Source organism: Sporocytophaga myxococcoides DSM 11118 (genome assembly GCF_000426725.1).
Lineage (GTDB): Bacteria > Bacteroidota > Bacteroidia > Cytophagales > Cytophagaceae > Sporocytophaga > Sporocytophaga myxococcoides.
On record NZ_AUFX01000006.1, the window covers coordinates 288,357 to 346,027 of the forward strand.

Consider the following 57,671-nt stretch of genomic DNA (forward strand, 5'->3'; position numbering starts at 1 on the left):
GGAACTATAAAAGAAGTTCGTTTCTGGAAAGATGTTACAAGGACTCAGGCCACTATACAGGATCAGATGAATAAGGGACTGATAGGTACAGAAGCTGGTCTGAGAGGGTACTGGAAATTAAATGAAGGTGCTGGTCAATATGTATATGACCGGTCGATCACTGATTATGGTCTTATTTTCCCTACACCTGGATTTTTAGGATTGACGCCAGACAATAATTATTCTGACCCAGGTATTGTTACAAACTCATGTACTAGTATTGGTAGTCCACGCCTGGGAAGTGTTAATGAAGCAGATGTCATTAATTCATCGCAAAACATTGTTCAGGTATATCCCAATCCATTTAATGAGGAATTAAAGTTCACATTAAATGAAAATGTAACAGAACAACTATACAATGCTGAACTAAAAAACACATTAGGAATAACTGTTTTTGAGCAAAAAGAAGTTGTTCCTGGAGTGGAATATTCAATTAAGGAAAACATTGTTCCTGGAACCTATTTCCTGGAACTCCACAATGGAAATGAGAAGAGAGTAATTAAGGTAATTAAACTTTAATACCTTCACAAAAAGGCTGTCCTCATAAGGCAGCCTTTCTTTACAATATTTTTTACCTATCTCATCATTGTTGTGAACTTCTCTCTATCCGAAGTCTATTTGACTTCAGTCCTCAATGAGAGCAACTTTTAACATGCGGTTAAATGACAGATAACTATGCATTATCTAAACACTTACCCCCCGCCTAGTCTCCCTCTATGAATAATACCCGTTTAATGAACAACATATTTAGTAGAGACAGATATAAAATATGAACTCTAACATATATATTTATCTTAGTGAAAATTTAAAATATTGATATTATGAATGAAAAATGGTCTATTAATGAAATACAAGATGCCTGGCAATTGGCATCACAACTCCATGATGGACAGAAGTACGGAGGGGCCAATCAAGAAGAGCAAGTAGAATATATCAATCATATCGGAAGTGTAGTTTTTGAAATTATGACAGCCATTACTATTGAAGATGGGATGGATTCTAATCTCGCTATAAAATGCGCAGTCCTTCATGACACCATTGAAGACACGAGCTTATCCTATGATGACATTTTAACCAGGTTTGGAAGCCAGGTAGCAAATGGAGTTTTAGCATTGACTAAAAATGCAACCATAGAAGGAAAAAAAGAAAAGATGCTTGATAGCCTAAAGCGTATAAAAGAACAGCCAAAGGAAATCTGGGCCATCAAAATGGCTGACAGGATAGCTAATTTATATGCCCCTCCTTTTTATTGGACCAATGAGAAGAAAAAGGAATATATTGAAGAAGCATGTTTAATTCATGATGAATTGAAAGAAGGGAACAAATATCTGGCAACAAGACTAGCCAATAAAATTATAGAGTATCAAAAGTTTATTGATTAAACAAAAATATAATGTTGCATAAACCAACTGCAGGAAATAAACAGACTACTTAACAATTTAAAACAACAAGGCAAGCTATCAATATAAATTCGCTTACTACCTCTACCACTCAATAGTATTAATTTTTATATTCATATTTTTAAAAACCATTTTTTATGAAAAATTTATTTTGTACCCTAACACTTTTACTTGCCCTGGCAACAATATTCTCATCTTGCAAAAAAGACTACAGTCCGGACTGCGACCTTCCCACACCAAATCAAATAATTGTAACCCACAAGGCCAACGAAACTTATCAGTTTGACATGGGAAATTTTGGTGATGAAGAAGGGGCATCAATCTCCAAACAAGCAACCAATTTTTCTGTAAGTACATTGGAACGAGAAATCAATACTGGAAAAGTTATTTATAAATACACTCCTGCCATCAATTTTACAGGTACTGACGAAGTTCAAATTAAATCAGAAAGAGGTTCGGATGGAGCAAGTCCGAATAACTATATAATTTATATGACAATAAAATTCATAATCAAAAATTAGATTAGGAGACTCAGGCTGAAGCTATCATCAGCCTGAGAAGATTATTCATTTTATTTTTCCTCTCTCAATTGTCACACATATAAGTTTATATCCATTATCAGTCCTCAAAAAATCAAAGTGGTCTTGCAGATAGTCACCTTTCTTTTTATGTGTGATTACAATACTTTTCACAGGGTAAATCCATGACTTTGGTTCTCTGCAATTGTTATAGAAATTATCAAAGTCATTGGAGGTATACATATACGGATTAAGATCGCCAGTAAAAATATTATACTCCCCTTTGGAGGTATTAAAACCAAGCAACTTTGATTTAATCAGCTCATAATTTCTTTCAATAAAACTTTTCTTTCCCTCTTTTATCCAGCCTTTAGGTTCTTTCCAAAATATCACTTCATCATATGTTGCATTCAGCAAATTATCTTTAGTAAACTGTTCTATCAGATTAACTTTTAACAAATATTTAAATTCCTGATCGAAATCAATGAATGAGTAATACCTGCCATCTACAGCTCTGAAGCTTTGGAGCAATGTGTCTCTGCTTGGTTCATTGGAAATATTTAATGAGTAAAAATTTAAATTATCTACCCATTTAAAATTATCAATGAGAACATTGTTATTCGTATCAATAAGTACTTCTTTACCTCCTATCCAACTATAGTGCTCACCACCTTCCCAATATTTTTTCTCAGCACCTTTTAAAGCTATAATCATTCCATTAGTTACTCCGGTCATCTCATTGTATTCAGCAGGAATAATTACATCTCCCTTTCCATTAAACACTCCTACTTTGTCTGTTTTATGATCTCTGAAACGAATAAAGCCTTCACTTTCGCAGTCACAAACATTGTCGAACATATACAAGCTGTCTCTGCCGATAACTCTTCCGGACTTTGATAAGTAATAAGTTGTCCATTCTCCATTTACTTCTTCAGTGGCAGCAATAATATCGTCAAACTTATGAGCAGGAGTCATATTAAGAACGAACTTCGGCTCTATCTTTACGATTCCATTTTTGTCTTTAAAACCCACCAATGTTGTATCCTTATTCCAGAAAGCATTCCAGGGCTCGTTGCTTTGTGCGAATGAAATGCAGCAAAAAATTATCAATAAAAATGTGAGAATATTATATTTCATTCTATGCTAAATAAAGCTTTATTATAATACTTAATCTATTAATTCTTCAGTTCACCAAAAATGTTTATTATAAAAAAGTGAATGGAGAAAATATGAAATAAATTGTAAGAAAGCTTTCTTAAGATATTCAACTGACTCTTTTCATCCCAAATTTTGCTCTTTCACCCTCAAGATTCACTCCAAAAGAATCAATTTTCATATTAATAACCTCCATTTTCCCATGAAAAATTCAATTTTTCAATAAAAAAGACTCAACTTTCAATCTATAAGCCAAAATTTTCAGCAAATAAGTGCCAAAATTTGATTTAAAAGAGTCAATATTCGGGTAAAAAGAATCAATTTTTAACTCAAAAAACACAATTTTCAATCAAAAAGACTCGAATCACACTCTTTCAGAGTCAAATTTCAAAATATTCCTTCTTTCTCCTCACAATCTGATGATTACCCTCCAGCATAAAAGGCTGGCAGTTAAAAAATGTCCTTCACATTAAGTGATAAGGATTATATCCAGCCATTTTGAATTCTAATTTTGTTTAACTATTTTTAAAAAAAGTTAAACAAAATGTCGGTTTATTCAATTTCAGATCTTGAAAAGCTCAGTGGGATAAAAGCTCACACCATAAGGATATGGGAACAACGATATGAAATTCTTAAACCACTGCGCTCTGAGGGAAATGTAAGGTATTACGATGATGATCAGGTCAGGCAATTCATTCAGATAGCTCTATTGGTTCGCAACGGATATAAAATATCCAAAATTTGCAAACTGGATAATGCGGCCATTTACAAAATGGTTGAAGATTTAACGGATGAGTCAACCGACGATATCAAAACAAAATTACTGGTAGACAGGTTGATCTCAGTCGCGATTGACTTTGATGAACACTCTTTTCAAAGAATATTTCAGGAATCAATAAATCATTATGGAATGATTGCCACTTATGAAAAAGTGATTTATCCTATGTTGGTAAAAATAGGTTTACTCTGGGGCAAAACAGAACTGATTCCAGCACAGGAACACTTTATTTCAAATCTTGTCAAGCAAAAGTTATATCACTCCATTGATGCGTTACCTCCTGCTCCTCATGGATCTAAAACATGGCTATTGTTTCTTCCCGAAGAAGAAGACCATGAACTAGGACTTCTTTTATCCAGCTACATTCTCAGAGCTAATAATTATCGTGTTATTTACCTGGGACAACGGGTTCCTTACTACAATCTGAAAACTGTTATTGAAAAAATCAAACCTGACTACATGCAGTATTTCATAGTAAGGTATTATAGCTCGGAAACCGTTCAGGATCTGATATCTGGTATGAACCATGACTTTCCTGAGATAACAAAATGTGTTTCAATGTCTGAAACATTATTCCAATCCATTCAACTTCCAAAGGACCACAGATATATAAAAGACATAGACCATCTTCTTCAACTCATACAATCTGACAAACCATGAAAACCATAGCCATTATAGGATCAGGCATTAGTGGTCTGAGTGCCGCAGCATACCTGGCATCGAAAGGTCAGAATGTTTTGGTATTTGAAAAAAATAATGAGATCGGAGGCCGCATGCGTCAGCACAAAGCCGAGGGATTTACTTTTGATATGGGACCCAGCTGGTATTGGATGCCTGATGTGTTTGATACATTCTTTGAAAATCTTGGACATAAAACATCTGATTTTTACGAATTAAAAAAACTGGATCCTGGCTTTCAGATTATCACCAGTAATAATGAAATCATGAAAATTCCGGCTTGTTGGGATAACTTGCTTGAGATGATTGAAAATATTGAAGCAGGCGCCGCAGAAAGGTTAAAAGAGTTTATGAAGGAGGCTGCATACAAATATGAAGTCGGTATCAAAAAGCTGGTATATAAGCCAGGCCTGTCTGTCTGGGAGCTGCTGACAAAGGATACTATTAAAGGAGTATTTCGCCTGCAGTTATTTTCTTCATACAGTGCTCATGTGCGGAAATATTTTTCAAACAAAAAAATAATAGCATTAATGGAGTTCCCGGTATTGTTTCTCGGCGCAATGCCTAAAGATACTCCGGCGCTATACAGTTTGATGAATTATGCAGGATTGTATCAGGGCACATTTTATCCTATGGGTGGATTAAAAAAAGTGACGGATGCTATGCAGCAAGCGGGTGCACAGAGAGGTGTAAAATTTTATGTAAATGAAGCTGTTGAATCTGTAACCCAAGGTTTGGGATATGGCATTGATATTAAAACTTCAAAACGATTGCTGCAGGTTGATGGTATTATTGCCAGCGCCGACTATCATCATGTTGAACAAAAACTTCTGAATCAGGAAGACAGGAATTACGCTGAACAATACTGGCAAAAGAAAACCTTTGCTCCATCATCTCTGCTGTTTTATATAGGAGTTAACAGAAAACTTCCAAGGCTTGAGCATCATAACTTGTTCTTTGATGCAGACTTTGATGATCATGCCCGGGCTATTTATGAAAAACCAGAATGGCCTGATCAACCATTATTTTATGTTTGTTGCCCTTCGAAAACAGATCCTGATGTTGCACCTTCAGGAATGGAGAATCTTTTCATACTCATGCCGATAGCACCAGACATAGAAGATAGTGAAGAAAAGAGAGAATCTTACTTTGTAAAATTATTAACCCGACTTGAAAAATTTACCGGTGTGCCTGTCCGCGAACATATAGTTTATAAGAGAAGCTATTGTGTTGAGGATTTTAAATCTGACTATAACTCCTACAAAGGAAATGCCTATGGATTAGCCAATACATTAATGCAAACAGCTAATCTTAAACCAAAAATTAAAAACAAACACATACAAAACTTTTATTATACAGGTCAACTCACTGTTCCGGGCCCCGGAGTTCCACCTTCAATCATATCAGGTCAGGTTGCAGCAACAGAATTATTAAAATCATTACGGATAAATATATGAAACAGCTTTTCGATGATGTATCTGCCAAGTGCAGTAAATTGACAACACAGAGCTATAGTACAAGCTTCTCGTTAGGCATTCGTTTTTTAGGTAAAGATTTACATCGGCCCATTTATTCTTTATATGGCTTTGTTAGGTTTGCTGATGAAATTGTTGACTCCTTTCATGAGTATCCAAAGAAAGACTTAATGGAGTGTTTTCGCAAAGATACTGTCAAGGCCTTAGAGGACAGGATCAGTTTAAATCCCATATTAAACTCCTTTCAACAGGTAGTGCATGAATACAATATTGAATGGGAATTAATAGATACGTTCCTAAAAAGTATGGAAATGGATCTGGAACAAAGAGAATATACAGAGGACGCTTACAAGCAGTATATCTTGGGATCTGCAGAAGTTGTAGGATTGATGTGCCTGCGCGTTTTTGTACAAAATGACACAAGCCTTTATAACCAGTTAAAACCCTATGCTATGAGTCTTGGCTCTGCCTTCCAGAAAATTAATTTCCTCCGAGATATACACACCGATTATATACAACTCGGCCGTACGTACTTTCCTGATATTGATATGCAATCTTTTGACAAAACAATAAAGATGAATATCGAAAAGGATATTGAAAAAGACTTCAACCATGCATTGATAGGCATTAAACTATTACCTTCCTATTCTAAAACAGGGGTATATCTTGCCTTTATATACTACAAGGCTTTATTTAGAAAAATCAAATCTTTACCTGCGGAAACAATTTTACAGCAACGTATTCGCATTCCCAACATTAATAAGCTGGGGTTAATGTTTCAGTGTTACATAAGAAGTCAGTTCAATATTTTATAATCATGAATCAAATTATTCTGGTAAATAGTCATGATCAGGAAGTAGGACTGATGGACAAGCTCGAAGCTCATCAAAAAGGTTTGCTTCACAGGGCTGTATCTGTCTTCCTGTTCAATTCGGAAGGGAAACTGCTTTTACAACAAAGATCAAAAACCAAGTACCACTCCGGAGGATTATGGACCAACACAGCCTGCAGCCATCCTTATCCGGGAGAGACAACATTAAATGCTGCCATACGGAGGCTAAATGAAGAAATGGGTATAGAAGCAAATCTTCAGGAAGCATTTCACTTTACCTATCGGGCGGAATTTGAAAACGGACTTGTCGAACATGAATATGATCATGTATATGTGGGTAGTTCAGACCTCTCTCCCGATCCCGCCCCTGATGAGGTGATGGATTTCACATACCATTCGTTGGAAGAAATCGAAAACAAACTGATTACTACACCTGAGTTGTTCACGGAGTGGTTTAAACTTTGTTATAAATATGCCTTTCAATACTACAATCAAAAATAGAAAATCAAATCGCTGACAGGGAGTAGATATGCTTTCATCGACTTCGTTTATAATACTGTTATCTAAAGACTTTAATGTAACATCTACATATAAATTAGTTAAAAATGTATTTTAACATCCTTATTTTAATCATCTCTTTTGTATCTATGGAGGCCATAGCCTGGCTGGCCCATAAATACATTATGCATGGCTTTCTCTGGATATTTCATAAAGACCATCATCGTCCCGGAGGAAGCGCTATAGAGCACAATGATTTTTTCTTTTTGTTGTTCGCGACTCCGGCTATAATCTGCTTCCTGATAGGCTTTAAAGAACTATCAATATACTTCTGGATTGCATCAGGCATCACACTATATGGATTTACATACTTCATTATACATGACATATTTATCCATCAAAGAATAAAATGGTTAAAAAAGACAAACTTCGCATATCTGAAAGCCATACGTAAAGCGCACAAAGTGCACCACAAACACATGGCCAAAGAAGATGGAGAATGTTTTGGTATGCTTTGGGTACCAATAAAATATTTTAAAGAAGCAAAACAACATGCCAACTAAATATACTTATTTATTAATAAACCTGGGATCAGTGCTAATCCCCTTTCTTTTCAGTTTTCATCCCAGGCTTCAGTTCTACAAAAAGTGGCGTTATTTCTTGGGAGGCAATATGGTGGTAAGTAGCCTTTTCATTCTATGGGATATGTATTATACTCACCTCGGAGTATGGGGATTTAATCCAACTTACCTCACTGGATATTATGTAATGAATTTACCTATTGAGGAAATAATGTTTTTTATCTGTATCCCTTTTGCCAGTATATATAGTTATCATTGCTTCAGGATATTTTTTCCTTCACCTAACCTTCCGTATAGGCAGATCACAGGCATATTAATATGGATTTTAATAATCATAGGTGGTATACACTATGATAAACTTTATACAAGTGTATCATTTATTGGTCTGGCGTTTTTCCTGTTACTTGTTGTATTTATATACAAAGGAGACTGGATAGCTTCCTTTTATCTGGCTTTCGCATTTTTACTTATTCCGTTTTTTATAGTAAATGGTATACTCACTGGAACCGGCCTTGAGCATCCGATAGTATGGTATGACAACAATGAGAATTTAGGGATTCGTATGCTTACAATTCCTGTTGAAGATACTTTCTATGGTATGCTTTTACTGATGGGAAATGTTGCTATATATGAAAGATTGCAGATATCACGAAAAATTGAAGAAGTTACTCTCAATTAGTCTCAGGACGCTACAATTCAGGTATCTCATGCAATCACAATTTCACTGATCCAGAAAAAGATATTGAGAATCAAAAGGTGTATGAGTTTTACTGAATTCTTTCGGATCAGCACAAAAATATTTTTTATAATCATTGGAACCTGCTCCCCAGGTACTATCTATTAACCTCCATTTTCCATTGAGGAAAACAGCATTGTAAGCATGCCCTTCCCATTTATTATACTTTCCTCCCAAAGCCATTCCACTTATCATTACAGCCTTTAATCCAGAATAATTACAAAGTTCCAGAAAAAGATTGGCATATCCGGAACACATTGTTAATCGCTTATATATTGTGGTCAGAGCTGTTGGATCAATAGTCTGATTAACCTCATATGCCAGGTGATTATAATGTATATGCGTGCAGATCCACAAATAGATAACCCAGGCTTTCTCTTCATCGGTTGTTAAACCTTTTGTCAGATACTCAGCCAGTTCACGAACAGTGAGAATCTGAAAGGTAGGCTCCTGTCTTGCAAAGCTATCCAGTTCTGAAGCAGAAAACATTTTATGAACATCATACAAGGGTATATAAATCTTGCGATAAGCAGGAATGGTATCTTCAAAGGCCACTGCCAGAAAGTGGCTATATTGTTCTGCAATCATCAACTTATGTAATGTAAGAGCATGTTCAGCTTTTGAAGCAATCAAGTCATGTAATTCTCTGTACAAAGAACTATCTTTCTTCAATACATAATCTTTCGAAACTCTATGTGCATGTGCAAAGTCTTTCATTGCCTCCTTTAATGCAGCTTCGCTACTATCTCTTTTAAATATTTCAAACCGTGCTTTTAATCTATAATAATACAAATCAGGATTTGTCCTATAATACCCTCGCCTGTCATAAGTATATGGAGAATTCCCGTGCTTGTATTGAATCTTCGTTAAAAGCGTAAGTACCTTTTCGAATTCCTTCTTCTCTATTAGTTTGGACATCCTTTTTATATAAGGAAGGCGGGATTGACCGAATACGGCGAAAGAAAAAAGAACACAAAAAGTAAGCGAAAAAATTCGGATCATTTATGTCGTTTAAAAATTAAGATACCTGTTAGCAATGTCTGATTACATCATTTGCAAATTATTACTCCTCTTCCGATTTCTTTAACAATTCCTCCAATTGCTGCTTATTCTCAACTCGTTCTACTTTGTATTCATCTAAAAGCTTTGAATACATCAAAAAGGTTTTTGTATCTGTTATTTTACTTCTGAAGCCATGCGTCTTTGTATTTTTACTTTCTACTTTAACAGAAATACTGTCCGTAGGATTTTGATCCAGGTCAAAGTCCCATGATTTGCTAATGAACAATTGATCAGCAGGCACTTTGATTAAATCCCTGTTAAGAAAATCTTTAGCATTTTCATTCTGCAGTAATTGTATCAGTTCTGCCTGAGAGTTGGCCACATCTTTATTATACACTACTAATGAATCAGCCAGGAGTATGGGGTAATTTGCAGCGACAATTGCATGATTAACATCCTCACTTGTGGTGTTAGTATAGGTGATAGGAAAGATCACAAACTCCTGTCTACCTAAATTAAGGATACCGCCTTCCTCTGTTACCTCAAAATTTTTCTTTTCACCACCGTTAATGGTATAAGAATGCATGCCTACAGATAATAATATGGTGGAGTATTTTAGAGATTCGGGAAGAATTCTTAATAACAAGGTGTCATCAAGTACTACTTTGGAGCTGCCTATAATTTCGTTGCTTATGCTTACCTCAGCTGTCTTCGGCTTGCAGGAAGCTACTAGTGTTAATAGAAACAGGAAAGCTACTGCGTTGAGTATTATCGATACTGAAGAATCAGAGTAAATATTTTTTCGCATATGTTTTCATTATTGATTTTGAGAGAAGGTAAAAAGCTTTAGATTTTCACTATTTTCTGCTTAGTCAATATCTGTCCTTCTTCATTCATTAAGATCACTAAGTATTCTCCTGACTTTAATTCACTAATTGAAATAACTGTCTGATTAGTCTTTAATGATTTTACTATCCCACCATTCATGTCTGTCAAAACAATTGTTTTTGGCCCTTTAAACTGAAGCTGCAAAAGATCGCTTGTCGGGTTGGGGAATACCAATAGTTCATTTTTACTGTCTGTATTTAATAAACCTGTTGTTATGCTGCCAATTTTAACAAACTTTGCTCCAATCGACTTTGAGCCAATTTCTAATATAACTATATAAACACCTTCAATCAATGATTCTCCCAATATTACATTATCATATGAGCCACTTTGCAATACTTCAGATTCATAGATTGTCTTAACTTTAACTCCCAGCATGTTATAAACATTCAAAGAGATAGTATCTGTTTTATCAATATAGAAATGTATTGTTGCTTTTTCAGTAAAAGGGTTGGGAGCTATTGTTAAACTATCATCAGTTTGTTGCGAAAAAACCATTCCAATTTTAAAACTCAAAAAAATTAAAAAAAGTACCTTATTAAATTTGCTCATCTTGATTTTTTTATAATATTAAAAATATAGGTTGTTTATAAAAAGTTGATCATGTATCCTTACATAAACCTATAATATTATAGCATCCGCTTTACTCATTTCACTAACTATCTCCCATTACTAAAATAAGAAAGCGGATGCATGTGCCATTATCATTTTGACTAGAAAAGATTTGTAATAGCAAAATAGTCTATAATATTCCAGGTGCCTTTATACTTTCATACAGATTACCTCATATATTACAAGAAATATTAACAAGGCCCATATCCTTTTTTATCAAACTCAGGTTTACGTTTTTCAAGAAAGGCATTACGTCCTTCTTTAGCTTCATCTGTCATGTAGGCTAAACGAGTAGCTTCTCCAGCAAATATCTGCTGCCCTACCATACCGTCATCAGTCAGGTTCATGGCAAACTTTAGCATCTTGATAGAAGTCGGAGATTTTTCAAGAATCTCTTGTGCCCATTGATAAGCAGTGCTCTCCAATTCAGCATGAGGAATTACAGCATTGACCATGCCCATATCAAAAGCTTCCTGAGCACTATAGTTGCGTCCAAGGAAAAATATTTCTCTTGCTTTTTTCTGTCCAACCATCTTCGCAAGATATGCAGATCCATATCCACCGTCGAAGCTTGTTACATCGGCATCAGTTTGTTTAAAGATTGCATGTTCTTTACTTGCTAAAGTAAGATCACAAACGACATGAAGACTATGCCCCCCACCTACTGCCCAGCCTGGAACTACGGCAATCACAACTTTCGGCATGAAACGAATAAGTCTTTGAACTTCGAGTATATTAAGTCTGTGACGACCATCCTCACCTACATATCCTTTATCGCCTCTTACTTTCTGATCTCCACCGCTACAAAATGAATACACACCATCTTTTGTTGAAGGACCTTCAGCAGAAAGAAGTACAACACCTATAGACGCATCTTCATAAGCATCATAGAAAGCATCGTACAGTTCTGAAGTGGTTTTTGGTCTGAAGGCATTTCTTACATTAGGTCTGTTAAAAGCAATACGTGCCACTCCACCTGATTTCTTATAAGTAATATCTTCGTATTCTTTTGCGGTTTTCCAATCTATGTTCATTGATCTGTGATTTAGTAAATGAAAGGTAAAAATAACGTTACTTTGGGAAATTCAGAAATCTGAAAGCAGAGTGTTGGTCATACTTTCGAGGTAAAAAGCTCGAAGGTCAAAGCTTTTAAGTCATAATTCCGAGGTAAAAAGCTCAAACATCGGAGCTTTGAGGTCATATTTTCGAGCTAAAGAACTCCAACGCCGGAGTTTTAAGGTCATAATTTCGAGGTAAAAGGTCAAACGCCGGAGCTTTGAACTCACATTTTCGAGGTAAAAGCTCAAACGTCGGAGCTTTAAGGTTACATTTTCGAGGTAAAAGGTCAAACGCCGAAGCTTTGAGGTCATAATTTCGAGCTAAAAGGTCAAATGCCGGAGCTTTGAACTCATAATTTCGAGGTAAAAGGTCAAATGCCGGAGCTTTGGGGTCATAATTTTGAGGTAAAAGGTCAAACATCGGAGCTTTGAGGTCATAATTTTGAGGTAAAAGCTTAAAGTAAATCCCTTTTCAAATAATCAATCAAAAAAACTGACGAAGCCGTCAGTTTTTTTGATCGTTAAGTATTACTGCACTATGGAAACCTTTACAGGTTCTTGCCAACTCTTGAATTCATTGGTATAATACAGATAAGCACTGGATGCAGGAGATTCATATGTTCCCGGAATCTCAGCCTTCAGATCAAGATGAATGGTCTTCACTTCTTTAGGAGCCATCTGTCTGAAATAAAGGTATACAAAGTTTCCTCTGATTTCATAGAAGTCTACCTGCTTCTTTTCAAGCAGTTCTTTGAGTTGCCAAGGCTGTGCAGACATTCCGGAAGGAAGTCCGACAATACCCATTGTCATAGGAAGTCCCTCATTTGTTTTGTTGGAGATGACAGCTGTAAGTCTGTTTGTTTCTCCTACACGAACATTTCCTTCCATTAGCTTTGTATCTATGCTTACTTTGCACTCTTTGCTGGAAGGAGGCAGTGTAGTGCTATAATTAATACCTAGAGTATATGGAAGTGGTTCTTTAACACCAGCGTACTTCACTTTCACTTCATGATTACCTTCCTTCAGATAAGACTCTAATCCTGCAATACTAATCTCACCTGAGTCTCCTGCTTTGTATTCTTTCGTCCCTACATTTTTTCCATCTATGTAAACGATGATGGTTCCATCTTCGGAAGTTTTCTTGGCATGAATACTATATGAAGTAAGCGCTTTCAAAGCAAGTACTGTTCCTTGCGTAGAGGCAAAACCTCCATGTGCAGATCTTGCACTTACCAGATATTTAACTCCATCCAGAATTAACTTCTCTTTCTTCTGCCCTTCCTTCAATAAAGCCATTACAGCAAGTGAAGTCGTTTCCACAAATAATGACTGACCAGTTGAACAGGTAATAGAATGAATTGATCCTGGCCAGCTGCCATCCTTCAGCTGCATTGCTTGCAGCATAGCCACAGCTCTTTCAGCTTTTTTACCTTCATTCAGGTTAAACATAGTATTAGCTGCTAAAGCAAGTTGATATGCATCTTTAGATTTCAGAGCAATGTCATATGCGTGGTCTGCTTCTTTCATGATGTCTTTATAGCCAGCTTCAGATAAAGCATAAACAATGTATGCGTTGGTAATATCGTCTGTAGCTCTACCAAATTGGTCCAGTGCCTGAGCACTTTTCTTAAATCCACCTTTACCATCTCTTCTACCCAACAACCAGTTGGCGGTTCTGTCAATCATTGCCTGATCCACTTTGCTGTAAACCTGTTTCATATCATTGAATTGCATCAGTCCATAAGCAGTCAGTGCTTCATGTGCAGGAGTACCTCCAAACCACTCATATCCTTTTTCCGGAGTTTCATAAGAGATCAATTTGGCATATCCTTTATCAAGGTTAGCTTCCAGATTTGCAGGAGCTTTAAACTTCTTGCCACTAGCTTCTGAAACTTCGTTCATTTCCATCAGATATCTTTTTATTAAAAGATTCGGATAGTTACTTGTAGATGTTTGCTCAAAACATCCATAAGGTTCTCTGATAATAGACTCTATACCTTTTAGTAAGTCTGTCATTAAAGATGGATAAGCCACAAGCTGAGCTTTCATGGAACCAGGAACCATATGTTTCACTGCGACATTGAATTCCTTTTCAACATCTTTACCTGATAAAGAGATAGTCATCGGAAAGCCCTTAGCCTGAACATTGATTTCCTGCTCGAAGGCATCTTTAAATCCCTTCCCTGCAAATGCAATCATTAATTTATCTTTTCCGGTAACAGATAGTACTTCGAACTCTAACTCTATAGTCTTTGCAGCATTGGCAGCAATAGTAATGTCTGAGTTTAATACAGTATGTAATTTTAAATTTGAAGGAACATTTACCACAAGCGCACCTTTGAGCATTGCCATAGTATTATTCTTCAACGTAACAGGAATACTTACCTTATCCCCGCTTATTAGATCTGCAGGGCATTTGGCAGCCATACTGAATGGTAATTGAGTGTAGTAAAGTTGCTCCCCTCTTCCAGCTGTACCATCATCAGAAATTCCTTCCAGTGTAATTCTATAAGAACTTACCTCATCGCTATTGAAGAACTCTAATGTTGCTTTACCATTTCTGTCTGTTTCCACCATTCCATTCCAATAGATGGTACTTCTGAAATCAGTCCTAATTTCCGGTGCCGGTTGATTTTCATAAGAGACTGCAGGAAACTGTCTTGCTCTGTAATATCTTGCAACCAAAGGAAGTGGCTGAGGCATAGCCATCTTTTTCTTTAAATCAAATCTCCCATCAAAAATGGTGTCGGCATCAAACATTACTTCTGCATTAATTTCCTTCAACTGTCCTTCCATAACTTCCGCAACATTGGGTTTCCCCACTATTGCTTTATCTGCCATTACTACCTTCTCTTCCATTACCATTTCTTCGCCCATTACATTTTCTTCATTCGCCACAGCATCCTCCAAAATAGCTCTTGCTTTTCTTGGGCGCTCTGCTCTTACCGCTTCCATGTTGTTTGCCGCTGGTGCCGGAACACGCTCATAATAATGAACGCGATTACTATAAAGGTAACATTGGATGTTATCGCTGTATTGATATAATTGCGTGATGAAAGGAGAATAACCATTTGCCGTCACCTTCAGCGTAGCTATCTCACTAAGATCAACAAAGGGAAGTGTAAACCTTCCGTTGCTGTCAGAATTTGTACGAACCGTTTTACCTTGTACCTCAATGATAGCATTAGCCAAAGGTTTACCTTCATAGGCATCAATGACACTTCCTGCAAGTATTGCCTTTTCTGCCTGGTAAGCTATTTCAGGAAGTTCATTGTTTACAATTTGTTTCCAGGTAAATCTTCTATAACCGGAAGTAAGCATCAGATAATCCATCGCCTGTTCCGACTTTGCTTCTTTGTTGTTAAAATAAAAAGCAGGTTCTTCCACTTTTCCTTTGATATCTGCTTCAAGAAATAACTTAGATAGCAGGTTCCCAGAACGATCATCAGCAAATGAAAGTAATTTTTCATCTACCACAGCAATAGAAAAGTTGCCAGGCATGGCGATCCCTCTTTCATCTGTCACTTTCAGGTTTAGCTTTACTTTTTCTCTTGGCTGATATTTCTCCTTATCAGTAGTCAGAGAAATTTTCAACTGCTTGTCTCTGTTCACAAATGCCAGTCTCTCTGCTCTTTCAAACCCTTTACTATCAAATAAAGTGAAGCGAACTACTCCCATTGGAAAATCATTCGTAGCAACAATAAGTTTGCTAACAGAAGTGCCATTGGATTTCCCATTATACACTACCTTATCACGAATGGTACCAATAACTGTCAGCTCTTCCTTTTCAGTAGATGATAACTCTAAAGTGATCTTATCCTTTATATTTTCAGATACACTTAAAGCATATCCTCTATGTGCAGCTTCGGGCAATTGATAGGTTGTATTTATTCCTGTCGGCTTGGTGATGTGGGCAGTATATATTTCACCATCTTCAGGCTTCATACTAAACGCTCCCATGCCCTGATGATAACTGCTGAAGGTCGCAACTTTCTTTCCTTTTGAATCCGCCACGTATCCTTCTACGTCGGCAGGCTTATGGAAACTGTTGAGTCCTTTGAAAGCGATTCTTGATTGAAAACCAGCGAGCATATCACCTCCCTCCGGATAGAAACTAAGGTCGATAGTGTTTAACTCGATAGGAATAGATCTTGAAATAGATTCTGTTTTCCCCTCATGTTCTATAAGTATGTTCAGCAAACCATCATTGCTCGTCAGTTCTTTGGGTAACCTGAATGAAAGAGCAAGGACTCCATCGGCATCAGTTCTTCCTTTAGTCTCTAAGAAGTTTTTACCATCCAGTTGCACAATGTATTTCAGATCCTTAAGGGCTAGTGGTGTATTGTTTACAGCTTTTATCTCTGCAGTAGCACTCACAAGATCTCCAGGACCAAATGCTTTTTTATCATAGTCCAATTTTAAAAGTATAGAAGGAAGAATAACATTCTGAACAGTCAGTTCTTTTTCAAACAACAAAGCTTCGGTTTCATTCTTTTGCCAATTGGTGTAGGCCTTTACTTTATATATACCTCCGGCTGCATTTTCACCCAACTGAAAATCCCCTTGCGCTATCCCCTTTTTACAAACAAGTTCTAAATGCTTCTCAATACTTCCTTTAGGGTTAATCAGTTCAACATGTAAAATATCGCTGATACTGCTCGCAGTCATATCGGACCCCTTACGGACATACGCCTTAAACCAGATGCTTTCTCCTGGTTTATAAAAAGGTTTATCAATATGCAAATACACTCTTTCTTCCGGATGATTGGAATTAAAAGTTGCCATCTGGTGCATTAAACGCTCTATCCATCCGTTAAAATTAAGAGGCTTGTTTAAAGCAGAGCCAATTGAAAAACCAGTAACACCTAATCCGGCAATCAGGCTGAATAGCGGAATTAATTTTTGATACTTTGGGTTCATAGATTTTATCCTTAAAAGTTAAATTTCTCTATAGATGCAGAGGCAGGAAAAATTCCATAACCCGGAATAAAAAATTTTAAAAATATTTTTAAACGTATTGAATTTAAGTAAAATGACCTCATCCCTAACCCATGTCCTGAAGGAGAAGGGAACAGTCGACGAAAAAAAATATATGATTTTAAAGCTAATGTGGCCAATAACAAACACATTAAAGTCCCTCTCTTTCAGTAGAGGGATTTAAGGTGAGGTCTTTAACCGGATGGGAATTTGAAATCAAAAGCTTGGTATTTGAAAGTTTAAGAAGTTATTTTGTTACATGCGAATCGGCGATAAGGAAATGCGTTCAGAGCTCAACGACCAGGAGTTGCTCCTTTTATATAAGGAGTCAGCAGATATCTCCCTGGCAGCCGCATTATTCAGTCGATATACCCACCTGGTGTTCGGTCTTTGTATGAAGTACCTCAAGGAGGAAGAAGATAGCAGAGATGCTGTAATGACTATTTTTGAGAAACTTATAGAAGACCTTAAAAAGCACGAAATAAGCAATTTCAAGTCCTGGTTATTTTCCGTTTCAAAAAATCACTGCTTGATGATTTTACGAAAAAAAACCTCGGAAAATGAAAAAATCCCGGACCTGATTATGAAAAACGATTACGTTTTGCATCTATCATCTGAAGACGATAAAGAAACAGATCTGCTGAAACTGGATGACTGTATGGAAAAATTGATAGAGCAACAGCGAAAATGCATTGAATTGTTTTTCCTTCAGGAGAAATGCTATAGGGAAATTGAGGCAAATACAGGATATACCTCAAACGAAGTAAAAAGCTTTATTCAGAATGGAAAACGCAATCTGAAGAATTGCATGGAAAGGAGGATAGATGGCTGACCCAACCAAAATATTTTCGAAGGAAGATAAATGCCTCTCTTTGGACGTTATGATGGACTACATACATGATCGGCTTTCCAATAAAGAAAGAAACCATGTAGAAAGACATACGCTTCAGTGTGAGTTCTGCAACGAAGCAATGGATGGCTTGTCTCTAAGCATTGAAGATAATGCGAGAAATATCATAGCTTCAATCGATGAGGTAAACCACTTGGAATCTCAGATATTATTAAGTGCCAGCTTACAGGAACCTGAATTTAGCCTTGACGAATCTTCTGACTTCAGCAAAAAAGAAGCGGTACTGGAAGAAGAAAGTGTAAGCTTTGAAATGGCAATGCCTGCAGCCGCCGCACCTATGCGTCGTAAAGAAAAAGCCAGTATAGATGAAGCTAAGACTTATGCATTGAAAGATCTTCCTGCTAAAAAGAATTTTAACTGGTCAATGATAGCAGCGGCAATTACAGGATTACTGCTGCTTGGTGGTGGCATATTCTTTATCATACAGCAGAAATGGACAAAAGATCATCCGGTGGCATCTGTTAAAAAATCCGAAGTAAATTCAAATGATAAAAATATTGATATTGTAAATGCCGACAGCATTATAGCTATAGCTCCATTACAAAAAGAGCAGTCGCCCCAGGCTCCAGTATACTCGGATGGTATTCTGAATTCTGAAGTACCGATAAATGAAGAAGCTTTGGTGCCAAGTAAGGCTGAAGAGATTCACCAAGAAGGAAATGCGGTTATTAGTGAAATTCAGGAGGAAGAGGTTATTACAGAGAAGCCTAATGCATCTTCTGTCCCGGCTAAACAAGAGGCTGATAAGCTATCCGAAGCTTTGATGGATAACAAAGCACAAGACGAATCAATTAACAGCGAATTCAAAAAAGAGATTGCCATAGAATCGGAATCAATCAAATCTAAACCCCTGAAATCTAAAAAGAAAACAGATGTATTAACAGCAGATGTTGCAATGCAGGATTCTGTTTTTATAGCAGACGGAAATAGCATGCAAACCAGCTTTGATAATGGACTGAGCTTATATAACAAAGGAGAGTATAAGAACGCAAGTGTACAATTCCTGAATGTAAAACAATCAGATCCTAATTACGAAGAAGCTCGTTGGTATCTTGCAAAGAGCTATACAGCTATTGGACAAAAGGAAAAAGCAAAGAAGGTGTATCTCGAGTTAGTGGAAATGAAAGGTAAGTTTAAAGAGAAAGCAGAGGAAGAGTTGAGGAAGTAGGAAGCTTGTGACAAAATGAAAGAACACAATATATGAATATCAAAACTGCAATTAACATCTTATTAGGATTGCTTGTAGCAGTAATGCTCTTTCATTTAACTATAATCTTCAAGGCTATTCCTTATGATATTGCCTGGGGAGGACGCTTACAGAGTGACTCTGAAATGTATGTATTTGAAACCATTTCAATCCTGATTAATTTATTTCTGGGACTTGTAATACTTATAAAAGCAGACTACATAAGGACCACATTTAATAAAAAAATAATTGACATAATACTATGGATTTTCGTTGTCATTTTTATTCTGAATACAATTGGTAATCTATTCGCCAAAACAATTCTTGAGAAATCATTTTCCGGATTGACCCTTATTTTTGCAATACTTATCTGGACAATTTTGAAAAAGAAAAACTTAAACCAATAAGCCTTTTTTAGTAAAGGCTACTTCCTTTCTTTATCTTCTTCTTAGCTTAAAAAATTATAATACTATATTTTTCAAATACTAAGTTTGAATAAAATCCCCGACCATTGAAAAAAAATCTTAATTTTTAGGAACAGTAAAATGAAATTTAGTTTCTTCCCCTAATTTACTGTCAGCCCATATTTTACCACCGTTTTCTTCTACAAGCTGTTTTACAATAGTTAATCCGATTCCGTAACTTTCAATATCACATTTATCAGAATGAGCAACCTCAAATAAATTGAATATATCATTCATCTTTTCCGGAGGTATTCCCATTCCATTGTCAGTAACACAAATCATATAGTAACTCTCACTTTCAGAATAGGAAATGGTAATTAACGGATTAGGTTTATCCATATATTTTATGGAGTTACTCAACAAATTCTGCAATATCTGAACAATAGATGCTTTGGGATATTTAATATGAGGAAGGCTCTGCTGTATGAAGAAGTGAAAATGAGACGGAGGATTTAAAGTTTCGATTATCTCGTGCACTGTTTTCTCTAAGTTAATGACTTCTCTGCTCCTGATAGCATCTTTAGCCGATTGTAATACATTTTCAATAATGCCTCGCATGTCATTGATCTTGGCTGCCATCATTTCAAGCATTTCACTTCCTTCTTCATCTAAAGGTATACCGGCATAATCCTGCTTTAAGCATGATGCAATTCCTTCAATATTTGCAAGAGGAGCCTTCAGATCGTGGGAGATCATGTATGCATATCTATCAAGCTTCTCGTTAATATTTTTAAGTTTTTCATTAGATCTTAATAGCTCTTGTGTTCTGTCTTCCGCTTTTTGTTCAAGTTCCAGGTTAGTCACTTTTAATTTATCTTCAGCCAGTTTGGCAATGGATATATCATCAAATGTGAGTAGTATTCCTTCATCCAGCCTTACAAAGTTTACTTTGTACCATACCGGCTTCTCTTTTCTTTTTGATTGAAATTCATTAGTTTCCGTATCCCCCTTTTCAGATACCCTGAGCATAGTTTTGAAGATATCGGAATCCTTTATCCAGGGATTGAGTTGAATGATAGTCTTATCAATCATTTCTTCTTCAGTTCTCTCTGTGAGTTCCAAAGCTCTTTTATTCGCAACTACATATTTAAAATCAATGATTTCGCCTTTTTCATTTCTTATAAATTCATATTTCACTATCCCATTAAGAGATGACTCAAAGATTCGGCGAAAAGTTTCCTGAGTCATTTTCAGTTCTTCCTTTACCCGGATAGCTTCTGTAATATCACGAATGGCAGAGATAATTACGATTCCGTATGGATCAGATTCTAATGAACTTAAACTAATTGCCACATTAAACTTCTCCCCCCCTTTTCTTATACCAATGAGCCTTACACTGGGATGTATGATAGGTTGTACATAAGGATGCTCCAAAAAATCCTTTCGATACTCATCAAGTATGCTGTGATAGTCTTCTGGTATAAGTATTTCAGCAGGTTTTCCCAAAAGCTCTTCCCGTTTGTAATTAAAAAGTGCTCCAATTTGAGCATTGGCAAAGATGATTTCTCCCTCCTTATTGGTTACCAATATTCCGTCAGGCAGACACTCCAATATTTTGCGGGTATTTTCTTCTCTGTTCATCTGAATAAGTCATCTTAGGGGGCCTTACTAATAACCCTTGGCATAACCGAATAGTTTAAACTTAATATATCTGATATACAATGTAATTCCTTCCAATCAAATAGACGTTGAAACAATAATAGGAGAGGAAAGCTGGTCGAATTTTTATTTATCTGTTCCAATCTCAATTCAAAATTCGGATTGCCAACACATGGGAATATCTGCTTCATACATCCCATCAGCAGTGCTGATGCGCATTTCTAGGCCGACCTTCAATTCGGAAACCGAGAGATTGATACAAGGCAATCGCCCGAGTATTTCCTTCCCGTGTAACCAATACAACCAATGCTATGAAAACGTCAAGGCAAGTGTCATCACAATACAGATTGGAATGCAAGAACATTCAATGGGGTAGTTTTTGATGGGGATCGAAATAAGGTTAAAAAATCTTCAAGCACCAACCAGGCTCAAACCTACCATTGCCAAATGAGCAAAAGCATGTGCAACAAAAGCACACTCCAGGCCTCTTTTCCAGTAAGCATAACCGAAAAACAAACCACCTAAACTGTTAGCTAAAATGATATAAGCATAAACAGGAAAAGACACATCTGTAGTTAACTGAAACACCAGAGGCAAATGTCCTAAAGCAAATACAATAGCAGATAAAACAATTGCTATCCAATAAACTGCAGTATTAAGTCTTCTGGAAATTTTAAATAATAACCATACGAATAAAGTCATCAAACCAAAGCGGCACAGCAGCTCTTCAGTAATACCACCATATAAGAGCTTTGTGATAAGACTTAACTTTACATTAGCATTGGATTCCAACAATACCTTAGGCAGAAAGGGTTTAAAGAAATATGCAACTCCTACTATTGCCACCCCTGCTAAGACTCCCAAGACGAAGCCTTGCAAAAGAATCCCTTTTGAGTCAAAAAAAGTTTTATCCCTTTTATCAAGTAGTTTTTGAAAAAGAGGGACGGATAGGTTTACCTTATCATAAAGATTTGTTCCAATAGCTGTAGCAACTAACAATAATATCGTGGGGTTTATCAGTATAAGAAACCTCAAGGTCTCCAATGGGATTTTTTCCTTTACCTCAGCAGGTAAATTAGCCAATGGCAAATCTGATAAAAGTAGCGATGCTACTCCGGTCAATCCTATAATTGCCAGGGTAAGCCAAAGTTTAAGCTTAAAATTGGTCATTAGCTAAAAAATTAAAAAAGATCTGCGCTAATGTAATTCTTTTCCAACAAAAAAGCCGAAGGTTAAAAATCACCTCCGGCTTTGTACTTAAATTTAATAATGCCAACTGATTAGCTTCCGCAAGCCTCACATCCTTCCGGGTTGTCAAGGGAACAAGCCATGTCGCTTGCTTTCTGTGCGTATGCTGCATCTTGTGCTTCTTTGTTTACAACTGGCTCAAGAGCAACATCTGCCTGTTTCTCCACTGTAAACTTAATAGCATCTGCAGCAGCTTTTGTTCTAAGGTAATAAAGACCTGTTTTAAGACCTTTTTTCCATGCATGGAAGTGCATTGAAGTAAGCTTTCCGAAATTCGGATCCTGCATGTGTACGTTAAAGCTCTGGCTTTGACAGATGTAAGCACCTCTGTCTGCTGCCATATCGATAAGCGTCTTTTGTTTAATCTCCCAAACAGTTTTGTAAAGATCTTTAACATGCTGAGGAATTTCTTTGATACCCTGAACAGATCCGTTTGCCTGGATAAGCTTGTTTTTCATCTTATCATTCCACAAACCTTGCTTGATAAGGTCTCTCATCAAATGCTTGTTCACTACAACAAACTCACCTGAAAGGACTCTTCTTGTATAGATGTTTGAAGTATATGGCTCAAAGCACTCATTGTTTCCAAGTATCTGAGAAGTAGATGCTGTGGGCATCGGAGCAACAAGCAGAGAGTTTCTCACACCGTGTTGTTTTACTTCTTTCTTCAATGATTCCCAATCCCATCTGTTAGAAGCAGGAGTCACACCCCACATGTCAAACTGGAAAATCCCTTTAGATACAGGAGAACCTTTGAATGTTTCGTAAGGTCCGTTTTTCTTTGAAAGATCTTTAGATGCAGTCATCGCTGCGAAATAGATAGTTTCGAAGATATCAGTATTTAGAGCTTTTGCCTCTTCAGATTCGAATGGCATTCTCAACATGATGAACACATCGGCAAGACCTTGTACACCTAATCCGATAGGTCTGTGTCTTAGGTTTGATTTTCTTGCTTCTTCTACCGGATAGTAGTTGATATCGATGATTCTGTTAAGGTTTTTCGTTGCTACATAAGTAACATCGTATAACTTCTGGTGATCGAATTTACCGTCAATAACGAATTTAGGTAAAGCCAGAGAAGCCAGGTTACAAACAGCAACTTCGTCAGCAGCTGTATATTCTATAATCTCAGTGCAAAGGTTGCTTGACTTTATAGTACCAAGGTTTTTCTGATTTGATTTCTTGTTAGCAGCATCTTTGTACAACATATAAGGAGTACCAGTTTCTGTCTGCGACTCAAGAATTGCAAACCAAAGTTCCTGTGCTTTTACAGTCTTTCTTGCTCTTCCTTCTTTTTCGTATTTCTCGTAAAGTGTTTCGAATTCTTTTCCGTAGGTCTCGTCAAGGTTAGGAGCCTCGTTCGGACAGAACAATGACCACTCACCGTTTTCTTCCACACGTTTCATGAAAAGATCCGGAATCCAAAGAGCATAGAACAAATCTCTTGCTCTAAGTTCTTCTTTACCGTGATTTTTCTTCAGATCCAGGAATTCAAAAACGTCTGCATGCCAAGGCTCAAGATAAATCGCAAATGCACCTTTTCTCTTTCCACCACCCTGGTCAACATATCTTGCTGTGTCATTGAAAACACGAAGCATAGGAATGATACCGTTAGAAGTACCATTTGTACCTTTAATATAAGACCCTGTAGCTCTTACTCCATGTATACTCAACCCGATCCCCCCGGCAGATTGAGAAATTTTAGCGCATTGCTTCAGAGTATCATAAATACCTTCGATGCTGTCATCCTTCATTGTTAACAGGAAGCATGAAGACAGCTGAGCCTTCGGTGTTCCAGCGTTGAATAATGTAGGAGTTGCGTGCGTAAACCATTTCTCAGAAAGTAGATTGTAGGTTTCTATCGCAGCATCGATATCGTTAGTATGAATACCAATAGCAACACGCATCAACATGTGCTGAGGTCTTTCAACTATTTTTCCGTCTAATTTCAGAAGATACGATTTTTCAAGGGTTTTGAAACCGAAGTAATCGTAGTTATAGTCTCTGTCATAGATGATGCTTGAATCCAGAACAGATGCATTTTTTCTGATTGCTTCATATACTTCTTTAGAAAGAAGAGAAGCATTTTCACCTGTTTTCGGATCTTCATAAGTATAAAGTCTTTTCATTGTATTAGAGAAAGACTTACTTGTTACTTTATGAAGGTTAGAGATAGCAATTCTTGCAGCAAGAATGGCGTAATCAGGATGTTTTGTTGTCAGAGAAGCAGCTATTTCAGCAGCAAGATTATCCAACTCCACGGTTGTTACCCCGTCATAAATTCCATCAATTACTTTTTTTGCTACATCAATCGGGTTGACATAATTCATGTCAAGACCATAGCACAGCTTCTCGATCCTCGCCGTGACTTTGTCAAATTTCACAGACTCTCGTCTGCCATCTCGTTTAATTACTAGCATATCAGGGGGTAAAGGTTATTAGTTTTTTGACTGAATTAAATTATGCATTTAAAATTTAATTCCAGCATTTTTTCGATCAATTTCTTTTTTTATTCAACAACTTTCAGCTTTTGTAATTTTAAGCAGAAATCTTACCTCTAAAAATCCTCGTCAAGTGAGAATTTGTGGTTATTGTCTTTCTCGTTCATTACTCCAGCCTTTTGATATTCCGCAACCCTCTTTTCGAAGAAGTTGGTTTTACCCTGAAGAGAGATCATCTCCATAAAATCAAATGGGTTTGTCACATTATAAACTTTGCTGCAACCAAGTGCAACTAAAAGTCTGTCAGCAACAAACTCTATATATTGAGACATCAGTCTAGAATTCATTCCTATTAGATCTACAGGAAGTGCTTCAGTAATGAACTCCTGCTCGATTTTCACAGCATCAGTTATCAGAGCGACAACCTGTTCTTCAGGAAGTTTATTTACAATATATTTAGTATATAATAAACATGCGAAATCGCAGTGTAACCCTTCATCTCTTGAGATTAATTCATTAGAGAAGCTCAGACCTGGCATCAATCCCCTTTTCTTTAACCAGAAAATAGAGCAGAAACTACCGGAGAAGAAAATCCCTTCAACCGCTGCAAAAGCAAGTAATCTCTCCACGAAAGACCCCTGACTAATCCATCTCATTGCCCATTCAGCTTTTTTCGCAACGCATGGAACTGTCTCCAACGCATTGAAAAGCTTGGTTTTCTCTTTAGGATCTTTCACATAAGTATCAATCAACAAAGAGTATGTTTCCGAATGGATATTTTCCATCATGATCTGAAAACCATAGAAACACTTAGCTTCAGGATACTGAACCATTTCCAGAAAGCTTGTAGCCAGGTTTTCATTCACAATACCATCACTAGCTGCAAAAAAAGCAAGTACGTGAGTGATAAAGTGTTTTTCACCTTCATTAAGCTTCTCCCAATCTGCAAGATCAGGGGTAAGATCTATTTCCTCAGCTGTCCAGAAACTGGCTTCCTCTTGTTTATACATCTGCCAGATGTCGTCGTGAACGATAGGGAAAAGGACAAACCTGTTTTTATTTTCCTCTAGTAATGGTTCTTTTTTTTCCATATTACTATATCTAATATCTTTTAATCAAAACATTTAGAGATTCATCCCTGTTCGTAATGGGGAAAATCTGACAAACTTTACTATCCCGCCCTGTATTATATAAGGAAAAAAATCCCCTGTTCCTGATTAATAAAAGAAAGGAACTCTCGGAAATGAAATAAGGATTTTGGAAAAGTTGTGTTACAAATATGATAAAAACGACTTGAAAAATCAAAGGGAAGAAGACCTGGACCGGAGATAGTAAAATCATGTTAGTAAATATAACAAAACCTATTAAATTACAATAAAATACAGGTTATTTTTTGGTTCTATTTTGTACTTTTTTAATAGGCTTCAGGCATTATAATCCAGAAAAATAGTTTTCCACATAGATATTTTAAAAAATGATTTGTTTTTTCAATTTCCGGTACCTATATTTGCAGTCCGTTTTTAAAAAGATATAATACTGTTATGTACGCAATTGTCGATATAGCCGGAAAACAATATAAGGCAGAAGAAAATAAATTTATCTATACAGATAGATTAGAAGGAACTGAGGGTTCTAAAGTAGAATTTACACAAGTTCTTTTGGTTTCTGACGGAGCAAATACTCAGGTTGGTCTTCCTGTAGTAAGTGGAGTTAAAATTTCCGGAAAAATCCTTTCTCAGGAAAAAGCAGACAAAGTGATCGTTTTCAAAAAGAAGAGAAGAAAAGGTTTCAGAAAGAGAAACGGCCACAGAGCTCAATTAACTAAAGTTTTAATCGAAAAAATTTCTAAATAAAGTAACACAATGGCACACAAAAAAGGGGCCGGTAGTTCCAAAAACGGTCGTGAATCACATAGTAAGAGACTTGGCGTAAAAGTTTTTGGTGGCCAGGTTGCAATAGCAGGAAATATCCTTGTTAGACAAAGAGGTACAGCTCACCACCCAGGTAAAAACGTGGGTATCGGTAAAGATCACACTCTTTTCGCTCTAACTGCAGGTACAGTAGTATTTAAAAAAGGTAGACTTAACAGATCTTACGTTTCTGTTGAGCCATTCCCTCAAGCTTAATATTTCCTAAATAAAATATTATAAAAAAGCCTCTTCAAAAGAGGCTTTTTTATTTTTGTAAGTACAACAAAGCCATTCTCTTCTACTCAAGATAAATCCAACTCAGTGAATATTTGCCCCTTCACGCTAAACTTGTGAAGCATCTGCACTTTCCAAAAGAATGAAAATTGTGCTTTCTGGAACTGTCGGTTTAAACTGCAAATTATTTTGTGACTATCAGATCCTTCGCAGGCTCAGGATGACCAAGGAAATATCCCTGTTATTAAAATAATTTGTCAGATTTTGACATTTGGTTAGAAATGAACAAACGAATGGACTCCATTTTACCCAGCTTAAAAATTAAAAATCCCATCACTGAAATTATCAGTAATGGGATCTTAATATTCTAAGTATTTAAAACTTCTGTTAAAAGAATCCTCCCCAGTGACTAACCTGTTCAAAGAAATTCTGAAGAACATTACCATCTCCCGTCAATAATATGAATACAACACCAAATACAGCGCCATAAAAGTGTGCATCATGGTTAATGTAATCACCTTCTCTTTTCCCCATATAATAAGAATATATCAAAAACAGAATGGCGTAAATAAAACCTGGCATCCTCAAAATGAAGAATAAACTTATTGTATTTAACGGATCATACAATATAGAGCCAAATATCACCGCGGATACTGCTCCCGAGGCTCCCAGCGAATTGTATCTTTGACTTTTCCTATGCTTTAAAAAGGATGGGATATCAGATACTATGATTCCAAGCAGATATAATGCTATAAAATATAATGGAGACATTTCTCTCTCCAGATTTAATCCGAAAAAGAAAAATGAAAGCATGTTAAAAAACAGGTGCATCTGGTCTCCATGAATAAAACCAGAAGTGATGAACCGGTAATATTGATTTTTATTTGAGACCATGTATGGATTCAACATCCATCCTGAATATACCGAAGAGTTACTCCATGCATAAAAACTGCATCCCACGGTAATGAGTATTAATACTATAGTAATCATAATTAACTTTCTCTTTTCATAAGTCCGTTTGCAAAACGGAGCAAATGCGATTTCCTTACTAATGGGGCTTCAACTTTTTCTAACTTTTGAATACCTGCATTATAGTACTCAGACATTTTAGCTTCAGTTAGTTCCTTTATTTTCAAAGAATCGTAAATTTCTTTTACTTTTTTTACTTTTTCCTCATCAGTCAGGGATTGATCTTCCAGCACGGAAATAAGCTTTTTCTTTCCAGCTTCCTTGCTGTTTTCAAGAGCAATTATTAAAAGGTAGGTTTTCTTTTTCGCTACAATATCTCCGCCTACTTTCTTGCCGAATTTTTCCTGCTCTGCATAAACGTCCAGAAGATCATCCATCAGCTGAAATGCCAGACCGATGTTTTCTCCAAATTCTTTAAGCAATTCAAGATCTTTTTCTTTTGCACCTCCTATAATTCCTCCAAGCTTAAGACTGAATCCTAGAAGGACTGCAGTTTTCTTACGAATCATGTCCAAATATGCCGGAATCGACACATCTTCCATGCTTTCGTAATTCATATCCAGCTGCTGGCCTTCACAGACTTTAGATGCACAATCATTAAATGCCGTAATTATTTCCCTAAGTTTTGAATCTTCAGATTCCAGCAAAAGATCATAAGCTCTCACGAGCATCACATCTCCGGAAAGTATTGCAGTGTTAGTGTTCCATTTTTCATGAACGGTAGGCTTTCCTCTTCTCAGAGGTGCTTTATCCATAATATCATCATGCATCAATGTGAAATTATGAAAATACTCTACTGCCATGGCTGGCTTAATAGCTTTATCCCACTCCTCAGAAAATAAATTTGCGGCCATAAGCGTAAGCAATGGCCGCAATCTTTTTCCTCCAAGGGAAATAATGTAGTTTATAGGTTCGTAAAGTTCAACGGGTGAATTACCCGGACTGTGTGCATTAAATGCAGTGTCAAGCTTATTTAAAGCTCTTTCTTGACTGAAAATCATTTTCCGGCAAAAGCAAGATCTATACTTCGTTTTTCAAGGTTGGTGTTCATCACCTTCACCTTTACATGATCTCCCAAAGTAAATATTTTTTTATTTCTTTTGCCTATTACTCTGTAATTTTCTGCGTCCAACTCATAAAAATCATCTTCTAGTTCGCTCAGACGGATCATTCCTTCGCATTTTGTTTCAACAAGCTCCACAAACATCCCAAATTCCACCACTCCGCTGATGATACCTTCAAACTCCTGACCAATCATGGTCTCCATGAATTCTACCTGCTTATATTTAATAGAAGCTCTTTCCGCTTCTGCAGCCACTTTCTCCATATCAGAAGAGTGCTCGCAAAGATCTTCATAATAAGTCTTGTTCTCAGACTTTCCTCCGTTGAGATAATGTTCCAACAAGCGATGTACCATCACATCTGGATATCTTCTGATCGGAGAAGTAAAATGAGTATAATGTTTATATGCCAGTCCAAAGTGCTTTTCCGGGTCTGTCGTATATTTTGCTTTCGCCATAGATCTTATGGCTAAACTTTGTAACACGTTTTGCTCAGGTGTATTTTCGACGTCTGTTACCAGTTTATTTAATGCATTGGAAAGATCTTTATCCTTTAAATCCAGGTTATGACCGAATTTTCTTGCAAAAATGGCAAGTGAATTAAGCTTTTCAGGATCCGGATGGTCGTGAATACGATAAACAAAGGTATTTTTCTCATCTCCCTTTTTCATAAAATAGACATATTCGGCTACTTTACGATTTGCAAGAAGCATCCAGTCTTCTATAAGTTTATGCGCATCTTTTCTAACCTTTGGAAATACTCCAAGCGGCTTGCCTTTTTCATCCAGCTTGAATTTTACTTCTACTGTTTCAAAAGCAATTGCTCCCCTTCTGAAGCGGTCAGCCCTCATTATCTTCGCCAATTCATCCAGGGCAAAGATTTCATCTTTGAAATCCCCATCTTTTCCTTCAAGTATTTCCTGCACTTCTTCATAGGCAAATCTTCTGTCAGAATGAATAATGGTTTTACCAAACCACTCATCCAGAATTTTACCCTGGTGATCCATCTCAAAGACTGCAGAGAAAGTCAACTTATCCTCATGAGGTCTTAAAGAACAAAGATTATTGGAAAGCTTTTCCGGCAACATCGGGACCACACGATCCACCAGGTATACAGAAGTTGCTCTTTTATATGCTTCTTTTTCAAGTGGCGTACCTGGCCTTACATAGTGAGTCACATCAGCAATGTGTACTCCTACCTCCCAATTTCCGTTTTCCAGTCTTCTTATAGACAGAGCATCGTCAAAGTCTTTGGCATCAACGGGATCTATAGTAAAAGTCGTAATCGATCTGAAGTCTCGTCTTTTCTTTATTTCACTCTCAGCTATTTCAACTGGAATCCTATCCGCATCCCTTTCTACTGTTTCCGGGAATTCCCAAGGCAGGCCATATTCTGCCATAATAGAGTGCATCTCTACATCATTTTCACCTGCATTACCCAATACCTCTACTACTTCTCCTACAGGATTATGATTTTTATCTGGCCACTCAACAATTCTGGCTACTACTTTTTGTCCTTCTTTGGCGTCTTTGATTTTATCTAAAGGAATAAAAATATCGTAGAAAATTTTCCTGCTGTTAGGAACAACGAATGCAAAACGTGGAGATAATTCTATTTTTCCGACAAAATCGGTTCTTTTTCTTTCAAGTATTTCTACTACTTCCCCTTCCGGACTGCGGCCTCTATCTCTTTTACCCTTCAAAAGTACTTTTACGATATCTCCATCAAATGCAAACTTCAGATTATTTGCACTCACCCAGATATCTTCCTTGGAATCTTCTGAAATGACATAGGCAAATCGCTGATTGACATGGTCTACACGACCGACAATGTGATTCCCATCTGATTTATAATTGATTTTATAGGTACCGCTCTGGGTTCTTGCTACCTGGCCCGACCTGACTAGATTATCAAGTTCTGTGGCAAACTGGCCTTTTACTGCCTGATCTTTTAAGCCTACTTTTTTTATAATGTCTTTAAAAGAATATGCTTTTGATTTTGCTTTGCTGAGCAAATTCAAAAGCTTGTCTTTTATATTATTTTCATGTCCGGGCTTATCCTGTTTATTTCTGCTTTTTGTCATGACTCTTGAGGTTACCGACCCTGACTCCTCTTCAACATAGCATACCTGATGGCGGCAAGGTCTCCTTTTGGAATTGAATTTATCAATTTCTTTGTATATTCTGACTGAGGGTGATTATATATTTCTTCAGCGTATCCTATTTCTTCTATTTTCCCTTTGTTCATTACCAGAATTCTGTCTGACATGAACTTCACTACAGACAAGTCATGAGAGATAAAAATAGAGGTAAAGTTAAAATCTTCTTTAATCTTATTTAACAAGTTAAGTACCTGTGCCTGAACTGATACATCGAGTGCAGAAACAGACTCATCGCATATTATAAATTTAGGATTTAAAGCTAAAGCACGGGCAATACATATTCTTTGTCTTTGTCCACCCGAAAACTCGTGAGGATATCGCTCAAATTGCTTGGAACTTAAACTAACAGTTTCTAAAAGCTCTATCGCCCTTCTTTTCCTTTGGAAATCACTTTCCAGAACTCCATTTACACGCATCGGCTCTATGATAGCTTCACCGACAGTCATTCTTGGATTAAGGGAAGAATATGGATCCTGAAAAATGATCTGCATATCTTTACGCAACTTTCTCAGATCTTCCCCCTGAACATCTTTTATGCTCTTTCCCTCAAAATAAATATCTCCACCGGTTGGTTCAATTAGTCTTAAAATTGTCCTTCCAAGGGTTGTTTTCCCACAACCAGATTCACCTACTAAGCCTAATGTTTCGCCAGGATATACATCAAATGAAACATTATCTACTGCTTTTACATAATCCGTAACTTTTCCGAATAGTCCTTTGGAGATAGGGAAATAAGTTTGCAGATCTTTAACTCTTAGGTGCGGCTCTTTTTTCTTCAGATCATCCTGACGATCTTTGATTTCATCTTCCGAAACAAAGTTGTAAAGTAAGGCATGCCCTACAGAAGAAAATTTATGATCCTTTTTTTCTACAATATTGCCTGACTCATCCTTTTCCATAAAATCTGAAACCACAGGTAAAACCCGTAATTTCATGTCCAGTCTCGGGCGACAAGCAAGGAGCCCTTTTGTATAAGGATGTTGAGGATTGTTAAATATGTCGTAAGTGGTACCAGACTCTACTACCTTTCCGTGGTACATCACCATTACTCTATCGGCAATTTCTGCAATTACACCAAGATCGTGTGTAATGAAAATAATAGACATATTATTTTCATCTCTGAGCTGGCTCATGAGTTCCAGGATTCTAGACTGCACCGTAACATCTAAAGCTGTAGTAGGTTCATCTGCTATAAGCACGGATGGATTACAGCTCATAGCCATGGCAATCATTACCCTCTGCTTTTGTCCACCTGAAATCTGATGAGGGTATGCGTCAAAAATATCGTTTGGTCTTGGGAGTTTTGCTTTTTCAAAAAGCTCTATAGTCTTTTGCTTGGCTTCTTTTTTGGAAAGCTTTTGGTGTAAGAGAATGGCCTCCATCACCTGATCTCCACAGGTATATACCGGGTTGAGAGATGTCATTGGCTCCTGAAAGATCATGGAGATCTCATTGCCTCTTTCATGCTGCATTTCCCGTTCGGAAATCTTAGTAAGATCTATAATTCCTTTATCTGGAGAATTAAAAAGAATACTGCCACCAACAATCTGACCAATCGGATTAGGAACAAGCTTCATAATAGAAAGCGCTGTTACAGACTTTCCGGAGCCGGATTCTCCAACGATGCCAAGAGTTTCTCCCCTTTTGAGTTGAAAACTAACATCATCTACAGCTTTGACAATATTATCTTCAGATTTAAAGTATGTCTTTAAATTTCGAACATCTAGCAAAAACTCATCTTTTTTCCCGCCGTTAGCAGACATCTGTGTAATATTCTGATCTCAAATAAATTAACCGAAACAAAAGAAATTATTCATCAATTGCAAAACAAAATATTTTTTTCCCCAACCTGTTCAAGACAATGCAGCTTTAGAAAAACCTGAGCGGTGACGAGTACATCTTTCTCACAGTAAGTCCTGATTGCATCAAGTCCATCTTCCAGGTAGTAAGACACATTGACGTAACTTCCGTCCATCTGATCTTTACTTGTAGGGATATCGAATACGGTGGCCAAAGTTTCCAGGGAAGTATAATTTTTCCTATCCCCGAACTTCCACATTTCCAGCGTATCATAGTGAAGGATTTCCCAAGGCTTTTTTCCTGAGACGTTTAAAGCTTCAGGAATTGGGATTGCGTTTATAAGCATTCTGCGACATAGATAAGGGAAATCAAATTCCTTCCCATTGTGTGCGCAGAGTCTTAATTTTCTTGGATCAAATTTTTCAATCAGTCGTTTAAAATCTTCTAAGAGCTCTTTCTCATTATGCCCCCAGAAAGATTTTATTTTAAGGGATAATTCCCCCTGCTGAAAAAAGAAATAACCTACTGAAATGGTGATTACTTTTCCGAACTCCGAAAATATAGCCCCTTTTTCAAAATAAAGTTCATCGGGTTCTTTTTGATCATCAATCATCCCTGATTTTTTTGTCCAGAGATGCTGCAGCCTGTCACTAAGCTCATGATACGAGGCCGTACCGGTGACAGTTTCAATATCCAGGAATAAAATGTCCCCGGCATTCTTTAGTATGTCCATTCTAAAAAGCTGATTGTTTCCCTAAATTTTAGGGATAAAAATCCTTTTTCCAAATATCTTCTGTAAATCAGGCATCAAGTATGCAATATTCCCTGAAGTTCCAATTGCGGAATAAAGACCAGATTTTTTTCAATGATACTTTCAGGCACGAAAATAAATTTTTTATCAAAAATCTGATTATTGACATAATAACTGATCCAATATTCATTATACAAATGAAATACTGCCGGATCTATGGGTTCAATTTTAAGTGTGCTCTGAGATGAAAGTAACTGAATATGATGCCTTAATGTAGATGTCATCTGTTGATCGCCTTCCTTAGGACCATATCCTTTAGAACGGATTGTAATGTCTTTTAAATCAAATTTATTTTCATTAATCATGAAAACATTCCAACTGTATTCTCCCGCATCGCCTTCTCTGACAATTGCTACGGAAACACCTTCAACCTGAGGGAATAAAATATCCTTTTTCATTGATTTCGAAATTTACTTTTGAACAATGATCATTTCAAATAAGCCTGCCAGTTTTTCTTTCAAAATGGCTTCCACCTCTTCCATATTTACTTTTTTGCCCACCTCCGCCTCAATTGAAGTGACAGCTTTATCTGATATGCCACAGGGTACTATATTATTAAAATAATTTAAGTCAGCATTCACATTCAATGCAAATCCATGCATGGCTACCCATCTGCTGGTCTTTACACCCAGAGCACAAATTTTTCGTCCTTTTTCCGGTGTTTCTGAATTAATCCATACGCCGGTAAGTCCTTCAATTCTTCCTCCTTTTATACCATATTCAGCAATAGTCTGAATCACTCCTTCTTCCAGTAATCTCAAGTATTTATGAATATCGGTAAAAAAATTTTCCATGTCAATAACCGGATAGCCAACCAGTTGCCCCGGTCCATGATAGGTGATATCTCCGCCTCTGTTTATATGGTAAAATTCAATTCCTTCTTTTTTAAGCTGATCTTCCTGCAAAAGCAAATGGCCGGCATCCCCGCTTTTTCCCAAAGTATAAACATGAGGATGCTGACAAAACAGAAGGTAATTTGGTGTGGGCTTTTGATCTTCAGCAGGTAGGCCTCTGTTTGAAAGTTTAACAGCTACTATTTCATCAAAAAGCTTAGTTTGATAATCCCAGGCTTCTTTATAACTGATGAGACCAAGATTTTCAAAAAAGACTTTTTTATTAATTACTTCATTCACAACTTTATAGCTTTACACCTGAATTTCAGGGTACCAAGATACTTCATTAATGCATCAACGACAAAAAGCTAATGGGAAACAATGTTATTTCGGGGAAAAATGGAGAGGACATCGCTGGAAATTTTCTGGAGACAAAAGGCTATTCTGTGCTCTTTCGGAACTATCGCTATAAAAAACTTGAAATCGATATTATAGTCCGCAAAGAAAATTTGTTGGTCTTTGTAGAAGTCAAAAAAAGAAAGAATTCAAAGTTTGGCTTTCCTGAAGCTGCCGTCTCCGACAGGAAAGCTTCACTGGTTATGACCGCCGCTGAAAACTTTATTTTTGAAAATGACTGGAAAGGTCCTATCAGATTTGATATTGTTGCGATTACCGGACAGGAGATCGTCCACTTTGAGGACGCTTTTCACTAAATAGTTTACTGTTTCCTATTTCTGTTGCTGTTAGGAGGTCTTTGAGCCTGCTTTTTTCCTGAAGGATCTTTACCTCCGGTTTTGGTAACTGGTACGGCCTTTCCATTCTGGACAATCAAATTCCCCTCTTCATCCCATTCAGTAAGTACATAAGGTTCAAACTGCTCGTCTTTATAAGGACTTGCAGGATGCTGAATTTCTTTCCTCCGCTTATTTTTTTCTGTAAAATATTCCACCCAGATGCCTACCTTGATGTTATCGATATATTTTCCATGAACTAAGGTCCAGCCTTTTTCATTAAACAGACAATAAGTACCATTGAGCTGCTTATTAACAAGTGGTTTTACTTCTTTAACTTTTGTTCTTTCGTTATCAAAGTAGGTAATTTCTGATTCTTTCGGCCATCCTTTATAAAATTTGACTTTATCAACCAATATATTGTTCTTTCCATACCGCTCCCATCTGCCATGTTTTGTGCCTACATAAAAAATTCCTGACTCAACGACCTCTCCACCTACAGTTTTTTTATAGGGGCCATGCAGTATTCTATAATTGATCAATTCCTTTTTATCAATGGAGGTAACTTTTAAAACCTTCCTTTTGCGGACATCAAAAACATAATATTCTCCTACATATGGGTTAGGTTCTTTGTAGGTTTTCAGCAAGTGAAAAGTTTCAATGGTAACCTGTTTTCCTCTTCCTATTTTGGTGAATCCTTTGCGAGATTTTATACCGTAGAAAACGTTTTTCTTCCTTTTCTTTTTCTTGGCTTTATTCGGAATACTATCAGCTGCTACCAATATATCCGGAATAGAATCAGTAGCAAACGAGTCTGACGAACCTTCATTTTGTGCGAATGAAGGAGAGGCTATTCCCATTAATATAAAAAGCCATAAAGCAAGTTTGCGGAAGTTAAAAAAAGCCATTCCAGTTTGTTTTCTACCCGTTATCAACGTTTGATGCGCAAAAATAATATATCAAAGCAAAAATTCATTCTGCAGATTCAATCTTCCTGATGAAATAACATTTTGTTTAGCTAATCAATTATTATCCTTCAGGTCTTTGATGAGTTCCTGTTCTTCAAATTTGTGAGGAATAGTTACATCAAAATAGATCTTTTCGAGTTTTTGTTTATTTTTCCCAAGTATCCAGACGTCATAAAAGCGATTATCTTTTAGGATAGTTTGTCTTTCTACAATCTTAAGCCCAAGAGCACTTAGAACCTCTATTTCATCCCCAAAGAAAATAACCAGATAGGCTGTCTCTGGTGATTTACCATCGCCCGAAGCAAGCACAGCTTTAAGTAAGACATTGTATTTGCTTCTGGCAATGACTTCTTCTTTTTTAGCCAAAGACCTTAAAGCATAAGATTTTTCAAAAAGAACTGTCAAATCGGTGGGAACCAAGTGATCTATGCTATCTGCAAGATCTATTACATCTTCAAACCTTTTTGCATAATTGAGCTCTTTCAACCTTTTTTCAAGGTCATCCATTTCAAAAGGAATGTAATCTTCCCGGAATGCAAAACCATAATAAAGATGCTTAAAATCCTCCTTCTTTAAGGTTGTATCAAGAGAATTAAACCTTTTGAGCAAGGCAGGATAGAAAAATTTGCTTTCAGGATTTTTAACAGCCTGCTCAATTTCTTTCACATCAATTTGCTGCCCCTGGGTGGATAATACACCAAACAATAGAAACAAACCAACGATAAGCCTTAATTTCATGTACTAAGCACCGGCTTTTTCTAATCTTAATCCGAATGAATATATCTGAGGGAGCGGATTTTGTCTCATATACTGCCTTACTTTGATTTTATATTTTCCTGAATAAGGAAAAATATAACCAGGTAATGCTAAGATTCTGTAATCATAAACTCCACTTACCCCTTTACCAAAAGGCTTTCCGGTTTTAGAATCCATCAGATCCATTCCCTGAAGTTTTTGATTAATCTCTCTGCCTGCAGAATCCAACAAATTGTATTTTATATAGAGGTTATAAAAAGGATAATCGACAGAGTACCTCACATTATACAATACATTATACATTTGTCTGTGATCTGGAACCTCAAATTCGAATGTCAGCTCCTTATTCTCTTCCCACTTATTATCAGGAAAATCGAAATTTTGTTCGTATATCCTCGATTTATCACAAGAGCTTAAAATAAATAAAATCAGGACTAGAATAGTCGAAATTCTGTTTTTCGTCATATTTGTTTGTCCGGGGTAGAATTGGGATTATTATTTGTATTTTTTTGGTCAGGTCCCTGTTTATTAGGATTACCTCCTCCTTTAGGAGGATTAGGACCTTTCAACTGATTAGGGTTCCCCTTAGGATTGTTAGGATTACCTTTATGCTGTTGATTAGGGTTTCCTTTCGGCCTGTTTTGATTTTCCCTCGGAACATTTTGACCACCTCTATTCTGATTTTCTCTAGGGGCATTCTGATGCTCTCTCTGTGGCTGCTTTTCCCTTTGATTATTTTGAGGAGAAGGCCCTTTTTCCCTGTTAGGATGACTGTTTTTCTCTCTATTCTCCTTATTTGGATGCTGATGTTGTTTCTGAGCCTGAGGTCTTCTTTCCTGCTGCGATTTCTTTTCTTGACCAGGAACAGAAGTTTCACCCTCTACGCTTCCTGAAGCATTCACCGTATTAGGACCTTTTGGTTTCTTCTTCTTCTTTTTCTTCTTCTTATATTTCTCATCCAGACGCTTCAATTCATTCAAATCATCTTCCGCCTTTTCCTTTTCATCCTGGAGTGAAGTATCGTGTTCATCCAAAGAAGCCGGAGAAACACCTTTTTTATTCAATTCAAGAATTGCATTGACCCTGTCAACAGAAAGTGGGTACCAAGTGGTATCCTCTCTGTATCCGAACCACATGATTTTCTTGAAGATATCAGTTTTCTGCAAATATGCTTCACCTCTTTCAGTAAGAAGCGGATCTTCGACAGTAGGAATATCCTTTAATGCATCTACATAAGTATCAAGCTCATAATTGAGGCAACACTTCAATCTTCCGCATTGACCGGAAAGTTTACTTGGATTCAAAGAAAGATTCTGATACCTGGCAGCAGAAGTTGAAACACTTTTAAAATCAGAAAGCCAAGTTGAACAGCAAAGCTCCCTTCCACAAGAACCTATTCCTCCAAGACGACCGGCTTCCTGTCTAAGACTGATCTGCCTCATTTCTACCCTGATTTTAAACTCAGTGGCAAGGCATTTGATCAGTTCCCGAAAATCAACTCTGTCGTCAGCAGAATAATAAAAAGTAGCTTTAGTATTATCGGCTTGGTACTCAACATCTGTTAGCTTCATATCAAGCTTCAGCTCGTTGATTATTTCACGGGTACGAAAAAGTGTAGGAAGCTCTCTTTTTTGAGTATTGTCAAACTTCTCAATATCTTTTGCATTGGCAATTCGATAGATATCACGAATTTGATCATCTTCAACGATGTTCTTCTTTTTCATCTGAAGACGCACCAATTCCCCCTGCAGAGAGACAAAACCCAGGTGATGCCCATTTGGGACATTAACTATGACCGGATCTCCATTATTAAGTTCAATGTCATTGACATTTCTGAAATATTCTTTTCTTCCGCCCTTAAAACGTATTTCTGCTATTTTAAATGAATATGCTCTGGTAGGCTCCATGTTTCCGAGCCAATCGAATGTATTCATTTTATTGCATCCGCCAGACGAGCATCCTCCGCTTTTTCCGCAACCACCTGTTGTGCTGCACCCGCCTCCGGAACTACAAGAACTGCATCCCATCTCCTATATATTTATTTTATATGTATGTAAAATTTATAAATCATTCATTAAAATGATGATTTACAAATATATTCTTTATTTTTCAATTAAAGCCAAAAGGTCGAGACCGATGTCTCTTCTGTAGTACCTTTTCTCCCAAATCACATTTTCAGCTGCTTTATTTGATTTCGTAAGAGCGCCCTGAATATCCGGCCCTAATCCTGTAAGTGCGATAACCCTTCCTCCATTTGTAACCATCTTATCATCCTTCAAAGCAGTACCTGCATGAAAGGCCAATACTTCACCTACATTTTCCAGCCCGGATATAACTTTCCCTTTTTCGTAATCCTCAGGATATCCTCCTGCTACCAGCATCACCGTAGTTGCTGTCTGATCGGATACTTCAAGGTTAACTTCGTCAAGCTTTTTGTTCGCTACTTTAACTAATACCTCTAAAAAGTCATTTTTGATTCGGGGAATTACAACTTCAGTTTCGGGGTCTCCCATACGGGCATTGTATTCAATAACGTATGGCTCCCCTTTAACATTCATTAATCCGAAAAAAATAAATCCTACGTAATCAATTCCTTCTGTCTTCAAACCATTTATTGTAGGTATAATTACCTTCTTCTCCACCTTATCCATAAAGGTCTTATTGGCAAATGGAACCGGAGAGACAGCTCCCATTCCTCCTGTATTTAACCCTTTATCTTTTTCACCGATTCTCTTGTAATCTTTAGCTTCAGGAAGAATTTTGTATGTAGATCCGTCAGAAATAGTAAATACTGATAACTCAATGCCGTCAAGATATTGTTCTATCACTACTTTCGCACTTGCTTCACCGAATTTCTTATCCTCCAGCATCTCTCTTAATGCTGTTTTTGCTTCATCTTTTGATTGGGCAATGATAACACCTTTTCCGGCAGCCAGGCCATCTGCTTTCAATACTATAGGCAGACTCTGAGTTTCAATATATTCAAGCCCTTGATTCAGCTCACTTGCGGTAAATGTTTTAGATGCAGCAGTGGGAATTCCATACTTCACCATAAAGTTTTTGGAGAAATCCTTACTACCTTCCAACATAGCACCATCTTTAGAAGGGCCTATTACAGGTATTTTTTTTAAAGAGTCTGTACTTTTGAAATAATCAACGATTCCCTCTACTAGAGGTACTTCAGGTCCAACAAGCACCAGGTCAATCTGATTTTCAACACTATATTTGCCTAGTTTTTCAAACTCCGTTACCTGAACAGGTACATTTGTTGCAATTCCCTCTGTTCCTCCATTTCCTGGAGCTACAAAAAGTTTTTTACAAAGCGGACTTTGTTTTATTTTCCAAGCGAAGGTATGTTCTCTTCCTCCCGACCCAACAATTAGAATATTCATTTAAATTTTAATGCGTAAAATTTTCTATATGTGTTACAAATTTAGTTTGCCAGTTCTGATAAGAACTTAATTCTCATCAGTCTAATTTCATCCTCTGAATAGTCTCCCCCCAGTTCTCTCATTGCAAGTGCAATGTTATCATTTTCAGCGCTCATGAAATAATCATAGATCTCATCTTGCTTATCACCATCCATAATCTGATCGATATAATAATCCAGGGTTAGTTTAGTACCTGAATAGCAAATATGTTCTATTTCCTCTGTCAGTTCTGCGAGGCTCAAACCTTTAGCTTCAGCTATTTCATCCAGGTCAATTTTCCTATCAATCTGCTGGATAATAAAAATTTTGATTTTGGATTTATTTACAGAAGATTTTACTACGACATCTGAAGCTGTCTCAATGTCATTCTCCTCAACATATTTCTTAATCAGTTCAATAAATGGCCTACCAAACTTTTGGACCTTTCCCATTCCCACACCATTGATATGACTAAGTTCATCATTAGTTGTAGGGAAAGTGGTAGCCATTTCTTCCAGAGATGGATCCTGAAAGATTACGTATGGAGGTAAACCTTTGTCTTTGGCTATTTTCTTTCTTAAGGCTTTTAAAGAATCAAAAAGTGCAGGATCATAAGATTTAGCAGTGGATGCCTGTTTTTCAATTTCCTCTTCCGAAGTTTCGCCTGAGAAATCGTGATCTTTGCTGAAAGATAATGGAACAGGTTTTTCCAGGTAAGCAAGACCTTTATCTGTAGTTTTAAGAATCCCGAAATTATCTATGTCTTTCTCGAGTAATTCTTGCAGTACAATTTGTCTGTATAGAGAGTTCCAGTACTCAATAGTCTGATCTTTTCCTTTACCAAAAACCTCCAACTCATTATGATTGTAGCTTTTGACATAATCATTTTCCATTCCGGCAAGAACAAGACTTAAATGACTGGCATCAAACCTTTCTTCCGTCTGCATCACTGCTTTAACAGCTAGCACGACTTCATCTTGAGCTTCAAATTTCTCCTTCGGTTTAATACAGTTATCGCAAAAACCGCAATCTTTTTCTACAGTTTCACCGAAGTAATGTAATAACTGCTTTCTTCTACAAACTGAAGATTCAGCATACGCCGCCATCTCTTGAAGCAGGTGCTTTGCATTATCACGCTCAGTTACAGATTTATCTTTGTTAAACTTCTCAAGTTTTAGTATATCCTCGAAGGTATAAAACATGATACAGTTTCCTTCAAGTCCATCCCTGCCTGCTCTCCCTGTTTCCTGATAATATCCTTCAAGGGACTTGGGCGCATCATAATGAATGACATATCGAACATCTGGTTTGTCGATTCCCATTCCAAATGCAATGGTAGCAACAATTACGTCTGCATCTTCATTCAGGAAGGCATCCTGATTGTTCATCCTTATACTTGCATCAAGCCCAGCATGGTATGGCAATGCCTTAATACCGTTAACTTTAAGTAGTTCAGCAATTTCTTCTACCTTCTTTCTGCTCAGACAATAGACAATACCAGACTTACCTTTATTGTCAAGCACGTACTTGATGAGTTGCTTTTTGGTGTTGTGCTTTTTGCGGACTTCATAGTAAAGATTTTTTCTATTAAATGAAGACTTAAATAAAGCTGCTTCCTCCATATGGAGGTTCTTCTGAATATCTATCTGAACTTTAGGAGTTGCAGTGGCTGTAAGCGCTATGATTGGTAAACCTGGCCCAAGCTGGTCTATAATACTCTTTATTTTCCTGTATTCCGGCCTAAAGTCATGGCCCCATTCGGAGATACAGTGTGCTTCATCTATAGCGACAAAGGATATATTTCCCTTTTTAAGAAAATCAATATTTTCTTCTTTAGTCAGAGACTCCGGAGCTACATAGAGTAGCTTTATGTCGCCACTAAGAGTTTCTTTTTTTACTTTGTTAATCTCGACTTTTGTCAGTGTTGAATTTAAAAATTGTGCATTGACTCCCAGTGCATTTAACTGGTCAACCTGATTTTTCATCAAAGCGATAAGAGGGGAGATAACAATGGCCGTACCTTTTGTCATGATGGCGGGCAACTGATAGCAAAGAGATTTACCGGCCCCAGTAGGCATTATAACGAATGTGTTTTTTCCGGCTAAAACATTGCTAATGATTTCCTCCTGATATCCTCTAAATTGATTGTAACCAAATACAGCCTTAAGCTGACCGATTACCTCAACTTCATTTTCGACTAACATTTTCTCATCTAACATCATTAAATCTTAAAACCTTTATATATTTGTCAGGTAAACAATTGAATGATTCCTTACCTTGAAATTAGTAAAAAATATTAGAAATACAGCAATAAATGTTTTATTGAATGAAGCTGATGCAATAAAAAAGCTTGTAGACTTCATCAATGAAGACTTTGAGAAAACTGTAGAAGCAATACTTCGCATCAAGGGTAGAGTTGTTGTAACAGGTATTGGAAAAAGTGCAATTATAGGAAGTAAGATTGTTGCAACGCTTAACTCTACAGGCACGCCAGCTGTGTTCATGCATGCTGCCGATGCCATCCATGGCGATCTTGGAATGATACAAAAGGATGACATAGTTATTTGTCTTTCCAAAAGCGGTAATACACCGGAAATCAAGGTACTTGTACCTCTCATCAAAAGAACTGGCTGTCAAATGATTGCGCTTGTAGGCAACACAGAATCATTTCTTGCTCAGGAAGCAGATTTTATTTTGAATGCTACTGTAGAAAAAGAAGCTTGCCCAAACAACCTTGCTCCAACGACAAGTACAACAGCTACACTAGCGATTGGTGATGCATTGGCAGTTTGCCTATTGGAAATGAAAAATTTCTCCAGCAGTGATTTTGCATTATATCATCCTGGAGGTTCTCTGGGGAAAAGATTATATTTAAGAGTGGGGGATATATTTCCTCACAACAGCAGACCGGCAGTAAAAGCGAATGCAGGAATAAAAGAAGTTATATTCGAAATTTCGTCGAAAAGGCTTGGAGCTACTGCTGTTCTCAATGAAAATGATGAACTTATCGGTATCGTTACTGATGGGGATATACGAAGAATGCTTGATAAATTTGGGACGATAGAAGGAATCAAAGCAATTGATATCATGAGCCCAAATCCTAAAACAATAGATAGCGAGGAGTATGCTGTAAATGCATTAAATATCATGCAGCAAAATAACATAACCCAACTAGTAGTTGTTAACGGGAAAAAAGTAGAAGGTTTTATACATCTTCACGATTTATTAAAAGAAGGGCTTGTTTAATCTTAATTAAGATCAATTTTTAAATTTAAACATAATGAATAAAGACTATTATGTGGTGATAATGGCCGGTGGGATCGGAAGCAGATTTTGGCCTTTCAGCAGAGAGAAATTCCCAAAACAGTTTCACGATGTATTAGGTACCGGAAAATCTCTTTTACAACAAACTGCAGAGAGATATTTTAATATTCTTCCAAAAGAGAATATACTGGTTGTGACAAACAAGATATATGCTGACCTCGTGAAGCAACAGTTGCCATTCATGAAAGATGATCAGATATTGAGCGAGCCTATAGCCAGAAATACTGCACCGTGTGTTGCATACGCATGTTATAAAATAAAACAAAGCAATCCTAATGCAACTATGGTAGTTGCACCTTCAGACCATGTTATTCTTAAAGAAAATGAGTTTGAATCTACCATAAAAATCGCAATGGATGCCGCTGCGAAAAGTGATAAACTTATCACTTTGGGTATTAAACCAAGCAGACCTGATACAGGATATGGATACATTCAATATCTTGAAGAAAATCCTGACAGAATAAAAAAAGTAAAAACCTTCACAGAAAAACCGCAGCTTGAATTAGCTCAGAAATTTCTGGAAAGCGGTGACTTTGTCTGGAATGCAGGAATTTTTATCTGGAATGTTAATGCCATTATAAAGAACTTCCAAAAGCATTTGCCTGAAATGGCTGAAATCTTTGAAGAAGGTAGCGGCAAATATTGGTCTAAAGATGAAGAAGGCTTTATTGGAACAGCTTATTCTCAATGCAAAAATGTCTCTATAGATATTGGGATCATGGAGAAAGCAGAAGAAGTATTCGTGATGCTAAGCGACTTCGGCTGGAGTGATCTTGGTACGTGGAAATCACTCTATGAACTTTCTAATAAAGACGAGAACAGCAATGTGATTGAAGGAAACACCATGTTATATGATGTTAAAAATTGCATTGTCAAAGTACCTAAAGAAAAATTAGTAGTAGTAGAAGGGCTTGAAGACTTTATCATTGCAGAGTTCAACGATGTATTGATGATCTGCAAGAAAGATCATGAGCAAAGAGTTAAAGATTTTGTTTCAGACACCAAGAATAAGAAAGACTCAAAATTCATCTAATATAAAAGCCCCGAACTTCGGGGCTTTCTTTTTTAATTAATTTATTTATCCTCTTTGACGAATAGCTTCATATAATATCATACCTGCTGCTACGGATACATTTAGAGATCCTATCTTTCCTACCATTGGTATCCTTACAATTTCGTCTGCTTTTTTAATGATCTCATCTGAAATACCATCTTCCTCTGAGCCCACTATGATTGCAACTGGGTCATTATAAACTGCTTCGGCAATAGTTTTTTGAGCCTTTTCTGTGCAAGCGACTACAGACAAACCACTTTCTTTAAGATATTTTATTGTTTTTATCAGGCTTTCTTCTCTGCAGACAGGAATGTGATTCAATGCTCCTGCAGAGGTTTTAACAGCATCACTGTTAATCTGAGCAGCACCCTTTGCAGGGATAACAATAGCGTGAACACCCATACACTCTGCAGTTCTTGCGATAGCTCCAAAGTTTCTGACATCAGTGATTCTATCCAGCACCAAAATCATTGGGACCGCACCGGACTGAAAACAGTCAGAAATTACATTATCCAAAGAAGCATAAACAATAGAAGACATGAAGCAAATAGCGCCCTGATGAATCTTCTTTGTTATCCGATTCAATTTTTCCACCGGCACTCTTTGAACCGGCACTTTATGAATAGAAGCAGCCTGCAACAATTCATTCATTAAAGGTGAAGATTGTTCTTTCTGAATAAGAATTTTATCAATCTCTTTACCTGCTTCAATCGCTTCTATAATCGGTCTTATACCGAAAAGTAATTCTGATTTATTTTGCGGGGAATTTCTCTCCATTGGGTATTCGTTTAAATCACAATGCCAGGACAAGCCTGGCATCGGGATGATATCATTTATTTTAAATTATTTTTTTATTGGTTAAATAGGTATGAATATGACATCAATACCTCTTCAAACTTCGCTGCCTCTTTGGCTTTTCCACCTTCTTTCAAAGCTCTGATGATAGAATCAAGAATATAGAAATTCAACTCATAGTCTCTGCCATATGGCATCTTTACTCTCTTATAATATTCCAGATTTTCAATAGCCCTGTTACCCATTTTATTCGCTATATCCATTGCCATTTTTTCATTTCCTGTTTTAAAGAAAATCTGAATGAAAGGAGGTGTTGCGATATCATAAGTAATAGGATCATCCGGCATTACTTTGAAGCAATGCTCTGCTACTTGTTTGGCCTTTTCAGTTTCACCATTGTTATACAAAGTTGAAGCTAGACGATAAAACTGAGATCTTGAGTTTACTGTCATTCTGAAATAATTTTCATCATAGTAAACCTTAGGATTATCAAGTTCTCTCCAGAAGAAGTTCTTCATCATGTTATCATACATCACCTTATCATAAACAAAGCCTTGAGAAGCATTTGGATATTTTATTGGCATTAATCTGTGAGCCAAACCTTCTAACTGAGTATAATCTTTAAGATTAAGGAAATTAGATCCAGACAATGTAGTAGAGAAATAAATCGGCCTCTTCCAATTATTAGTAACGATCATATCAAGAATAATAAGATCCTTCTTCTCTAAAGTATTTGTTCCGATATTCCAAGCTAGTCTGTCCAGAATCTGTCCTTTAAGAGTATCAGGAACTGCTCCGGTAGCAAGTACTGCATTTTTATCTATGTTCAGGTAAAGATTTTTTGAGGGAAGTGTTGTATAATAATCTCCTCTTCCGCTTTCCTGTCTGATTTCCGGATTATCTGTTTTTACAAGCTGAATATACCCCGCAAGGTTAATTCCATTTTTGAACTGAGGCTTTTCTACAAAATAAATCTGATCATTTTTTCCTTGTATGTAATTTTCAAAGTTCAAGGATATTGGCAATGGAGCTGATTCATAAGCTTGCTGCTTCATCTGCTTGATATACCAATCTGTATTTAAAAGACTCAAATTACACACACGCACATCAGTACGGAAACCTTCTACTTCCTGAACATACCAAAGAGGGAATGTATCATTATCGCCGCCAGTGAATAAGATCGCATTAGGAGCACAAGAATTCAAAAGGTTCTTCGCTGAATCTACAGAATAGAATCTATTTGATCTGTCATGATCATCCCATCCTTGTTGTCCCATAATTGCAGGTACAGAGAGACATAGTATAAAGGATATAACAGAACGTGTTGACTCACTTTTTACTATTCTTTCCATCAGGTCAGCGATAAAGAACACACCTAATCCAATCCAGATAGCAAATGCATAGAAAGATCCGGCAAAGGTATAATCCCTTTCTCTAGGCTCAACCGGTGGCTGATTCAGGTATACAACTATTGCAAGGCCAGTAAAGATAAACAACAAAGAAACTACTATCCCATCATTTCTTTTTTTGCTAAACAGATACACAAAACCTACAACACCCAATATAAATGGCAATAAGAAAAAGTTGTTTCTTGCTTTATTATTTTTCAAGTATTCCGGCAGATCCTTTTTGAAATAATCCCATGGCCATAACACGTCACTGTCCTGAATATCACTTTCTCTTCCGATAAAGTTCCAGCCAAGGTAACGCATATACATATGACCAATCTGATAACTGAACATATAACCTTTATCCTGCCAGAAAGATGGTTTTTTCCCTTCTCTCAGGTTCATCATACTTTGATACGCTTCCACATGGTGAGGCTGAGTACTGTAAGCCCTAGGAAATAATGTTACATGCTTAGGATCATAGATATAATCCATCTTGTAATCAAAAACAACATACTGACCAGTAACAGTGTCTTTTCTATAAAGAGGGGCGCCTTTTTCTACGTCAATAGGATAACCTGCTGTAAACAATGGGCCTTTAAAAATTGGTCGGTCACCATATTGCTCACGTTTCAAATAAGAAACAAAGCTAATTACGTTTTCAGGATCATTTTCGTCAATCGGAGGATCAAAGTTTGATCTGACAAGGATAATACCATAAGATGCATATCCTATAAGAATGAAAGTCAATCCTAAAAGACAAAGATTTAAAAGATACTTTTGATTTTTAATAGAATAAATTATTCCAAATAGTAAAGCACTTAGGAAAAGGATACCGAAAAATATAATACCTGAATTGAAAGGAAGACCCAGATTATTAACGAAGAATATTTCAAAGGTTCCAGCAAGAGAAGGTAAGCCAGGAATAATTCCTGACAATACAACTACAATGATTACACCACTCAAAAGGAAGGTTGCTATTACACCACCTTTTGTGATATTGTATTTTTTAAAATAGTAAACAAAGGCTAGAGCTGGTATTGCAAGTAAATTCAACAAGTGAACTCCAATGGAAAGACCGATGGTATAAGCTATAAGAAGCAACCATTTGTCAGCTCCGATTTCTTCAGCTTTGGTTTCCCATTTTAAAATTGCCCAAAATACAAATGCTGTAAAGAATTGAGACATCGCATATACCTCCGCCTCAACAGCAGAAAACCAGAATGAATCTGAGAATGTAAATGCAAGGCTACCTACTACACCGCTACCAAATATTGCAATTTTCTCACCAAGGGTCGGATTGGCATAATCCTTTGCAAATTTCCTTGCAATGAGTGTAATGGTCCAAAAGAGGAATAATACGGAGAAACTACTGGATAAAGCTGATACCATATTGATCCAGAATGCCACTTGGGTAACATCAGAAGCCAGTAAAGAAAATATTCTTCCTATTAATAAAAAGAATGGGGCTCCCGGAGGGTGAGGAACTTGTAATTTGTAGGAGCAAGCGATAAACTCACCACAGTCCCAAAAGCTTGCAGTAGGCTCAATGGTGAGCACATAAACAGCCGTTGCAAAAATGAAAACCAACCAACCCAAGAGGTTATTTAGTTTTGAGTAATTTGAATTATACATCTTTACCAATTAAAAATTTATGGAAGGCGAAATTAGCAAAATTCTATCAATTGACTATTAATTACCCTTCCTTTATTGAACGTTCAAAAATACAACGAAAAAAATATATGCTATACTGTCCTTTTCTGTGGTATAAAACAAAAAAGAGATCCCTTTGGAATCTCTTTTTTAATATTTTCAGAAACAAATTGAAGATTTAAGACCTGTTCCTCAAAATCTTTCTAGTTTCGATAATACCCTTATCTGAATACACATTACAGAAATAAAGTCCTGGTCTTAGATTGGAAAAGTCTACTTTATATGCTGAAGGACCAACCTTGCTGCTTAAATCTATGGAGGCAACCTCTTTTCCTATGATATCAAAAATCTTAATAAATTTGACATTTTTATTTCCAGGGAAAATAGTCAGATTTAATTCATCTTCAAACGGATTGGGAGTAACCTGAAACTCATATTTAGATTCTTTAAGATCTGCAAGACTAGCTGCTAAAGAAACATTTATAGTTCCCTGCATTGAGTTGTGAGCTGTGCAGAAATATGGATTATTACTTCCGGGAGACAGGTTTTTAGCTAATACTTTAAATGATGTTAATCCAGGAGTAGAAGCGAATGAATTATCATTTGCTTTTACAGGATGAAAACTTGAAGAATTTCCATTTCCTGGCCAGACAAATTCTATAGTATCATTTGGACCTACATTCAACACTTCCGGATCAAAACGGAAACTAACAACAGCAACTTGGTGCGTCTGGGCTACTGAAACCGCCAGGCCCCAGATTACCATAAAGACTATAAAAAACAATTTTTGTATATGTTTCTTCATATTGCTGAATATTAGATGTAAAGTTACTTAATTTTAGGATAAAAACCATGCCAGATATTATGGAAATTATTGTAATTAAAGGAGAAACATTTGGTATTTCTCCTAAAAAGATAATTTAATAAGAATAAATAAAGTTCCTGAAACGAAATAAAAAGTTTAACCAGCCCATCCGTCTCTGTCCAGACTTCTATATTGAATAGCCTCGGCCAGATGCTCAACTTTAATTTCTTCGCTTTCAGCAAGATCCGCAATAGTCCTTGAAACTCTAAGAATCCTATCATAAGCCCTGGCAGAGAGTCCTAATTTCTCCATGGCATTCTTTAGCAGATTTTTTCCTGGTTCTGAAATAATACAGATTTCTTTGACCATTTGAGAAGGCATCATTGAGTTGGAATGTATTGGATTTTCACCAGTAGGCAATTCTTCAAATCTTTTTTGCTGAATTTCTCTCGCTTTGATAACGCGCTCTCGAATTTCTCCACTGCTTTCTGTTTTCCGGATTGAAGACATTTCATCAAATCCAACAGGAGTCACTTCTACATGAAGATCTATCCGGTCCAGCAAGGGGCCACTTACTTTATTGAGATATTTCTGCACAACGCCAGGTCCACAGACACATTCTTTTTCAGGATGGTTGTAATACCCACAGGGACATGGATTCATACTTGCAATCAGCATAAAATTAGAAGGAAACTCCACTGAAATCTTTGCTCTGGAAATGCACACCTTTCTCTCTTCAAGTGGTTGTCGCATTACCTCAAGTACAGTCCTTTTAAATTCAGGCAATTCATCTAAGAAAAGAACTCCATTGTGAGCAAGGGAAATTTCACCTGGCTGAGGATGACCACCTCCTCCTACCAGAGCCACATCACTAACCGTATGATGGGGGGATCTAAATGGACGAGTAGATATCAATGCTCCTGCACCTTTCAATTTACCGGCAACTGAGTGTATCTTAGTTGTTTCAAGCGCTTCATTTAAAGTAAGAGGTGGCAAAATAGTGGGAAGCCTTTTAGCAAGCATCGTCTTTCCCGCCCCCGGAGGGCCAATCATAATTACATTATGACCTCCTGCAGCAGCTATTTCCAGCGCTCTTTTAATGTTTTCCTGTCCCTGTACATGAGCAAAATCAGCATCATAGTTGTTAATCTGATTAAAGAAAATTGATCTCGTATCAACTCTTAATGGTCTTAACTGAACCTTTCCTTCAAAAAAGTCAATGGCTTCTTGAAGATCCGAAATGCCGTATATGTCAAGATTATTAACTATTGCTGCCTCTGTTTCATTTTCCTTAGGAAGTAAAAATCCTTTGAACCCCTGTTTTCTTGCTTCAATTGCAATTGGAAGCACTCCTTTAATGGGTCTCAGTTTCCCATCTAAAGACAGCTCACCCATAATCACATATTGGTCGAAATCCTCAGCGATAATCTGGTCAGATGCTAATAGTGTCCCCAAAGCAATTGGCAGATCATAAGCAGACCCTTCTTTTTTGATATCAGCAGGAGCAAGATTTACAACCACCTTTTGCCGAGGCATTGCATAACCAAGATTCTTAATTGCTGATTCCACTCGATGCTCACTTTCCTTGACAGCACTGTCAGGAAGACCGACGATAAAAAATTTAGTACCTTGACCTATATTTACTTCAATAGTAACAGTATAGGCGTTCACGCCATAAACGGCGCTTCCAAAAGTTTTGGCAACCATAGCTTAGCAAGTTGAAAGTTGAAAGAATTAAAAAGGGCTTACTTAGCCAGCCCTTTTTCGATTAGTAATATTAATATATGAATAATTTTAATGTGAACTTCCTGAATTCTGTCTGCATATCCCTGATGACTTACATTAACAACAATATCCGCAAGACCGGCAAGCTTCCCTCCATTTTTGCCAGTCAGCCCAACCACCTTCATTCCTTTAACTTTTGCTTCTTCTGCAGCTTTTAAAACATTTTCTGAATTGCCACTGGTACTAATTGCAAGCAGTACATCTCCCGACCGCCCTAATGCGCCGACATATCTTGAAAAAACAAATGCATAGCCATAGTCATTTGCAGTACATGTAATATGACTGGGATCAGAAATAGATATTGCAGCAATAGGCTCTCTGTTTTCTCTGTATCTGCCAGTAAGCTCTTCTGCAAAATGCATAGCATCGCAGGAAGAACCACCATTACCACAGCTGATGATTTTACCGCCATTCTTCAGCGAGTTTATCATTAACTCCGCAGCAGATTCTATAGCTTGTATATTTTGCTCTGAATTTATAAAATTATTCAAAACTTCTGCTGCACTCTTTAATTCTGCAAGGATTGTATTGCTATTCATTTTAACTTCCTTTGTTTAGAGAAATGTAAAGGAAATAAAAAGTCAATAAATATAAAAGCCCCGAAGGTCGGGGCTTTTATTCTTATAAAAATATTTTCCTATTAATATCTATCGTCCCATCCGCCCCCGCTGCTACCAGCGTCTTCGTCGTCCCAGCTTCCTTCTTCATCAAAATTCTCTTCTTTCCAATTAGAGTCGTCATCAAAGTCAGCATCATCACTATCGGTACTATCTTCCCACTCATCTTTGAAATCATACTCATCTTCCTCTTCCAATGTCTTCTCTTCATCCTCCAAGTCTTTAACAATCTGTGCTGTCAGACCTGTTCTGGAAAGGGCTTGATCCTTTGAAAGTCCGGCATCCAGTAATGCTTTGTAAGCTTCAAAACTTGCATAAAGCTCATCGTCGCTTAGGTCGTCAAGATTATTGTTTTTCATAAGCTCAAATTAATTCCTTTTTAAAATTTTAGATTCTAATAACGAAGTTAAATATGAATAGTTTGTTGCTCCAAGAATTTTAATAAAAAAATTTTCTTAAGCTTTTAAACTACTTAAACTCGGCAATTACGGTCGATCCACCTTTCACTTTTTCGCCTATGGTTACATTAACTTTAGCATCCAATGGAAGAAAAACATCTACTCTTGATCCGAACTTTATAAAGCCCAATTCCTCTCCTTGTTTTACTTCCTCCCCGGCCTGCAGATACCATACAATTCTTTTAGCCAGAGCTCCTGCAATTTGTCTTAGCAATATGCTTGTTCCGTTTTTAGCAGTTACAACAATTGTCGTCCTTTCATTTTCTGTACTGGACTTAGGATGCCATGCAACAAGATATTTACCTGGATGGTATTTAAAATAAGTTACCATTCCAGAAATGGGATTTCTATTAATATGCACGTTAACAGGTGACATAAAAATTGATACCTGTTTTCTTTTCTCATTAAAAAACTCAGGTTCTTCAACCTCTTCTATCACAACCACTTTTCCATCTGCTGGAGCTATTACGTGATTGTCATTTGTCATAATTAATCTGCGGGGGCTTCTGAAAAACTGCAGGATCATTATATAAATAAATGCAGATATTCCCCAAACTGTCCAGCGGATAGTCACGCTTTCTGGCAATAAATAATATACTGCTAGGTTAACAATCAAAAGAACAACAAAAAGATACGTAAGGATTTTATATCCTTCTTTATGAATTACCATATTTTAAATTAAATGAAGCAGCAAATATAATAAAAGATTAAAATCCTCCTCTGAATTTGTATGTTTTTGCTACTTTATCTATGGCAACAATGTAGGCGGCAATTCTCATCGGCACATTAAACTCTAGCGAAGTGCTGTAAACTTTTTCAAATGCTTCTTTCATAATCCTGTCACACCTTCTGTTTACTCTTTCCAATGGCCATCTGAGTCCAAGACGATTTTGCACCCATTCGAAATAAGAAACGGTAACTCCGCCGGCATTTGCAAGAATATCTGGTACAACCATAATCCCCTTTTCATTGATTATGTCATCCGCATTGGCGCTCGTTGGCCCGTTAGCACCTTCAACAATAAGTCTCGCTTTTATATTAGGTGCGTTGTAAATATTGATTACATCCTCTTTGGCAGCAGGCACCAAAAGGTCAACCTGGCAGGTAATGATTCCTTCCGGATCATCCATTCTTTCTGCATTAGGATACCCTTCCAGCATACCATTATTTTTATCTCTGTATTTCAATGCATCCTGAATATCAATCCCTTTATCACTCCAGAAGGCTCCACTTACATCGCTTAGTGCTTTAATTTTAACTCCTCTTTCCTCCAGAAGTCTTGCGGTATTTGAACCCACATTGCCAAATCCCTGGATCGCGCAACTTGTCTGGCTTGGGTTCATCTTTAATCTTTGCATAGCGGCCAGGGCACTAACCATCACTCCTCTCCCGGTTGCTTCCACCCGGCCTAATGACCCTCCAAGAACCAACGGTTTGCCTGTAACTACTGCATTTACCGTCATTCCTTTTGCTTTGGAATATTCATCCATAAGCCATGCCATTTCCTGCTGACTAGTACCCATATCAGGAGCAGGAATATCTTTATCGGGTCCAAAAACATCCATCATTGATAAAGTATAAGCCCGGGTGAGACGTTCAATTTCACCTTTTGACATAGCTCTAGGATTGCACATAATCCCACCCTTTGCTCCTCCGTAAGGAATATCAACAACAGCACATTTCCATGTCATCCAGGCTGCAAGAGCTTTCACCTCATCCAAAGTAACTCCCATATCATACCTTATTCCTCCTTTTGAAGGACCAAGTATGGTATTATGAATAACCCTGTATCCGGAAAATACTTTAATCCTGCCATCATCCATAGTAATCGGCAAAGAGACAATTACCTGTTTGTCAGGATTTTTCAAAACATTATAAGTTTCATTGTCTAGTCCTAACTTCTGTGCTGCCAGATCAAATCTGGACATCATAGATTCTAAAGGGTTGTCTTTATCCTTAATTGGTGCTGGTTCTATATATGACATATCCGCTTTTTCTTTGTTTTGTCGAAACGTTTACGGAGAAGAAGCCTTATTGTTTATGAAAAAATCTTTAAAAAGGCTGCTATAAAAGGTGACGAAAGCAATAGCCCGTCAAACCGATCCAGAAAACCTCCGTGCCCAGGAATTGTTTGTGCAGAATCTTTAATAGCAAGGCTTCTTTTTAACAATGATTCAACAAGGTCTCCATAGCTGCCAACAACAACTATAATAGCAGCCATAATCAGCCAGTGAAGGGTGTCGAGCTCTTTCCAGAAAAGTGACAGTGTAAATCCGATTGCAAGTGCAAATAATCCACCACCGATACTTCCTTCCCAGGTCTTTTTAGGAGAAATCCTGAAAAACAGTTTGGTTTTCCCTAATGCCATGCCTGCAACATATCCTCCTATATCATTTGCCCAAAGAATGAGAAGAATACCGAGTATGATATGGAAGTTATATTCCTGAAGATAAAAAGCACAAACATTGAGCAAGCCAAATGGAAGAGCAATGTAGATATTTCCTAAGAATGTAAAGGCTATGTTAAAAAATGGTTTATCGTTTTTCCTGAAGAGCTCCATCAAAAAGAGGAGAAACAGAAATGGAAACAAAAGAAAATAACAATCAAAAGTGAGTACTTGCTTTTCTATCAAAAAAAAGAGAGTAAAAATCATCATTCCGGAAACCACTCCGAATATCTTATTGGGTTTAATTTCTGCAACTTCTATCAAATTGTAGAATTCGATCAAAGACAACAAACAAATTGTAAACACCAAAGCGAAATAGCTCCATTCGTTAAAACAAATTGCAGAGACCATAATAAATGCTCCGGCCAGACCGGCAATAATCCGCTGGGTGAGGTTACCCATGTTACGGATTTTAGTAACTAATTTCATTTCCCTTAATTTATGATTATTAAAAACCTGGCGGTTTTCAATTCAAGTTTAGCAAAAAAAAGGGTATAAATCTGAAATTATTTTGTTATTCCTGTCTCTTTCGAATTCCTTTGGTACAAATAGATAAAAAAAGAGAAGGCAATAACCGAGATCACAACAGAATATAAAGGTATAGACTCTGATGAATCCGGATTGAAGCTGATATCTTTTTGCTTATACATATTTGCAAGAATAAGCGTCAATGCATTGTTCATAAAGTGAACAAACATAGACACATATATATTTCCCGACCAATAATATAAATACCCAAAAAGTACCCCTAAAAACATCCTTGGGAAAAAGCCAAAAAACTGAAAATGAATAAAACTGAACAAAAATCCTGTAATCCAGATGGCCAATGTGGGAGATTTGAGAATATCTTTTAACTCATTCTGAACAACACCTCTGAAAACCAACTCCTCTCCAATCCCAGGAATCAGGGCTACCACCAAAAGTGTTACAAAAAATGATGTACTGTCTTTATAATAAATAATAGTTTCAGTAAGTACTTTCGCCAGATTTTCACTATTCTCCATCCAATCCTGAAGTGGCTTGAGACTTGAGGGCAATTTCATATCCTTGTTCCAATCCACCAGATACGCAAGAAGGGGCATTCCCGTAAAAAATATAATAATTGCCAAAATCAGAAAAACAGGAAGTCTTTTAGTGATAGGATTAAATTTCTTGAAATATGACTGTCTGAATATTGCTATATATAAAATAGGTATAAGTAAAAAAGTGATAATCGCATTAACTGCCTGACTTTTTAAAATCAATGCCTTAGGATCAGGGGAACTTTTTATGAGATTTAGCAATTCAGTTTCAGAATTAAAACTGATACCAAACATCTCTTTAAGAAGAATGTGACCTAATCCACTGCCAACTAGCATACTTCCTATAACTACTAAGAATACAATCAAGACACCAAGTGTTTTTTCCAGTATTCTGCTTCCTGAACTATTAATATTTTCCATAAAAGTTGGTAAATTTACTTTATTGCCCCGACATATTCGGAAAAAAGATATAATTGCTCCTAACAATTAAAATAATAAGACTTTGGTTAAAATTGGTCAGATAGAACTTGGGGAATTCCCCCTTTTACTTGCACCCATGGAGGACGTTAGTGACCCGCCCTTCAGAGCAGTATGCAAGGAAAATGGTGCGGATATGATGTACACCGAGTTCATAGCAGCAGATGGTTTGATCCGTGATGCTGAAAAAAGTCTGCAAAAACTAGACATCTACGACTATGAACGCCCTATCGGCATTCAAATCTTTGGGGACAAAATTGAAGCTATGCGAGAAGCTGCAGCTATCGCGGAAGCAGCCGGACCAGAGTTAGTCGATATTAACTACGGTTGCCCTGTTAACAAAGTAGCTTGCAAGGGAGCAGGAGCAGGAATTTTACTTGACCTTCCCAAAATGCAGAAAATGTCTGAAGAGATTGTCAAGAGATGCAAAGTACCAGTTACTGTGAAAACCAGACTCGGATGGGATGAAAAAAACATCAAAATCCTTGAAGTAGCACAAAGACTTCAGGATGTTGGCGTTCAGGCATTAACTATTCACGCACGCACGAGGTATCAGATGTACAAAGGAGAAGCGGATTGGAGCTGGATTTCTAAAGTTAAAGAAATGCAAAGCATTCATATTCCTATTTTCGGAAATGGAGATATCGACTCACCGGAAAAAGCCCTGGATTATAAAAACAGATTTGGTCCGGACGGAATAATGATCGGAAGAGCAGCCATAGGTAATCCCTGGATCTTCAATCAGATCAAACATTATTTCAAAACCGGAGAAAAGTTAGCCGAGCCAGATATTGCTGAAAGAATAAGAGTATGCAAGCAACATCTGATAAGATCGGTAGAATGGAAAGGACCCCAAACCGGAATTTTCGAAATGAGACCTCATTATACAAATTATTTCAGAGGCTTCCCTAACTTTAAACCATTCAGACAAAGAATAGTGACAGCAGCTAGTGTTGAAGAAGTATCTGATATTCTGGATGAAGTTGAAAAGGCTTATAGTGCGGGAATCGACGTACTAAATTAATTTACAAAAAAAAGAGAAAACGATACAACGTTTTGAAGTATCACAAAGTCTTACGTTTGATTAATTATCGGGAAAAAGTTAATCAATTAGGGAAATTTTATAA

At 36.9% G+C, this 57,671-nt stretch carries 52 protein-coding genes (1 of these 52 only partly in view); 18 read left to right on the plus strand and 34 right to left on the minus strand.

Features of this window, described 5'->3' with window-relative positions:
- The 3 genes from K350_RS30990 to K350_RS0109750 form a co-directional block, all read left to right on the plus strand.
- Positions 1-558 carry the final stretch of a pre-peptidase C-terminal domain-containing protein gene (locus tag K350_RS30990; protein WP_051313020.1) on the plus strand. 3,423 nt of this gene lie to the left of the window's left edge, so 558 of the gene's 3,981 nt are visible here — the last part of the coding sequence; its start codon lies beyond the left edge, outside the window; its stop codon occupies positions 556-558.
- Between the two features lie 302 nt (positions 559-860).
- Complete coding sequence (locus K350_RS0109745) at positions 861-1,421, plus strand: HD domain-containing protein (RefSeq protein ID WP_028979750.1); 561 nt, start codon at positions 861-863, stop codon at positions 1,419-1,421.
- Positions 1,422-1,576: 155 nt separating this feature from the next.
- Positions 1,577-1,960 carry a hypothetical protein gene (locus K350_RS0109750; protein ID WP_028979751.1) on the plus strand — a complete coding sequence of 128 codons (384 nt, stop codon included), beginning with the start codon at positions 1,577-1,579 and terminating at the stop codon, positions 1,958-1,960.
- A gap of 45 nt (positions 1,961-2,005) precedes the next feature.
- On the opposite strand, the gene K350_RS0109755 is transcribed toward K350_RS0109750, so the two are convergent.
- Positions 2,006-3,094: a hypothetical protein gene (locus K350_RS0109755; protein WP_028979752.1), complete on the minus strand. Its 1,089-nt coding sequence runs from the start codon at positions 3,092-3,094 to the stop codon at positions 2,006-2,008.
- 562 nt (positions 3,095-3,656) lie between these two features.
- Here K350_RS0109755 and K350_RS0109770 point away from each other — a divergent pair.
- The 6 genes from K350_RS0109770 to K350_RS0109795 all read left to right on the plus strand — a co-directional run bounded on the left by K350_RS0109770 (position 3,657) and on the right by K350_RS0109795 (position 8,633).
- Positions 3,657-4,550, plus strand: a complete 894-nt coding sequence (locus tag K350_RS0109770) for a MerR family transcriptional regulator (protein WP_028979753.1) — start codon at positions 3,657-3,659, stop codon at positions 4,548-4,550.
- A complete protein-coding gene (locus tag K350_RS0109775; RefSeq protein WP_028979754.1) occupies positions 4,547-6,025 on the plus strand; it encodes a phytoene desaturase family protein in 1,479 nt (492 codons plus the stop codon). Before K350_RS0109770 ends, K350_RS0109775 begins: the two co-directional genes overlap by 4 nt.
- Complete coding sequence (locus K350_RS0109780; protein ID WP_028979755.1) at positions 6,022-6,858, plus strand: phytoene/squalene synthase family protein; 837 nt, start codon at positions 6,022-6,024, stop codon at positions 6,856-6,858. Before K350_RS0109775 ends, K350_RS0109780 begins: the two co-directional genes overlap by 4 nt.
- A gap of 2 nt (positions 6,859-6,860) precedes the next feature.
- Positions 6,861-7,376, plus strand: a complete 516-nt coding sequence (gene idi, locus K350_RS0109785; protein WP_037574915.1) for an isopentenyl-diphosphate Delta-isomerase — start codon at positions 6,861-6,863, stop codon at positions 7,374-7,376.
- Positions 7,377-7,480: 104 nt separating this feature from the next.
- Positions 7,481-7,936, plus strand: a complete 456-nt coding sequence (locus tag K350_RS0109790) for a sterol desaturase family protein (RefSeq protein ID WP_028979757.1) — start codon at positions 7,481-7,483, stop codon at positions 7,934-7,936.
- Positions 7,926-8,633 (plus strand): lycopene cyclase domain-containing protein, encoded by a 708-nt coding sequence (locus tag K350_RS0109795; RefSeq protein ID WP_028979758.1) that lies wholly within the window; start codon positions 7,926-7,928, stop codon positions 8,631-8,633. The genes K350_RS0109790 and K350_RS0109795 overlap by 11 nt, the downstream gene beginning before the upstream one ends.
- Positions 8,634-8,675: 42 nt before the next feature.
- Here the strand turns inward: K350_RS0109795 and K350_RS0109800 are convergent, their stop codons facing one another.
- From K350_RS0109800 to K350_RS0109830, 6 genes are all read right to left on the minus strand, one after another.
- Positions 8,676-9,608, minus strand: a complete 933-nt coding sequence (locus K350_RS0109800; protein ID WP_162144156.1) for a transglutaminase domain-containing protein — start codon at positions 9,606-9,608, stop codon at positions 8,676-8,678.
- Positions 9,609-9,753: 145 nt separating this feature from the next.
- Positions 9,754-10,500, minus strand: coding sequence for a hypothetical protein (locus tag K350_RS0109805; protein ID WP_156026989.1), 747 nt, complete (start codon positions 10,498-10,500; stop codon positions 9,754-9,756).
- Between the two features lie 38 nt (positions 10,501-10,538).
- Positions 10,539-11,078: a T9SS type A sorting domain-containing protein gene (locus K350_RS28165; RefSeq protein ID WP_162144157.1), complete on the minus strand. Its 540-nt coding sequence runs from the start codon at positions 11,076-11,078 to the stop codon at positions 10,539-10,541.
- Between the two features lie 305 nt (positions 11,079-11,383).
- The gene (locus tag K350_RS0109820) at positions 11,384-12,226 is read right to left on the minus strand and encodes a 1,4-dihydroxy-2-naphthoyl-CoA synthase (RefSeq protein ID WP_028979762.1); all 843 of its coding nucleotides are present in this window, start codon (positions 12,224-12,226) and stop codon (positions 11,384-11,386) included.
- 163 nt (positions 12,227-12,389) lie between these two features.
- A complete protein-coding gene (locus tag K350_RS0109825) occupies positions 12,390-12,671 on the minus strand; it encodes a hypothetical protein (RefSeq protein ID WP_028979763.1) in 282 nt (93 codons plus the stop codon).
- Between the two features lie 107 nt (positions 12,672-12,778).
- Complete coding sequence (locus tag K350_RS0109830) at positions 12,779-17,170, minus strand: MG2 domain-containing protein (protein ID WP_028979764.1); 4,392 nt, start codon at positions 17,168-17,170, stop codon at positions 12,779-12,781.
- Between the two features lie 316 nt (positions 17,171-17,486).
- On the opposite strand from K350_RS0109830, the gene K350_RS0109835 reads away from it, so the two are divergent.
- Genes K350_RS0109835 through K350_RS0109845 form a run of 3 tightly spaced genes read left to right on the plus strand, consistent with a single transcriptional unit; the run spans position 17,487 to position 19,730 of the window.
- A complete protein-coding gene (locus K350_RS0109835; RefSeq protein ID WP_028979765.1) occupies positions 17,487-18,059 on the plus strand; it encodes an RNA polymerase sigma factor in 573 nt (190 codons plus the stop codon).
- On the plus strand, positions 18,052-19,305 hold the full coding sequence (locus K350_RS0109840) for a tetratricopeptide repeat protein (protein ID WP_028979766.1): 1,254 nt from the start codon (positions 18,052-18,054) through the stop codon (positions 19,303-19,305). Before K350_RS0109835 ends, K350_RS0109840 begins: the two co-directional genes overlap by 8 nt.
- 32 nt (positions 19,306-19,337) lie before the next feature.
- The gene (locus tag K350_RS0109845; protein ID WP_028979767.1) at positions 19,338-19,730 is read left to right on the plus strand and encodes a hypothetical protein; all 393 of its coding nucleotides are present in this window, start codon (positions 19,338-19,340) and stop codon (positions 19,728-19,730) included.
- A 117-nt stretch (positions 19,731-19,847) separates the two neighbouring features.
- On the opposite strand, the gene K350_RS0109850 is transcribed toward K350_RS0109845, so the two are convergent.
- The 4 genes from K350_RS0109850 to K350_RS0109865 all read right to left on the minus strand — a co-directional run bounded on the left by K350_RS0109850 (position 19,848) and on the right by K350_RS0109865 (position 26,166).
- A complete protein-coding gene (locus K350_RS0109850; protein ID WP_028979768.1) occupies positions 19,848-21,368 on the minus strand; it encodes a sensor histidine kinase in 1,521 nt (506 codons plus the stop codon).
- A 429-nt stretch (positions 21,369-21,797) separates the two neighbouring features.
- Entirely contained in the window at positions 21,798-22,556 is a 759-nt protein-coding gene (locus K350_RS0109855; protein WP_028979769.1) for a CPBP family intramembrane glutamic endopeptidase, read from the minus strand.
- A gap of 110 nt (positions 22,557-22,666) precedes the next feature.
- Positions 22,667-25,054, minus strand: coding sequence for a ribonucleoside-diphosphate reductase subunit alpha (locus K350_RS0109860; RefSeq protein ID WP_028979770.1), 2,388 nt, complete (start codon positions 25,052-25,054; stop codon positions 22,667-22,669).
- 137 nt (positions 25,055-25,191) lie between these two features.
- Positions 25,192-26,166 carry a ribonucleoside-diphosphate reductase small subunit gene (locus K350_RS0109865; protein ID WP_028979771.1) on the minus strand — a complete coding sequence of 325 codons (975 nt, stop codon included), beginning with the start codon at positions 26,164-26,166 and terminating at the stop codon, positions 25,192-25,194.
- A gap of 450 nt (positions 26,167-26,616) precedes the next feature.
- Between K350_RS0109865 and rplU the strand changes: the two genes are divergently transcribed.
- Entirely contained in the window at positions 26,617-26,928 is a 312-nt protein-coding gene (gene rplU / locus K350_RS0109870) for a 50S ribosomal protein L21 (protein ID WP_028979772.1), read from the plus strand.
- A 9-nt stretch (positions 26,929-26,937) separates the two neighbouring features.
- Positions 26,938-27,201: a 50S ribosomal protein L27 gene (rpmA, locus tag K350_RS0109875; RefSeq protein WP_028979773.1), complete on the plus strand. Its 264-nt coding sequence runs from the start codon at positions 26,938-26,940 to the stop codon at positions 27,199-27,201.
- Between the two features lie 405 nt (positions 27,202-27,606).
- Here the strand turns inward: rpmA and K350_RS0109880 are convergent, their stop codons facing one another.
- The 7 genes from K350_RS0109880 to lipB all read right to left on the minus strand — a co-directional run bounded on the left by K350_RS0109880 (position 27,607) and on the right by lipB (position 35,155).
- Complete coding sequence (locus K350_RS0109880; protein WP_342665043.1) at positions 27,607-28,209, minus strand: rhomboid family intramembrane serine protease; 603 nt, start codon at positions 28,207-28,209, stop codon at positions 27,607-27,609.
- Positions 28,210-28,211: 2 nt separating this feature from the next.
- Entirely contained in the window at positions 28,212-29,189 is a 978-nt protein-coding gene (locus tag K350_RS0109885; RefSeq protein ID WP_028979775.1) for a polyprenyl synthetase family protein, read from the minus strand.
- On the minus strand, positions 29,186-31,333 hold the full coding sequence (gene rnr / locus K350_RS0109890; protein ID WP_028979776.1) for a ribonuclease R: 2,148 nt from the start codon (positions 31,331-31,333) through the stop codon (positions 29,186-29,188). The genes K350_RS0109885 and rnr overlap by 4 nt, the downstream gene beginning before the upstream one ends.
- Before the next feature lie 11 nt (positions 31,334-31,344).
- Entirely contained in the window at positions 31,345-33,174 is a 1,830-nt protein-coding gene (locus K350_RS0109895) for an ABC transporter ATP-binding protein (RefSeq protein ID WP_028979777.1), read from the minus strand.
- Between the two features lie 53 nt (positions 33,175-33,227).
- Positions 33,228-33,944 (minus strand): 3'-5' exonuclease, encoded by a 717-nt coding sequence (locus tag K350_RS0109900; protein WP_028979778.1) that lies wholly within the window; start codon positions 33,942-33,944, stop codon positions 33,228-33,230.
- Positions 33,945-34,018: 74 nt separating this feature from the next.
- Positions 34,019-34,420 (minus strand): hypothetical protein, encoded by a 402-nt coding sequence (locus K350_RS0109905; protein WP_028979779.1) that lies wholly within the window; start codon positions 34,418-34,420, stop codon positions 34,019-34,021.
- 12 nt (positions 34,421-34,432) lie between these two features.
- Complete coding sequence (gene lipB, locus K350_RS0109910; RefSeq protein ID WP_028979780.1) at positions 34,433-35,155, minus strand: lipoyl(octanoyl) transferase LipB; 723 nt, start codon at positions 35,153-35,155, stop codon at positions 34,433-34,435.
- A gap of 71 nt (positions 35,156-35,226) precedes the next feature.
- Here lipB and K350_RS0109915 point away from each other — a divergent pair, with 71 nt between their 5' ends.
- Positions 35,227-35,568 (plus strand): YraN family protein, encoded by a 342-nt coding sequence (locus K350_RS0109915; RefSeq protein WP_028979781.1) that lies wholly within the window; start codon positions 35,227-35,229, stop codon positions 35,566-35,568.
- A 5-nt stretch (positions 35,569-35,573) separates the two neighbouring features.
- Here K350_RS0109915 and K350_RS28170 read toward each other — a convergent pair whose 3' ends face one another.
- The 6 genes from K350_RS28170 to recQ all read right to left on the minus strand — a co-directional run bounded on the left by K350_RS28170 (position 35,574) and on the right by recQ (position 42,924).
- Positions 35,574-36,494: a toxin-antitoxin system YwqK family antitoxin gene (locus K350_RS28170; protein WP_156026990.1), complete on the minus strand. Its 921-nt coding sequence runs from the start codon at positions 36,492-36,494 to the stop codon at positions 35,574-35,576.
- A 114-nt stretch (positions 36,495-36,608) separates the two neighbouring features.
- Complete coding sequence (locus tag K350_RS30995) at positions 36,609-37,292, minus strand: DUF4919 domain-containing protein (protein ID WP_028979782.1); 684 nt, start codon at positions 37,290-37,292, stop codon at positions 36,609-36,611.
- 3 nt (positions 37,293-37,295) lie between these two features.
- Positions 37,296-37,775 (minus strand): gliding motility lipoprotein GldH, encoded by a 480-nt coding sequence (locus K350_RS0109930; RefSeq protein ID WP_028979783.1) that lies wholly within the window; start codon positions 37,773-37,775, stop codon positions 37,296-37,298.
- Entirely contained in the window at positions 37,772-39,337 is a 1,566-nt protein-coding gene (ricT, locus tag K350_RS28180; RefSeq protein WP_051313022.1) for a regulatory iron-sulfur-containing complex subunit RicT, read from the minus strand. The genes K350_RS0109930 and ricT overlap by 4 nt, the downstream gene beginning before the upstream one ends.
- 75 nt (positions 39,338-39,412) lie before the next feature.
- The gene (purD, locus tag K350_RS0109940; protein WP_028979784.1) at positions 39,413-40,702 is read right to left on the minus strand and encodes a phosphoribosylamine--glycine ligase; all 1,290 of its coding nucleotides are present in this window, start codon (positions 40,700-40,702) and stop codon (positions 39,413-39,415) included.
- Positions 40,703-40,743: 41 nt separating this feature from the next.
- Positions 40,744-42,924, minus strand: a complete 2,181-nt coding sequence (gene recQ / locus K350_RS0109945; protein ID WP_028979785.1) for a DNA helicase RecQ — start codon at positions 42,922-42,924, stop codon at positions 40,744-40,746.
- Positions 42,925-42,997: 73 nt separating this feature from the next.
- On the opposite strand from recQ, the gene K350_RS0109950 reads away from it, so the two are divergent.
- Together K350_RS0109950 and K350_RS0109955 are read left to right on the plus strand one after the other, a co-directional pair.
- Positions 42,998-43,966 (plus strand): KpsF/GutQ family sugar-phosphate isomerase, encoded by a 969-nt coding sequence (locus K350_RS0109950; protein WP_028979786.1) that lies wholly within the window; start codon positions 42,998-43,000, stop codon positions 43,964-43,966.
- 34 nt (positions 43,967-44,000) lie between these two features.
- Positions 44,001-45,077 (plus strand): mannose-1-phosphate guanylyltransferase, encoded by a 1,077-nt coding sequence (locus K350_RS0109955; protein WP_028979787.1) that lies wholly within the window; start codon positions 44,001-44,003, stop codon positions 45,075-45,077.
- A 45-nt stretch (positions 45,078-45,122) separates the two neighbouring features.
- Here the strand turns inward: K350_RS0109955 and rlmB are convergent, their stop codons facing one another.
- The 10 genes from rlmB to K350_RS28190 form a co-directional block, all read right to left on the minus strand.
- Positions 45,123-45,875, minus strand: a complete 753-nt coding sequence (gene rlmB / locus K350_RS0109960; RefSeq protein WP_028979788.1) for a 23S rRNA (guanosine(2251)-2'-O)-methyltransferase RlmB — start codon at positions 45,873-45,875, stop codon at positions 45,123-45,125.
- Positions 45,876-45,949: 74 nt separating this feature from the next.
- Entirely contained in the window at positions 45,950-48,916 is a 2,967-nt protein-coding gene (locus K350_RS0109965) for a glycosyltransferase family 117 protein (protein WP_037574925.1), read from the minus strand.
- A 196-nt stretch (positions 48,917-49,112) separates the two neighbouring features.
- Positions 49,113-49,739, minus strand: a complete 627-nt coding sequence (locus K350_RS31000; protein WP_081670952.1) for a T9SS type A sorting domain-containing protein — start codon at positions 49,737-49,739, stop codon at positions 49,113-49,115.
- Positions 49,740-49,895: 156 nt separating this feature from the next.
- Positions 49,896-51,446, minus strand: coding sequence for a YifB family Mg chelatase-like AAA ATPase (locus K350_RS0109975; protein ID WP_028979791.1), 1,551 nt, complete (start codon positions 51,444-51,446; stop codon positions 49,896-49,898).
- 38 nt (positions 51,447-51,484) lie between these two features.
- On the minus strand, positions 51,485-52,063 hold the full coding sequence (gene lpcA / locus K350_RS0109980) for a D-sedoheptulose 7-phosphate isomerase (protein ID WP_028979792.1): 579 nt from the start codon (positions 52,061-52,063) through the stop codon (positions 51,485-51,487).
- A 101-nt stretch (positions 52,064-52,164) separates the two neighbouring features.
- Positions 52,165-52,500, minus strand: a complete 336-nt coding sequence (locus tag K350_RS28185) for a hypothetical protein (protein WP_037574928.1) — start codon at positions 52,498-52,500, stop codon at positions 52,165-52,167.
- 109 nt (positions 52,501-52,609) lie between these two features.
- Positions 52,610-53,269, minus strand: coding sequence for a phosphatidylserine decarboxylase family protein (locus K350_RS0109990; RefSeq protein ID WP_028979793.1), 660 nt, complete (start codon positions 53,267-53,269; stop codon positions 52,610-52,612).
- A gap of 37 nt (positions 53,270-53,306) precedes the next feature.
- Positions 53,307-54,584: a Glu/Leu/Phe/Val family dehydrogenase gene (locus tag K350_RS0109995; RefSeq protein ID WP_028979794.1), complete on the minus strand. Its 1,278-nt coding sequence runs from the start codon at positions 54,582-54,584 to the stop codon at positions 53,307-53,309.
- Positions 54,585-54,637: 53 nt separating this feature from the next.
- The gene (locus K350_RS0110000; RefSeq protein WP_028979795.1) at positions 54,638-55,474 is read right to left on the minus strand and encodes a phosphatidate cytidylyltransferase; all 837 of its coding nucleotides are present in this window, start codon (positions 55,472-55,474) and stop codon (positions 54,638-54,640) included.
- A 77-nt stretch (positions 55,475-55,551) separates the two neighbouring features.
- Positions 55,552-56,487: a CPBP family intramembrane glutamic endopeptidase gene (locus tag K350_RS28190; RefSeq protein ID WP_051313024.1), complete on the minus strand. Its 936-nt coding sequence runs from the start codon at positions 56,485-56,487 to the stop codon at positions 55,552-55,554.
- 82 nt (positions 56,488-56,569) lie between these two features.
- Between K350_RS28190 and dusB the strand changes: the two genes are divergently transcribed.
- A complete protein-coding gene (gene dusB / locus K350_RS0110010) occupies positions 56,570-57,568 on the plus strand; it encodes a tRNA dihydrouridine synthase DusB (protein WP_028979796.1) in 999 nt (332 codons plus the stop codon).
- Positions 57,569-57,671: the final 103 nt, after the last annotated feature.

Excerpts from the sequence above, each read along its gene's own strand:
- K350_RS0109745 (WP_028979750.1), top strand. The coding sequence starts at position 861 with ATGAATGAAAAATGGTCTATTAATGAAATACAAGATGCCTGGCAATTG.
- K350_RS0109750 (WP_028979751.1), top strand. The coding sequence starts at position 1,577 with ATGAAAAATTTATTTTGTACCCTAACACTTTTACTTGCCCTGGCAACA.
- K350_RS0109755 (WP_028979752.1), bottom strand. The coding sequence starts at position 3,094 with ATGAAATATAATATTCTCACATTTTTATTGATAATTTTTTGCTGCATT.
- K350_RS0109770 (WP_028979753.1), top strand. The coding sequence starts at position 3,657 with ATGTCGGTTTATTCAATTTCAGATCTTGAAAAGCTCAGTGGGATAAAA.
- K350_RS0109775 (WP_028979754.1), top strand. The coding sequence starts at position 4,547 with ATGAAAACCATAGCCATTATAGGATCAGGCATTAGTGGTCTGAGTGCC.
- K350_RS0109780 (WP_028979755.1), top strand. The coding sequence starts at position 6,022 with ATGAAACAGCTTTTCGATGATGTATCTGCCAAGTGCAGTAAATTGACA.
- idi (WP_037574915.1), top strand. The coding sequence starts at position 6,861 with ATGAATCAAATTATTCTGGTAAATAGTCATGATCAGGAAGTAGGACTG.
- K350_RS0109790 (WP_028979757.1), top strand. The coding sequence starts at position 7,481 with ATGTATTTTAACATCCTTATTTTAATCATCTCTTTTGTATCTATGGAG.
- K350_RS0109795 (WP_028979758.1), top strand. The coding sequence starts at position 7,926 with ATGCCAACTAAATATACTTATTTATTAATAAACCTGGGATCAGTGCTA.
- K350_RS0109800 (WP_162144156.1), bottom strand. The coding sequence starts at position 9,608 with ATGTCCAAACTAATAGAGAAGAAGGAATTCGAAAAGGTACTTACGCTT.
- K350_RS0109805 (WP_156026989.1), bottom strand. The coding sequence starts at position 10,500 with ATGCGAAAAAATATTTACTCTGATTCTTCAGTATCGATAATACTCAAC.
- K350_RS28165 (WP_162144157.1), bottom strand. The coding sequence starts at position 11,078 with ATGGTTTTTTCGCAACAAACTGATGATAGTTTAACAATAGCTCCCAAC.
- K350_RS0109820 (WP_028979762.1), bottom strand. The coding sequence starts at position 12,226 with ATGAACATAGATTGGAAAACCGCAAAAGAATACGAAGATATTACTTAT.
- K350_RS0109825 (WP_028979763.1), bottom strand. The coding sequence starts at position 12,671 with ATGTTTGACCTTTTACCTCAAAATTATGACCCCAAAGCTCCGGCATTT.
- K350_RS0109830 (WP_028979764.1), bottom strand. The coding sequence starts at position 17,170 with ATGAACCCAAAGTATCAAAAATTAATTCCGCTATTCAGCCTGATTGCC.
- K350_RS0109835 (WP_028979765.1), top strand. The coding sequence starts at position 17,487 with ATGCGAATCGGCGATAAGGAAATGCGTTCAGAGCTCAACGACCAGGAG.
- K350_RS0109840 (WP_028979766.1), top strand. The coding sequence starts at position 18,052 with ATGGCTGACCCAACCAAAATATTTTCGAAGGAAGATAAATGCCTCTCT.
- K350_RS0109845 (WP_028979767.1), top strand. The coding sequence starts at position 19,338 with ATGAATATCAAAACTGCAATTAACATCTTATTAGGATTGCTTGTAGCA.
- K350_RS0109850 (WP_028979768.1), bottom strand. The coding sequence starts at position 21,368 with ATGAACAGAGAAGAAAATACCCGCAAAATATTGGAGTGTCTGCCTGAC.
- K350_RS0109855 (WP_028979769.1), bottom strand. The coding sequence starts at position 22,556 with ATGACCAATTTTAAGCTTAAACTTTGGCTTACCCTGGCAATTATAGGA.
- K350_RS0109860 (WP_028979770.1), bottom strand. The coding sequence starts at position 25,054 with ATGCTAGTAATTAAACGAGATGGCAGACGAGAGTCTGTGAAATTTGAC.
- K350_RS0109865 (WP_028979771.1), bottom strand. The coding sequence starts at position 26,166 with ATGGAAAAAAAAGAACCATTACTAGAGGAAAATAAAAACAGGTTTGTC.
- rplU (WP_028979772.1), top strand. The coding sequence starts at position 26,617 with ATGTACGCAATTGTCGATATAGCCGGAAAACAATATAAGGCAGAAGAA.
- rpmA (WP_028979773.1), top strand. The coding sequence starts at position 26,938 with ATGGCACACAAAAAAGGGGCCGGTAGTTCCAAAAACGGTCGTGAATCA.
- K350_RS0109880 (WP_342665043.1), bottom strand. The coding sequence starts at position 28,209 with ATGATTACTATAGTATTAATACTCATTACCGTGGGATGCAGTTTTTAT.
- K350_RS0109885 (WP_028979775.1), bottom strand. The coding sequence starts at position 29,189 with ATGATTTTCAGTCAAGAAAGAGCTTTAAATAAGCTTGACACTGCATTT.
- rnr (WP_028979776.1), bottom strand. The coding sequence starts at position 31,333 with ATGACAAAAAGCAGAAATAAACAGGATAAGCCCGGACATGAAAATAAT.
- K350_RS0109895 (WP_028979777.1), bottom strand. The coding sequence starts at position 33,174 with ATGTCTGCTAACGGCGGGAAAAAAGATGAGTTTTTGCTAGATGTTCGA.
- K350_RS0109900 (WP_028979778.1), bottom strand. The coding sequence starts at position 33,944 with ATGGACATACTAAAGAATGCCGGGGACATTTTATTCCTGGATATTGAA.
- K350_RS0109905 (WP_028979779.1), bottom strand. The coding sequence starts at position 34,420 with ATGAAAAAGGATATTTTATTCCCTCAGGTTGAAGGTGTTTCCGTAGCA.
- K350_RS0109915 (WP_028979781.1), top strand. The coding sequence starts at position 35,227 with ATGGGAAACAATGTTATTTCGGGGAAAAATGGAGAGGACATCGCTGGA.
- K350_RS28170 (WP_156026990.1), bottom strand. The coding sequence starts at position 36,494 with ATGGCTTTTTTTAACTTCCGCAAACTTGCTTTATGGCTTTTTATATTA.
- K350_RS30995 (WP_028979782.1), bottom strand. The coding sequence starts at position 37,292 with ATGAAATTAAGGCTTATCGTTGGTTTGTTTCTATTGTTTGGTGTATTA.
- K350_RS0109930 (WP_028979783.1), bottom strand. The coding sequence starts at position 37,775 with ATGACGAAAAACAGAATTTCGACTATTCTAGTCCTGATTTTATTTATT.
- ricT (WP_051313022.1), bottom strand. The coding sequence starts at position 39,337 with ATGGGATGCAGTTCTTGTAGTTCCGGAGGCGGGTGCAGCACAACAGGT.
- purD (WP_028979784.1), bottom strand. The coding sequence starts at position 40,702 with ATGAATATTCTAATTGTTGGGTCGGGAGGAAGAGAACATACCTTCGCT.
- recQ (WP_028979785.1), bottom strand. The coding sequence starts at position 42,924 with ATGTTAGTCGAAAATGAAGTTGAGGTAATCGGTCAGCTTAAGGCTGTA.
- K350_RS0109955 (WP_028979787.1), top strand. The coding sequence starts at position 44,001 with ATGAATAAAGACTATTATGTGGTGATAATGGCCGGTGGGATCGGAAGC.
- rlmB (WP_028979788.1), bottom strand. The coding sequence starts at position 45,875 with ATGGAGAGAAATTCCCCGCAAAATAAATCAGAATTACTTTTCGGTATA.
- K350_RS0109965 (WP_037574925.1), bottom strand. The coding sequence starts at position 48,916 with ATGTATAATTCAAATTACTCAAAACTAAATAACCTCTTGGGTTGGTTG.
- K350_RS31000 (WP_081670952.1), bottom strand. The coding sequence starts at position 49,739 with ATGAAGAAACATATACAAAAATTGTTTTTTATAGTCTTTATGGTAATC.
- K350_RS0109975 (WP_028979791.1), bottom strand. The coding sequence starts at position 51,446 with ATGGTTGCCAAAACTTTTGGAAGCGCCGTTTATGGCGTGAACGCCTAT.
- lpcA (WP_028979792.1), bottom strand. The coding sequence starts at position 52,063 with ATGAATAGCAATACAATCCTTGCAGAATTAAAGAGTGCAGCAGAAGTT.
- K350_RS28185 (WP_037574928.1), bottom strand. The coding sequence starts at position 52,500 with ATGAAAAACAATAATCTTGACGACCTAAGCGACGATGAGCTTTATGCA.
- K350_RS0109990 (WP_028979793.1), bottom strand. The coding sequence starts at position 53,269 with ATGGTAATTCATAAAGAAGGATATAAAATCCTTACGTATCTTTTTGTT.
- K350_RS0109995 (WP_028979794.1), bottom strand. The coding sequence starts at position 54,584 with ATGTCATATATAGAACCAGCACCAATTAAGGATAAAGACAACCCTTTA.
- K350_RS0110000 (WP_028979795.1), bottom strand. The coding sequence starts at position 55,474 with ATGAAATTAGTTACTAAAATCCGTAACATGGGTAACCTCACCCAGCGG.
- K350_RS28190 (WP_051313024.1), bottom strand. The coding sequence starts at position 56,487 with ATGGAAAATATTAATAGTTCAGGAAGCAGAATACTGGAAAAAACACTT.